We start from the raw sequence: 57,671 nt of genomic DNA, 5'->3' as shown, positions 1-57,671 counted from the left end.
AAACTTCTTTTGTCATCACGAACCTGAACCGCAAGCAGCGAAACAAGCCGCATGGCTTAATCAACTCGCGCCTTATTTTTCTGAGTTGGGTGTCAATTCTGATAGCCAAACCGTGGGGGCACAACGCGCGCCATATACCAGCACCCAGGCTGAAGTGTTAGCTAAATTTAAACCTGAGGTGGTGAGTTTTCATTTTGGCTTACCGAATGAAGATTTGTTGCTGGAGATAAAGTCTTGGGGTTCAAAAATCATTTCGACAGCGACAACTGTAGAAGAAGCCCTATGGCTTGAAGCGCGTGGTGCGGATGCCATTATTGCGCAGGGTTTAGAGGCCGGAGGTCACAGGGGGCATTTTTTATCCGATGATTTAACCGAGCAATTAGGCACTTTTAGTCTATTGCCGCAAATCATTACCGCCGTTGATATTCCTGTTATTGCAGCGGGTGGCATAGTCGACGCCAAGACCGTGCGCGCCGCTATGGCGATGGGCGCTTCGGCGGTGCAAGTGGGGACGGCATACTTACTCTGTCCCGAATGCACCACCAGTGATATTCACCGTGCCGCCCTGCAAAGTGAGGCGGCGCAGCATACGGCTCTGACTAACTTATTTACTGGTCGACCTGCCCGTGGAATTATGAATCGTTTTATGGCAGAACTTGGCCCCATCAATAATGCCGCCCCGGATTTTCCGCTCGCCTCAAGCGCCGTCGCAGTATTGCGAAGCGCCGCTGAACAACAAGGATTTGGTGATTTTAGCTCACTTTGGTGCGGCCAAAATGCAACAGGTTGTCAGGCTATTCCCGCCGCAGAGCTGACAAGGCAATTGGCGTTAGGTTTGATGGTCTAAGATATTGTTGGATAGGTTATTAATACTCATTGTTATGCTCACCAAGGCTTACATTTAATATGGCTAAATTAGCGGCTTGTTAGTTTATACTCGTCGTTTAAAGGTTGGTTTGTCGTTAGACTGCCGCTTCTTTTAAATTATGTTTTTCTGTACAAATGGCTGCAAATCACTGGCCCTATAGCCGTGGGTGCGAGTGATCTATAAATTTAAGGAAAACAATATGTTGTTACGTAAAATCATTGTTATGTGCCTTGCCGTTATGAGTTTTGCTACGTTTGCTGGCAATAAAGCCTATCAAGATATCGCACTTAAAACCTATCCAGATCAGCAGCAAGTGACTTTAGCCAGTGTTGCGGGTGACAAGCCGATATACCTAAAGTTTTGGGCGACCTGGTGCCAACCTTGTATGGAGCAAATGCCGCATTTTGAAGCCCTGCAGAAGAAATATCAGGACAAGATTAATATCATCGCGGTGAATATCAATATTAATGAAGAGCAGCCTAAGATTGCTGATGTTATCGCACGTTTCGGGCTCACTATGCCCGTGTGGTTGGATAATGAAGGCGAGCTGGGTGTGGCTTTAGGTTTGGTCGGCACACCCTATAGTGTATTAATCAATCGTGCTGGTGATGTGGTTTACACTAGCCATGAGTCTGATGCCAATTTAGATAAATTTATCGATATGTTGGCGAATGGCCAAGAGTTGACTGCGCAGACAACGGAGGCACCCAGTGCCAAACAAACAGCTAAGTTACTGAAACCTTGGGAACAAGGTGAGCATTTACTTTTTTTCACCGCAACATGGTGTGATTGGTACTTGGCTGAGAGCCGTCCAGAAATGTCGAAAGAGTGTATTGCCGTTCAAAAAGGTTTAAATAATCTCGCGCAAAAAGTGCCTAATAAAGCGTGGCACGGTGTGGTCAATCACTTGTGGACAGACTATAAAGCGCTCGAAGATTTTAAGCAGCTTTATCAAACTCAAGTCGATTTTAGTATTGATGAATTAGGTGTGTTATTTAATCATTTTAAAATCCGCAATATTCCTACTTTACTGTGGGTTAAGGATGGTAAAGTTATTCAGCGTATTACCGATTTTAGCCAGCCAGAGAAAGTAGTTGAGCAACTTTCGGCTCAATAAGCTCATTCCAAATGTTAGGCCTTTGATAGATATCCAAAGGCCTTTTGTCTTCAAAGATTGAATAGATACACAGCTCAATATTCGGTGTTAAAGTCATTGCCCATGGGAAGCACTGCGCAATAAACTGATTCGTAGAACGAGTTGGTTAAGCGTTAACCTTGTTTGGTGTAATACAGAGTGTTTTCCATTTTATCGTTGAATTTTATTGTGGGGGGTTTTAGCACTATGACGCCGATTTTCAGTAATGCCGCTATTGGTCGTAGTTTGTTGGTTTTGCTCTTGTGTGCTGGCGTATTCTTTTTTATCGATTTTTTAGTGCCCGCCTTAGCTGCATTGATTGTGTGTTTTTCAAGTTGGCCTCTCTATCAAAAACTATTGGCAAAATGCGGTGGTCGCTCGGCGTTGGCGGCAACCATTGCCCTATGTTGTATTGTGCTCGGGCTGATTATTCCGCTTGTGTTTGTATTTTCCTATGCGTTACAAGAGATTAGAACTTGGGTTGATTGGTTGGTGTTTACTAACCAACACGGTTCGCCCGTGCCCTTGTGGATCAAAGACTTGCCTTGGATGGGCGAATGGTTAACCCTGCAATGGCAGCAGTTTATTGGTGAACCCCATGAATTAGGCCAAATTATCAGTGCCATTAGTGGCCAGAATTTGAGTGGCATTTCCCGTTGGGTGCTGCAATTGGGTTGGAATACTTTAGGGTTGTTGTTGACCTTACTTTTTATGCTGATCACTTTGTTTTTCCTCTATAAAGATGGTCCGCAAGTGGCTAAACAGTTGGATATCGTGGGTGAGCGAGTGCTGCCTGCTCGCTGGCATAGTTTTTCCCGTGTGGTGCCTGCAACAGTCAGTTCTACCGTGATTGGTATGACGCTTATCGCAATTGGTGAGGGCATAGTGCTGGGGATTGCCTATTGGATTGCGGGAGTACCTTCGGCGGTGGCTTTTGGGGTGTTAACCGCCTTTATGGCCTTGGTTCCCGGCGGCGCGCCAACCATGTTTACCTTGATTTCACTCTACCTTGTCGGCACTGGCGATATGACGGCGGGGGTCGGCTTGTTTCTTTGGGGCAGCATAGAGTTGTTTATTGTCGATAAAACCTTAAGGCCTAATCTTGTCGGTGGGCCGATTAAATTGCCTTTCTTACCGACTTTTTTCGGTTTGATCGGCGGCGTAAAAACCATGGGTTTTGTCGGTTTGTTTGTTGGTCCAGTATTGATGGCCCTACTGGTGGCCATTTGGCGTGAGTGGTTAAGGGAAGAGCCCGAAACGATAATGGGTAAACAGGAGGATAAATAGTCGCTAAAGCTTCATTTCTCTAAGGTATTTTTGCGCTCATCGGTGTAAAACCACCAAGGTTTAGGATCTTCACCTGCCATAAAACGGGTGATGGAGATAAACACATCGAGCATGCAGGGGTCGTGTCTCTGGCCCGTTTTGTCGCACAGCGTTTGATACAGCTCGTAGGGGTTTCTATCTAACAGCTGCTCAGGCTTATCTATGCCAAGCAAACGTAAATCCGCCGCACAGGCTTTGCTAATATTGGGTAAATCAGTTAATTGCTTAACCTCGGCACGCACGACTTTTGCTGGATTCATTTTTATCTCTTGGGGTGTAGTCATACTTGATAGATTAGTCTATTGGCCCACAGTTAACCGCGTTAGCCTGTTAAGATATTTCGCCTTCCTTGGCAAAATCTGTGTTGCACTTCTAACGCTTTATTAAGGTTACAGTTTTTCTATATCAACATTTAAGCTATTAAGATGTTCAAGCAAAGCTGGATTGACATTATTATCCACTTTTCCGCCTAAGTACTTACCAAAGAAACGTTCAGTCGCAATTATCGAGGCGAGCTTGTTGGCACGTTTGATAAATCCATGACCTTCATCTTTGGCGAGTAAGTATTCAACGGGTAACGATTTTTGGTACATTTTTTTCGCAATATTATCTGATTCAACTTGAGTCACTCGCGGATCATTGGCTCCTTGGATAAGCATCAGCGGTGCTTTTATGTTATCAACAAAATTAATTGGGGAGCGGTTCTCCATATCTTGTTTTTGTTCAGGAATTAACGGGTCTCCTACTGATTCAAACCATTGACCTAAATAGGGGCGCCAGTAATCGGGGAAAGACGCCATTAGCGTAACTAAGCTTGACGGCCCCACATAGGCGATCACGGCTTGGTAAAGATCTGGGGTAAAAGTCGCGCCGGATAAAGCCGCATAACCACCGTAAGATGCGCCAAAGATCCCCAAGCGATTTTTATCCGCAATCCCTTGTTCGACTAAGTAATTAGCCCCATCAGTCAGGTCATCTTGCATACTGCCAGTGCCCCAATTGTTATTGCCTAAGTTGAGGAAGTGTTTGCCAAATCCTGTCGATGCGCGAAAGTTTGGCTGTAACACGGCATAACCACGGTTGGCATAGAACTGAGCAATCGCATGGAAGTAACCCGAGTCTAGCGCCCAGTAGTCTCGAGCCCAAGGGCCGCCATGGGGCAGAATGATGGTGGGTAAATTGCGCTGGTTTCCCTTTGGTAATGTCAAATAAGCCTGAATTTTTACACCATCCCTTGCGGTATAGACTAGGGATTGTCTTGGTGATAGCAGTTCTGCTTGTATGCTTGGAGGAATATCCGCGAGTAAGTGGATATCAGCATTAATGGCATTGTATTGGTAATCTAAGCTCGATGCCCTATCGCTCGCGACGTTGATCTGCCAGAGATTATTTTTCTCGTTACGTTCGGTAATGGTTATTTCAACATCTTGATTAAAATGCTTATTGATCACATCCCAGTGCTTAGCAAACTCAGTATCAAGTGCATAGGTTCTTAAGCGACCGCCGTAATAGGAAATGGCTAAAGGTTCACCAGCATCGTTAAACAATACCTGATAAACATCCGCTTCATCCTTAGGATCTTTATGTAAGGTTTCATATTTTCCCGTCATAAGATCAACTTTGAGCAATTGTTGTTTATCCCGCTCACCAATGTTGGCACTGATATAGGCGAGTTTTTTCGCATCGTTTACTTTTAAGATATCAATGCTTTCACCCTTAGCTGTGTGGATTATTTTACGCCAAGTGCCATCAATGAGTGCGTAGAGGCTATAGCTGTTATCTAGATTAGTGCTACTGCCAATAACGGGATGCCCTTGTTTATTAAACTTCATTTGCACCAAGTTTAAGTTGTTTTCAAAAATAGGCGTTAGCTTGCCATCATGGGTGTTGAGCCAATAGATATCCATCCGACTCGATTCATCGTGGTTCGCCATCACAACCAGCTGCTCAGGGTTATCCTTGGGCTGTTCCATGACGCTGTATTTCACCTTGTCATTGTGCGTCAGTTGCTGCTCTTTTGGCTCTATTTTGCCTTGGGAAGTTTCAAAGCTGAGTTTAAAAATTTGGGTGTTTTCATTTCCCCCTTTATCTTTCATAAAAAAGAGTTCGTTACTGTTGGATGACCATTCAAATTCTTTAATAGGTTCAATGGACTGCGTTAAGAGTGTCGCACTTGCAAGATCGCTTTTATCCGCCATTACATAAATATTGCTCGCACCTTGGTATTCCTTTGTGAAGGCTAACCATTTACCGTCGGCGGACATTTTTAAATGGTGAATATTTTGCTCATTGAAAAAATCTTCGATGGGAATGAGTGGCACTTGGGCTTGCTGGCTGTTAAGCCTATTCGTGTTGGCTTTTTGCTCAGTGGTTGAGGTTGAACAGCTTGCGAGTAGCATAGCGGCAATAGCAGCACTGCATAACTGGCTTGTGAAGGAGGATAATCGCATTGTTGTAACCTTGAGTTGTTAGAAGTGACATCATGTTAATACGAAAATTAATTATCGTAAAACAATAAAATTATATTTCTTTGCAATATATTTTACCGAACGAGTATACTAGCCAAGGTTAAAGAGCACTGGGATTGGATTAAATTTAGGATTGAGTGATGAATAAAAACATAGAAAAGTTAATAAAAATCAGTGCATTTTTCCGGTGGGTGATTTTGTTGGCCGCTACGATTGTGGTGGTGTATCTGGGTTATAGCTACTTAGTCCATGATGAGATACGTTTTGGATCGAATAATGGATTGTTCCAAGCGCTATGGGTATCGCCTGATGCGAGTCAAACCCTGTTGCTGTTAATGTTAAGTCCATTGTTTATCACGTTTTTACTGGGTGTTTATTGGCTGCAAAAATTATTAGCCTACTATCAAGACGGCTTGTTTTTTAGCGACGAAAGTATGCATTGTTATCTGTGGTTGGTTTGGCTTAAGGTTGCCGCCTTAGTGATAGAGATACTGCAAACCTTAGGCGTAGGTTACTATCACAAGTCGCTTTTTGAGGATACCCGTATCGACTTGGCGCTCGATTTTGGCAATATCACTACGATTTTATTGATGTTGCTGATTGTTTATTTGCTTAAAGCTGCCCGAGATTTTGAGGCAGAAAACAAAGAGTTTGTGTAATTTTGGACATTATCGTTAATTTAGACGTCATGATGGCGATACGGAAGGTGAGTTCTAAGGAGCTTGCCAAAGCGGTTGGCATTACCGAAGCGAATTTATCCCTGCTAAAACGCGGCAAGGTGAAAGGCGTGCGTTTTGAAACACTGGCGAGTATTTGTGAGTACCTGTCGTGCCAGCCTGGGGATATTTTAGAATATCGTAAGAGTGATACATCGGACTGAGTTCTGCCGTTTTAGCCTTGTTCAACACATCCTAGGACGCACTTAGTTAAGTGCTATCCTAGGCTTGCCGTGGTTAGGCTTTAACCAGTGTAGTCAGATCCGCTGGGCGATAGTAAACCGATTTTAGTACCTTACCTTGGCGAACCACTTTACCTGCCATTTCCACATCTTTAGCGCATTTCGCTATGATGAAATCACCTTGCTGACTACCGACAATTTCAACACCTTGCTTGGCATAGAAGGCAATGGTCTCGGCTAGTTCTTGCTCGTTACGGCACACTTTACTCATATTGCTCGAATGCACTTCATCCCAGCAGGCGATAAAGTCGATTTCACGGTTTTTAGCCATGCATAGCAACAAGTCAATCAGGTAACTGATTTCGAGTCTGTCGGTCATGGCTTGTGCGCCTAAATGCACTAAACGGCCCATTAACACGTATACAGAATCGACTATGGCATCGGCTTGCTCGATACGGCTATCGGCTTCGGCTAGTTCAGTTAACTCTTCAATAATCAATGAAGTATGTAAGGTATCGGCCTTGTCATCTAAAGAATCAATATCATTAACGGGCAAGTCGAAGGTGCTACGAAACTCACTGATATCACGATATAAGTGGTCATAAATAGGTTGAGTTAAGCGGGTGAGTTTCATCTGATTTGCCTTGAAATAAAGAGTTTGGCGGCAATTTTAAAGAAATGCGTCGCAGAATACAAAGATGGGGTAGAGATAAAAATACCCGCAGCCAAATAGGCGGCAGCGGGTTTCGGTAAATTTTGGCGGATGACCGAACGGAGAAATATATTGTGAGCCTGTGTTACTTGGTGATTATTGGCCGTATTTTGCAATCAGTTGATCAAGATAAGGGCCAACGTCTTTATCAGCCCAATCGAGATATCCCCGCACAAAACCGACAAGATTACCTTTAGCATCAAAAATATAACTGGCGGGTACGACATTCGCGGGAATGATTTGTTCTATGTTTTGCTCCGGGTCAAGCCAAGTGGCATAGCCGCTAAAGCCATGTTGGTTAAGAAAAGGGCGTACATCTTTAGATTCTTCATCGATAGAGATTGGAATGATGGCGATATTCTTCCCTTGATACTGCTGCTTAAGTTTTTGGAGTTCTGGAATTTCCCTTAAACAGGGGGCGCACCAGGTTGCCCAAAGATTGACTAAAACCAATTTTCCTTGGTGCTGTTTTAGGGTTTGGGTTTGTCCTGATTCATCAATAAAGGGAACTTCTGGTACGCCGCGTGCGTGCTGCATTTCTATAAAACCAGTCATCACAAGGGGCTTAGGGAGGGGCTCTCCCGTACTGTAGAGTTTATTGTCTAGTGAGTGGGCTGAGCTGCTATTAGAAAACAGACCCAAACACACGAGTAGAACAAAGGGAAAATAGTGTAATTTCATCTGGTTATCCTTTACTTTTAAATAGTCGTTTGTGTTTTTCTACGGGTTACCAATGCGAGACACAACCCAACACCAAGCACTAATAACAGCAGTGGCCCAAACCAAAGTGCGAAGGTGGAGGCCTTAAATTCAGGTTGATAACGGATTTTTTGACCATAGCGTTGCACCATAAAATCGATAATCTCATCTTGGCTTTGCCCCTGTTCCAGCATCGAGAATATTTGTGCTTTGAGTTCGTGGGCGATTGGCGCCTGTGACTCAAATAGGCTCTGATTCGTCGCCATAGGGCAACGCAGCACTTTACTGATATCTATTGCCTGTTGCTGGTAGGAAAGGCTTGATATGGGCTGAGCTTGCGCAACGGATAAGCATGGGATCCCTATCCCACATAAGGTGATAGGGAGCAGTAAGACTAAAAAGCGCAATATTGGATTCATTAGGCAAGTGTCTCCTGTGGTTTGTGATGGGATAGGTTACCTAAAGTTGTTAAATCAGCTTGGTAGCTAAAATGGCGAGTAGGCCAAGCGGTAATCGCCCCACCTAGCATCATTAATAGCGCACCAAGCCAGATCCAACTCGCAAGGGGTTTATAGCTGATACGGATAAGGTATTCGCTGTCACTTAATTGCAGCCCCATAGACACATAAATATCCCGCCAGAATCCATGATCGATACCCGCGTGGGACATTTCCATCCCATTGCTTTTAAAGGTTTGCCGTTGTGGTGTGATATAGCTTAAAACCCGTTCATCATTCGCGGTATCGCGGATACTGATATTGGCCTGAATGGCGGTAAAGCTGCTCGTTTCAACATTCTCAGTGCTTTCATACACTAAGACATAACTCGCTAAAGGCTTACCTTGACCAGGCCCCATTCGCAGTAGGGCTTCCTGTTCAAAAAAGGAGACGGATGTTGCACCAATAATAGTGATAGCCACCCCAAAGTGGGCGAATAGCATGGCTATAAACCCTTGTTTTGATGATTTAACGGGAGGATTTAAGCCGTGCTCATTGCGGTTTTGAGTTAATTGACGGGCATATATTCGTCTACCTAATCCCGAGGCTGCCAATATCGTGAGCAATAAACACACCAGCAACCAAAGTGCTGCGGCAGTGCCAAGGAGTAAAAATAAGCTATTGCCCGAGGCGGCCTGTAAGCTTACCCAGCCAGCGACGGCTAATATCACTAGGCTAGGAATGAGCAAGGAAGCGATACGAGTCTTTGAGGCATTTTGCCATTGCGCTATTTGCCATTGCACTAAGGGCGCAATGCCCATTAACAGGACAAGCAAGAAAGTGAGGGGGACAAATATAGCGTTGAAATAAGGGGCCCCCACTGAAAGTGTACCTAAATCGAGTAGCTCATAGATCAAAGGGTAAAATGTACCGAGTAATACGGAAAACCCTGCTACGACTAAGATAACGATCCCGAGCAGTAACAGCGTTTCCTTACTGAAAAGCGCGAAAGTCACATCCTGTTTTAAATGGTGGGCTTTGAGTGCAAAAATGAGTAACGCAGCCCCAACAAAAATCACTAATAAGCAGAGGATTGACATGCCACGGGTCGGATCGGCGGCAAAGGCATGTACCGATTGCACTATGCCGGAACGCACCAAAAAGCTGCCGAGTAAACTGAGTGAAAATGCCAATAAGCACAGCAGCAAAGTCGTCAGTTTAAAGCCATGAGTATGTTGAGTGAGAATGAGGGAATGCACTAATGCTGTTGCCACAAGCCAAGGAATAAAGGAGGCGTTTTCTACCGGATCCCAAAACCACCAGCCACCCCAACCCAGTTCGTTATAGGCCCACCAAGATCCAAAGGCATTGCCGCCCGTTAGAAACACCCAGGCTAATAATACCCAAGGTCGTAAATAGTTAATTTGACGGGTATTAAAGCCACCACCGAGCAGTGATGCTAACGCTGCGGCAAAGCAAACAGTGAGGCCAACATAACCAAGAAAGAGCATGGGTGGATGCAGTATGAGTCCTATGTCTTGCAAAATAGGGTTAAGATCTCGCCCTTCAATCGGAATGTTAGGTAATAAACGGGCAAAGGGATTAGAGGTAAAGAGTAAAAATAGGTTAAAACCTAGGATCACTAACGCCAAAATGGCCAACAGCCTCGCAAAATACAGGGCGTCTTGGTATTTATCGCTGGCCTTATCCTGAGTGCAATCCGCCATCTTTATGCGATAACTGATGCTCGCCCCCCAAAGGGCAATCGCAAATATCCAAAACAGCATTGACCCTTCGTGGCTGCCCCAAACGGCGGCCACTTTATAACCCAATGCTAATTGGCTATTCGAGTGGTTTGCGACATAAGCAACAGAAAAATCATCAGTAATAAAGCAATAAATTAAGCAAAGAAGTGAAACAAATACTGAGGTAAATATGGCTCTAAAGAGTATCGGGCTTAATCCCACCAGATAGGCATTATTCTGCTTAACACCGATTAAGGTCAGTGCTGCAGAAAATAATGCCAATACGCTACTGATGATCAGTAATATATGTCCAATTTCTGGAAGCATAGTTGTCATTTATTATGCCTTAGAATAATGTGGTCGCGGTAATATAGTGTTTACAGTTGGCTATTTTACCCGTGTGATTTTTACATGCTGATTTTTATTAAGTTCGCTCAGAAACTTGAGTTATTTTCTTGTGATTTAAATTTACATATAATCTTTTCGTAGTAAAAGTCAGTTTAATCACAAGATTTAATCACTGTTGATTTTAAGATTAGTCGAGTTTCGCATTTAATAATGTGATCTTATCCGTTATTAAATCATTCCTTTTTACGCTTGATGTTTTTTGAAAAATAAAACGCATTTTTAGTTTTTTTTATAACTGAAATGTGCTTTTTAACTTCTAAAAAACAAATGGCATTAATTTTATAAGTTATTGTATTTTATTTGTTTTAATTGATTTTATTCATCTTGATTTATAAGCGCAAATTTAGTGTGCTCTAGCTCTGATTTTTAATGGTTTTTTGCCTCCACCATGCTGTAACTGGTCAATTGTTTATGTCGTTAAGTGAGCAATTAGGTTCAGTGGAAAATATAAAACTAATGATAATTAGGAGTGAATGATGAAACGATGGAAATCCAAAATAGCACTCAGCGTGCTGTTTTGTTTAGGTACTATCGTCAGTGTGGCCGGAATAGCATCCGATGCTAAACCGGGCGAGGTAAAGCCTGGCTATGGTAATAAACAAATGAGTGCGGAAGCTCAGGGAATTATGGCTAATCCCGATCTAACACTAGAATCCCGTGGTGTAAGAACACTGCAGGATTATATTGTTCAGGAAAAAGAGTTGTTTGATTTTCTTTTTGAAAATCATCCGGTATTTAAATATGCCGAGCAAGGTCGTTTAAAAGGAACCTATAAGGTCAGTGACCGTGGTGAAGAATACTTACACGGTGGTGATAGCCAAAAATATAGCCAACATCAAGAGGGCAATCGCCCTATGGCATTGCAATATCGCCTCGGTGCCAAGTCGATTTTGGATTTCCCAAATAAGTTTGTTGGTCCTGAAAAATGTGGTGAGTGCCACGGTCCACAATATGAAAAGTGGAAACGTTCACGCCATTCAAAAACCTTACGTTTTCCGGGGAGTCATCCCGAAGTCGATAACGATTTAAACAAAACCATGTATGGCACTAAGGATACTTCTATCCTGCCAGACGGCATTACCCCTGATGCAATTTATGCGACGGTGGGAACACCAAGAACCAAATACGGCTTTATCGACAGTTACTTAGTACGCGGTACTTTCCATGTGAAAGACGGTTTACTCAAAGATGGTACTGGCACTATGGTCGCCGGTGGTAACCAATTCTCCCGTGGTTGGGCTGAATGGTTAACCCCTGAAATGGCGAAGAAAATTCAGAAAGTTATTCCTGAATTTCCAACTAAAATGGAAGATTTTGGCGCGAGTGGTTCACACCAATGGGGTATGAGCTCCTATGGTGCTAAATACGAGAAGGAATTCTTATTCCAACCTGCGAGTTCCTATTGCGAAATGTGCCACACCTTTAAGTTTGATTTTAAAACTAAAGATGAGTTTTTTGCAGCCCTTGGTAATCCTAAAGAGCTCCAAAAACATACAGTGTCACTCGGTATTACCTGTGAAGAGTGCCATGGCGCAGGTGGTCATTTAGACGGCGGTATCGGTGGTGGTATGCCTTCTAACTGTGAGCGTTGCCACCAGCGTTTTAACTTCGTTGAAGAACTTGCGCAAACCCCACAGGGTAAAGAAAAACTGGAATATGCCTTTAACGTGAAGATGAAATCTTCGTGCCCATCTTGTGGTACAGAAGGTTCGCAAATGTTTGCCTCGTCTCACTACGATAAGGGTATGCGTTGTTCTACCTGTCATGATCCACACGAAGTGACTGATGGTGATTGGAAATCCGGTATTACTAAACCAAAACTCATCAAAGAATGTACCGATTGCCATACGGCACAGGCTGAAATTGCGAGTAATACCAAAACCCACAGTAAACAAACTTGTCAAAGCTGTCATATGCCAAACATGGGTAGTTGTGAAAACTTCACCGCGATCCAGTTCCCTGATATGGCCGGTTTCGACAACGTTCGTAAGTCGCACATGTGGAAAATCGATGTCGATCCATTGCGTAAGACGCTTAACCCACCTGAAGGTAAGTCTCGCGACTCATCCACTAAGGGCTGGACTGTGGCGAAGGACGAAAATGGCCATAACTACCTCGATCTGATGTGGACCTGTGCTCGTACTTCCGCTTCTGATCACGATGTAGTGGATAACAAAGGTTGCCATAGCCAATTCCAATCTAAGTTGGGTGAGGGTCTGCACTTTAAAGATCAACAGCAAATCTACGGCAAAGTTCAGAAGTGGCAAAAACCAGTGAAAGAAACCTATGCCAAAGTAGAAAAAGCCCTTATTAGCATCGATAAGTCCCCCAATATGGCGAAGTTATCGGTAGAAGATAAGACGCAAGTGCTGTTGTTGACCGATAAAGCTCAAGATGTCCTCAAGCTGATTAAAGCCGATGGTTCATGGGGTGTTCATGGTGCGCGTTACTCACAAAAACGCTTAGATGCCGCCTTGACCTATGTGACCCAAGCCCAAGCCATTATTGATGGTAATGCGCTGAGTGCGAAGAAAATATAATTTAACTTGAGTCCTAGTTATCCCCGACACCTTTGGGTGTCGGGGAATATGAGAGCCTAATTATGCATAACATGCTTCGTCAAAGTGTAAGCCGAATATTGATGGTGTTGGCCTTAGGCGTGACTGCTATGCCAGTCATCGCCGGTGGTGGCTCAGAAATGTCTGAAGTGCCCTATAACGAAATCCAATTAAATCCCATTTCGATGATGGAAGCGGAAACCTTAGTCGGCAAACAAGGCGTTTATTTTTTCGACGTAAATACACTGGAGATATGGGCAGAAGGTTTTATCCCCGGAGCAGTTTTTTTCAATGTTCAGAATTGGAGAGAGTTACTTCCAAAGAATAAAGATGCAGTCATGGTGTTTTACTGCGCTAACCGCCTTTGCACCAGCAGCAATATGGCGGCGAGAGAAACCATGAAGCTAGGTTACACAGGTGTGCGTCATATGGCCGATGGTATTTATGGCTGGCGTATGTCGGGTCGAGTAACAGAAAAACCTTAGTAACACACAGGACCGATGTTTTATCGGTTTGGTTTGCAGGGCCAAAAGGCGAAACCCACAGGGTTAACATTGTAGAGAACATAAAATGAAAACACGTATGCCAACTTCTTTTATCCCCAAAAGCATCACAGTGGCGACCTGCGCCGCATTATTTGTTTCGGTAGCCAGTTTTGCCGCCACAAGTCTGAAAACCGATGCAGATAAAACCTCCTACAGCATTGGCGCTTCTATTGGTAATTACATTTCTGGTCAAGTTTACAACCAAGTTGAATTGGGTTCAGAGGTGAATGTCGACTTAGTCGTGCAAGGTTTTGTGGATGCGCTTAAAGATAAACAGCAATTAACCGACGAAGAAGTGCTGACCTACCTGAACCAAAGAGCAGAACAACTCAATGCCGCAAGAACTGTCGTTGCTGAAAAACAAATGGCAGAAACTAAAAAGGCAAGTGCGGCATATCTTGCTGAAAATCAAAAAAAGTCTGGCGTTAAAGTCACCGCATCTGGTCTTCAATACGAAGTCTTAACCCAAGGTAAAGGCCATAAACCCAATCCAGAAGATGTGGTCACAGTGGAATATGTTGGCACTCTTATCGATGGGACTGAGTTTGAAAATACGGTTGGACGTAAAGAGCCCACTCGCTTTGCATTAATGTCGGTGATCCCCGCTTGGGAAGAGGGATTAAAGTTGATGCCTGTGGGGTCTAAATACCGTTTTGTGGTACCAGCAAGCCTTGCCTATGGCACTGAAGCCGTAGGTATTATCCCTCCTGAGTCAGCACTTATCTTTGAAATTGAACTGAAAAATATTGAGAAACCCAGCGAAATGAAAGAGATGAAAAATAAAAAGATGATGCCTGCACACGGTTAATCAGGCTCCTAAAACGAGTTGTTTGGAGAGTGAAATGGAGACTGGAATGGTGAGCTTAGGACTAGGCATTGGCATCAGTTTACTGTTGTTTGTTGCTTACATTTACTGGCAGCACATGCGTCTAAACCTAGTAATGGGAATCGCACAGCTGCCAAACATGTCGAGCAAAGTACCCTTTGCGATGGGAATCATCCTAGTGCTACTTACACTTGCTATCTACAGTCAAACTGGCCGTTTTAGGGATTGGGATCAAGGTCGGATTGATGAAAATATTGATTATTTAGTCGCGGCCGAGATCACCAAAGCCAGTCGTTGGGCTCAGAGTGAGCCGCAAAACACCTTGGCACTTATGTCATTAGCTCAGGCTTACAATGCGGGAGGTTTGTACTCAGATGCGGTGCTGACCTTAGATAAATTACTCGAAATAGGGGGAGATGATGCCGAAGTGTTAGGGGCAAAAGCTAACGCGCTTTATTACCGCGAGCTTCGGCAAATGACACCTGAAACCCAAGGGGTGATTGCCAAAGCATTAGCACTTTCTCCCTTTGAGCCTCAAACCCATATGTTACTCGCGGCAGATGCTTACTTGCATGCTCGTAACCAAGAGGCCATTGACCATTGGCAGCTCCTGCTCAAATACAATGGGGACAGTATCAACCGTGAAGCAATCGATAATGCGATTGCAAAAGCACAAAGCAAAATGAATGAAAGATGAAACCCGTTTCTATCAACCCTCGCCGTAAAGATCTGTCCCTGCAAGGAATCTGGCGAGGCGTTGATATTTTAATAAAAGGATAAATAGGATGAAGAAATACTATGCATTGTTGCTGTTCGTGCCCTTGCTATTTGGCTGTAATAAAAGCGAGGCCACAGACCATGTTCATAAAGCCGAGATGATCCACGAGCATGACCGTTGCCATTTATGCGGCATGGTGATCACTAAATATCCCGGACCTAAAGGGCAAGTACACCTCAAGGCTGAGAAAACGGTACCTAAGTTTTGTTCTAGCCGCGATATGTTTAACTTTGCATTACAGCCTGAAAATAAAAGACAAATTGATTACATGATGGTGCATGACGCGGGCACGACTGATTGGGATCAGCCAGACGATGGCGCCTTTATTGATGCTCAAAATGCCTTCTATGTTTACGGTACGACTAAGAAAGCTGTGATGGGACCTGCCGTTGCCCCTTTTAGCACTAAAGCCGCCGCCGAAGCCTTTGCTAAGGAATACGGTGGCCGAGTGCTGAGATTTGATGACATCACCCTAGTACTGCTCGCGGGTGATAAATAAGGTTGTGATGATGAAGCTGCGTCTCGTCCTTATCTGGCTGCTGTGCTTTGCCTCTTTCGGTACTTGGGCTGCACTCATTCGGGTAACAGATACAGATTCACTCACCCTTGCCCTTAACAAAGCTCAAGCAGGTGACACCTTAGTGCTAGCCACTGGGGTGTATGAAGGCTCCTTTAAGGTGACGCAATCCATTTCGCTAAAGGGGGAAATAGGCGCGACATTAGATGCACTGCGCCAAGGCAGTGCGTTGGTCATTGAGGCGCCTCAGGTGAGTATTGAGGGGCTCAATATCCGCCACTGGGGACGGGATCTGTATTACCGTGATGCCGCCATTTTACTCAAAAAAGGGGCGGATAATGTGCTGATTAAGGGAAACCGCTTGGTGGGTGATGGTTTTGGTATTTATGGCGAACAGCTAAACTCGCCCACCATCACGAACAATAGTATTAGTGGTAACGGCGCCATTCATGTGCTTGATCGGGGTGATGGCATTTATCTTAAGCATGTTAATTCGCCACAAATTGACCGAAATCAGCTCATTTTTGTCCGTGATGGTGTGTATTTAGAGTCCGTTACCCACAGCCGCATTTATGAAAATCAATTCACTAAGCTGCAATATGGTATTCACTACATGTATACCCAAGCCGACGAAGCGTGGCAAAACCAAGCGATTGCCGTCGATGGCGGTTATGCCCTAATGAATTCAACCCATATTTACCTGCACCACAACCGTGTGACTCAGGCGCGGGACTTTGGCATTTTACTCAACATTACTGAGGCATCCCATGTGCAAGCCAATGTTGCGAGTCAAATCCATAACCCTAAGGGCACTGTGGAGCTTGGCAATGAGGGGAAAGGTATTTTTATTTACGCTGCTCAACATAACCGTATTCAAGATAACGAGTTTAGCTACAGTGATACTGGGATCAGTATGGCCATGGGCGGAGAGGAAAATCGCCTTTGGCATAATCGTATTATGTCCAATCAAACCCAAGTCAAATATGTCGGTGAAAGCCAACTTGAATGGAGTTATCAGGGGCAGGGGAATTACTGGTCGGAATATCAAGGCTGGGATCTGAATGGCGATGGATTAGGGGATATTGTCCATAGGCCGAATGACAGTTTAGATAAACTGTTTTGGCTTTATCCTGAAGCCAAACTGTTGATGGAAAGCCCCGTTGTGTTGTTACTGCGCTGGGTGGAACGCCAATTTAAGCCCCAAGTGACGAGCGGTATAAGTGATAGTTTTCCCCTAATGCAAAGTGGCGCGCACGTACTGATTGATGGAGGTTCGCGATGAATCATCAAACTATGACCTGCTCAGCGAATAAGCCTGTAACGAGTGCAGATGTGGTTGTTAAAGCGACAAATATCAGTAAATGCTATGGCAAGTTTAAGGCACTGGATGATGTGAGTTTTGAGGTGCTAGCGGGTCAAGTGATCGCACTCCTTGGGCATAATGGTGCGGGTAAATCTACGTTACTCAAGCTTATTTTGGGATTACTTACCCCCACAAGTGGCTTGCTCCAAGTTCAAGGTCATAGTGTCGGAAGTATGAATGCCAGACAGAGTTTGTCCTTAGGCTATTTGCCTGAAAATGTGAGTTTTTATGACAATATGACCGCCAATGAGCTGCTGCGATATTTCGCTAAGCTTAAGGGCGTTGCCTTGCCTAAAGTGCATGAATTACTTGCTGAATTTGGTTTAGAGGCCGCTAAAGATAAGCGTTTGAGTACTTTTTCTAAGGGGATGCGGCAACGTCTTGGGCTCGCGCAGGCGATATTGGCTGAGCCTAAGGTACTGTTACTCGATGAACCGACAGTTGGCTTAGATCCCTTGGCATCGGCTTTCCTGTATCAAAAAATCGCTCAGCTCAGGGCGCAGGGCTGCGCCATTATTATCAGTACCCATGAGTTGGGATTAGTGCAAGATCAGATGGATCGCGCTTTGATCTTAGGTCGAGGGCGAATGTTGGCTTCGGGAAGCTTAACCTCCCTGAGGGCGGCGACTCAGTTGCCAAATCATATCTTGTTGCATTTTCTATCTAATACTCAAAGGCAAGCATTGCTAGCGGATCCCATTTTAGCGGCATGTGTTAAGGCAAATGCGGGGCAGGGACTCACGCTCGCCGTGCCACAGGAGCAAAAGTCAGCCGTGTTAAATCACTTATTACAAAAAGTGCCAGCGGGGGATTTTTCTATTGAACCTCCTAGTTTGCAGAGTGTATTTCATCATTACATGGAAAGTCTTTGCCCCCTTCAGTCGTCAAAAATGCCTACAAAGACTATTAACATAACAGATATAAATCAGGCGATTAATTTGGAATCAGTCCTATGAACCGTTCCGAGGTTTTGCACTATCGTTTAAGTGCTCTGAGCATAGTGATCACCATAGCCGCCAAAGAGTTTAAGGATAATTTACGCAATCGTTGGTTATGGATGATGGCGGGAATCTTGTTGCTGCTATCTCTGTGTGTGAGTTTTATGGGCAGCGCTGTGTCCGGCAACTTAGTGGTATTTGAGCCTGCCCAAATCCTTTCTGGGTTAGTCGCTTTATCGGTATTTATGCTCCCTTTAGGTGCGATTTTGTTGAGTTATGACAGCTTTGTTGGTGAAAAAGAATCCGGCACTCTGTTGTTACTGCTGACCTATCCATTAGCACGTTGGCATCTCGTGTGCGGCAAGTTTTTAGGCCATGCCTGCGTGATGACCATTGCCTGCATTTTGGGCTTTGGTTTAACAGGATTAATACTGATATCACTGGGCGATACTCAGGCCCAGTTATCCATAGCTATCGGGTTTATCCATTTGATTATGAGCAGTATTTTACTGTCATTAGTGTTCGTGCTCTTGGGTTATTGGGTTAGCTTGTGTGTGCGAGAAAAAGCCAAGGCACTGGGGATATTACTCATTTTATGGTTTGTGCTTGTGCTGGTTTATGATCTTATTTTACTCAGTGCTGTGGTTGGAATGAGTGAGATGTTTAATCGTACAGTATTCAATCTACTGATTTTGTTGAACCCTACTGATCTGTTCCGTGCTTTAAATTTACTCGCGACTCCCTCGGATACACTCGTGGCTAAAAGTAGTCTCACTCTGCTTGCTCAAACTGGGCTGGGCTTACCCTTAATGTATGGTTTGCTGGGTGGCTGGATTGGTGCATTACTTTTGTGTTGTTCTTGGATCTTTAAATACCAAGAAATCTAGTTTAGCGACCTCTGTATTAGTCTAACTTTGTACTTATTAAACAATGACTAAACTGAGTATAGAGTCACACTCTTATATGTTGTTAAAAGGTAAAATAAACCATCTTGACTTGGTGATTGCATATCATCGTTTTCTTGGAAAGAAACAATGTCACATGATGATTGCATGTTGTTAGTGTAATCAAACTTTATCAGTATTGGCTGATCTTTCAGGCGTTTAACATGCATAAAATCACATCTTATTTAATGTTAGATGAACAGGCTAAGGAATTAGTCGATCATGTGAATGGGACAACCATCAGCCTGACTTTTTCCGAAACGGCCTTATTAGTTCTGCTGTTATCATCCACGAATGCCATTTTTACTAAGGAAGAATTGCTGCAGGTCGGCTGGCCTGAAAGGGTGGTTGCTCCTACCTCTTTAACGCAATGTATCAGTACCTTACGTAAAAAGCTCGAACCCTATACCGAAGTGCAGCTTAAAACCGTGGCACGCCGCGGTTATCAATTGCATATCTCTGAACAATCCCATGTAAAGATGCTGGCGATCAATGATGCGAATGCAATTCGTGATGCCTTAGTGGGGGTGTCGGTTTGGACTAAAGTTGCTGGTATTGCCCTCTTGTGCGCTATCTTGGCAATCGTTTGGTATGTGAGCGACCATCATGCGGTGGTTAAACAGGTGGCTAAATGGCATGCCGATAAATATATCAGCCTCAATATTGGTGGCACGCTGGGGACGGCGCGAACCTTCTATATTGGTGATGAGGATCGTTTACATCCTTCATGGTGGCAAAAACATTTAGCGCCAGAGGGAAATCACATCAATAACCTTAATTACTTCAGTGCATTTACCTCAACAGATGGCAAAAATTATTCGATGGCGATTTGCCCTGAGCTGGACGCCGATGCCTGCAGTGGTCACGGCATCATCAATATCACGGCGATAGATGCAAAACCCGCAGGATTAAATATGGCGGAGTTTATTCCGCTGAGCCAAATAATGGAGCAGCGCATTCGCTATAACCGTATTGTCCTCCCTGCGGATGATAAAGGAATGGGTGAGTTACTTGAGCATAATTACCATGCGGATATTTATTTTCCCGTCGCGGGCGAACTCTTAGTTCGTAACGATCTCAGTATGTCTCTGGTCTATGAAGGGCAAAATAAGGGTAAGTTTTATTCAACCTCCTGTATTACAGATCAAGATTGTTTAACGACGCCGATTAAATACACTATCCGCGGTGAGTTTGAGCAGTACCAGACCACAATTGATGACCTTAAAGTCGATGTTTTTCACGTTAAAGTGTTACAAAAAGAACTGACAAAACCGGATGAAGTCAGCCATTCTGCTATGCAGTTCTACCGTGAAATTCGTAAGCATGATATCCGTGATGAAGATTTATTTTATTATCGTGTTTATCAAAATGAGCACACGGCAGTATGGATCATTCCTCAGATGGGACAAGTACTTGCGTGGACTCAGTACACTCAGATCAAATTATAGAGTAGTCATTAGCCAAACTTGATTAAGCCGACATAGTGTCGGCTTTTTTGTGCCTGCAGTTGAGCGCGGTCGTGATGATACTAAGCTGCGTGTTTAAGCGTCTGGCTCAAATTGTTTGCATTAACTTTCTATCATAAAAATTGGCTTTGTTTTACTTCTTCATTCAGTGCCAGTTACACTGCCAAACTTAGCAATCACACTATAAATACAATAATAAAAAAGAGAGGAGTCATTCATGTCGGACCGTCTTATTCCCGTGCTGTTACTGTCAACTTCAGTACTGGCTGGGCTCACTGCTTGCAGTGATAACACCACAGAAAACACCGTAAAAACCAGCGAAAACGCACCAAAAAGTCAAGACATTGCGGCTCAAATGCCGATTGGCATTAATGTCGCGGCTATGACGCCAACGGTAAAACCAGGGGATGATTTTTATACCTACGCCAATGGCGAATGGATGAAAACAACGATGATCCCAGCAGATCGCTCCAGCACTGGCGCTTTCCTCGTTGCCTTTGAAGCAACCGAAAAGCATAAAACCAGTTTGATTGCCGATCTGGTGAAAGCGCAACATGCGGTGGGGAGCGACGAAGCGCGTATCGCCGATTTCTACAAGGCTTACACAGATACCGCCGCTATTGATGCCGCAGGAATGAAGCCTGCCGAGGCGGATATTGCCCGTTATGAGGCCATTGCGAGCAAGCAGGATTTATCTGCGGCGTTAGGCGGAAATCTGCGCGCCGATGTCGACCCTCTCAACGCGACTGACTTTTATACCGAAAACCTATTTGGGATCTTCGTCACCCAAGGTTTAGCAACGCCGGGCGAAGTCTTACCTTACTTTTTACAGGGCGGTTTAGGCTTACCTGAGCGTGAATATTACCTGTCTGCCGATCCTAAAATGGTCGACATTCGCACCGCTTACCGCGCTTACATTGAAACCTTGCTTAAAGATGCGGGTGTGAGCGATGCTGCTGTCCGTGCCGATCGTATTTTCGCCCTTGAAAACAAGATTGCTGCAGCCCACGCCAGCCGTGAAGCAAGCGAAGATTTTACTCAGTCTTCGGGTGTATGGAGCCGTGCTGACTTTGATGCCAAAGCACCGGGCATCGATTGGACTGCCTTTCTAGCGGCGGCGCAACTGGGCAATCAGCCTAAATTTGCGGCCTACCATGCAACGGCGATTACGGGACTTTCTGCGCTTGTGGCCTCTGAGCCTTTAGAAGCATGGAAAGATTGGCTCGTGTTCCACCATATCAATAGCCATGCCGATGTGTTGCCATCGGCTATCGACAACGCTTCGTTTGCCTTTAATGGCACTAAGCTTTCTGGCACGCCAGAGCAGCGCAGCCGCGATAAACGTGCCTTAGCGGCACTCGACCAATATTTAGGTGATGCCGTAGGCCATGCCTATGCCGAGCAATATTTCCCTGCTTCGGCCAAAGCAGAAGTCAGCACTATGGTGGATAACATAGTGGCCGCCTTCGGTCAGCGAGTGGAAAAACTCGATTGGATGGACCCTTCAACCAAGAAAGAAGCCCTAGCAAAAGTGGCCACTATGGCAGTGGGCGTGGGTTATCCCGATAAATGGCGCAATTACGACAGCTATGCAGTGACTGCGACCAATGCCTACGCCAATGCCATCAATGGCGAAAAAGTGGAGTACAGCCACCAGTTAGCCAAGATTGGCAAACCAATGGATAAAGGCGAGTGGTGGATGACGCCGCAAGTGGTGAATGCGGTGAATTTGCCGGTGCAGAATGCGCTTAACTTCCCTGCGGGTATTTTGCAACCGCCATTCTTCGATGCTAAAGCCGATGCCGCTTACAACTATGGCGCGATTGGCGCTGTAATTGGTCATGAAATCAGCCATAGTTTTGATAACAATGGCGCGGCCTTTGACTCGACTGGTGCTATGCGTAACTGGTGGACGCCCGCTGACTTTGCTCAATTTGATAAGCAAGGCGATGCGTTAGCGCAGCAGTTTGATGCTTATGCGCCTTTCCCTGATTTACACGTGAATGGCAAGTTGACCTTAGGTGAAAACATTGCCGACGTAGCAGGTTTAGCCGCCGCTTATGATGCTTATCACGCCTCGCTTAAAGGCAAAGATGCCCCAGTGATTGGAGGCTTTACGGGTGATCAACGCTTCTTTATCGGCTTTGCGCAAACCTGGGCCACTAAGATGCGTGACGAAGCCCTGCGTGCTCGGGTGGCAACCGATGGACATGCCCCCGGCATGTACCGCGCGCTGACCGTGCGTAACTTAGATGCTTGGTATACTACATTCGATGTTAAGCCTGGCGATAAGCTGTATTTAGCCCCTGAAGATCGCGTTAAGATCTGGTAAGTTTACTGCGTTGATTTGAAAGGAAGGGGAACACTAACGTTCCCCTTTTTATTAACGATTTTGCAGTCGGTTGTAATCCAGCCACCCACTTTCTATCGGGTGATTGTCGAAAAAGATCTGATTGAGTTTGTCACTAAAGGCCCAAAACTTCGGATCGGTACGGCGTACACCCACCATATCTAACAGTGCTTCATAGTCTTTTTCAGTTTGCATTTTCTCTACTGTCGCCACGACGTTAGGCAAGTCCTGTTCTTTCACTTGCCAAAATGCCTCAGGATAACTGCCCAATAAGCCATGCACTAAAGTGACGTCATCTTTAGCGGGTTCGCGGTTACTCGCCTCATTAAACAGGCTCGAAATATTCCGATGAGCGCTATTGCGAACTAAGGTAAATATCTCAGCTTTACCCGCTTTTTCAGGTTCCACCATGATCATGGTTAGTTCAGGTAACAGGGTCGCTTGTGTGCCTTTTAATCGATCTAATGTGTGTAAAAGTGCTTTGCTATGTATTTGCAAGCTGCTGTTTTCTATGTGATATCGATTGGGTTGAACCTTAGCAACCTTCTGTCCGAGTTTTTGATACAGCTCGCCCTTTAGATCGTCACTAAAGTAAAGTACGCCCGTAGGCTGATGAAAGGTGTTGATATCCCCTGCGATAAAGGCCGTGAGCTGAGTACCTGCCCCTTGATACCAATCACTCAACTGCTTGCGTCTTTCCTCCTGCGGCAACAGGGTCAGGAAATTCGATTCCCCCTCCATACGTAAAAAATCCATGTATAAGCGAGTTAATAGCTGGTGGCCGTAGTTACCATAAACATCGAAACCCGCGACCAATAAATAGTGGATACGCTCCAGCAAGGCATAATCGATAATCCAAGCCGTTTTGGGGGGCTCGCCGACTAAGCCTTTGACCACTGTGGCATTGTCGAAGTGGCGAAATACTGTCAGGCTGGCATTATCATTGGTGTCGTCGCCATCCCAGAGTCCGTCTATGGTAAGGTGCTGGCCGTTTTTGAATTTCTCGTTCAAGAACTGATTACGCGCCCGCATATATTTGCCTTGCTTGGCGGCATATTTTACCCAAGTTACTGCTAATGCAGTGCTTTCTTCCTCTGCAGGCATACGTAGGTTTTCAAGTTGGGAATGGTAAAAAGCGCTAAAGTCAGTGTCGTCCATATAATCTGGAGTCACAAAGTACACCCAGAATCTATCGTTAATGACATTGAGCGCCACCTGACCACGGCACACTGGGCCTTTGATAAAGCCCATAATGGTATCTTGGGCGCGGGTCAGCATAAATCGATAGCGCGCACTGGCAGGAATTTGAATAAAAGCTTCAAAGGGATTGGCCGCAACGCTCGGCTTGTAGCTCGGCAGTTGAGTGACAGAGTAATCCGCATCGATAAACCATTGTTGCCAGTTATCCAGCAAGCCGGTATTCAAAGCGTAGGGGATGTGGGTTTTATCGACTATGGTTGCCCGATAAGGCCGAAAGCGGTAATAGACTCGCTCCACCTTAGGATCGTCGAAGGGACGACGGGAGGCGATAATATCCAGCGCTTGCCCCGGCGGCGTCCGAGAACGCACTAACTCGAAGAATAAAGGCTGGGCGTTCGGCTGATTCAAAGACTCAAAATATAAGTGGAAGGCAAACAAATGCTCATAGATGTAACGTGCACTTAATTGGCTTTTTAAACTGTCGCCGTTTAAAAACTCCTCCCAGTGGGTTATTTCTGCAATAAATTCAGGTGTAAGCGCCTGTGCAAACGGCAGTGGCGCGCCTTGCTCGAGCCAGTGCATCAACACTTGATGTTCATTCGCATTCAGTGCTGGCAAGCCATAAGGCATACCTGCAAGGGGCTGGCTTTGCTCGTATTTGTCCATTTCCTCTAGGCTGGCGCATTGCTGAACTCTGTCTAGGCTGAAATCAAAACGCTTATCTAAAATCTTGTCTTCGGGCAGGGGGTGCATTTGCTTAAGCGTGAGCATTCTGGCTAATACTGAGGCTTGGGTATTGGCTTCTGGGGTTTGATCGCGCTCGTTTAGCATGGGGTAAAACCCGCGTTGACGCCAAGCTTCTGGGGTAAAGGCATCGACAAATAAGCGATTAGGTGTGGCAGCGACTAAGCGTGTGCCTTGGTAGACCTTTTCCTTACTCGCCCCGCGTTCTATACCTTCGCTCGAGGTCATTTTTAACTGACAGGGGGCATCGTAACAGGCATGACATACCACGCAGCGGCTATTGAGAATAGGCTCGACTTCTTTGTGCACAAACTCGGCCTGTTGAATAAATTGGTCGTTCAGCTGTGCATTTTCGACGCGTTTTTGCGGTGAGCTAGTGCCAAACAGGCTATTGAAATCGATTTGCGCTACGCTGGCACAACCTGTCGCTAACAGCACTGCGACCAACAACAACCTCTTCCATCCCCCTTTTATCGCGCCCATTCACCGCTCCTTCATTTGCCACATGCTATTTAGCAGAGTTAGGCTTTTTAGCCCACTGATAAGTATCACTTTAGCAGAAGAGTGTGTTGGATTTAAAATTTGCAGCCAGATGTTGTTGAAGGAGCTGACTTAAGTTGCCCTACAGACTTTTGGTCGCTGCTCGAAACTTGGGTAAGATAGCGGCTATAAAAGCGTACCTGTGATGGCTGTATTAATTGCTCCAGTATTGTTGTGGCAATAACAAAAGGATGAAGTATGACTGCTGATAACCGCTATTTTTACGAACCGAGCAAAGGCCATGGCCTTGCACACGATCCTTTAAATGCGATTGTGGGGCCTCGACCAATTGGCTGGATTTCATCACGGAATGCCGAGGGGCAACGCAATCTCGCCCCTTACAGCTTTTTCAATTGTTTCAACTACAAACCGCCCATCATCGGCTTTGCCAGCACAGGCTGGAAAGACAGTGTTGCTAATATCGTCGAAACAGGGGAGTTTGTGTGGAACCTCACCACCCGTGGCTTAGCTGAGCAGATGAATCAAACCTCCGCCATGCTGCCACGCGGTCAAGATGAGTTTAGCTTTGCCGGACTCACGGCTAAAGCAGGCACCATTGTTAAGGCCGATTTAGTGGCTGAAAGTCCAGTAAACTTCGAATGCAAATTGTCCCAATGTATCCAGTTAACTGCCGCTAATGGCGACAAGATTGATACTTGGTTAGTGTTAGGAGAAGTGGTGGCCGTGCATATCGCCAAGCATTTACTCAATGCCGAGGGGATTTATCAAACCGCCCTTGCCGAGCCCGTATTACGTGCCGGCGGCCCATCGGCTTATTATGGGATCTGTGAAGATCTGCGTTTTGATCTACATAGACCACAAGTGTAAGGGGCTGCTCATTCGCCGCAGGGCTTTGGGTGTTTAACCCTGAGTTGGTTTATGGTTGTGGTGTTAAAGGTTTATACATTAGTAATTAAAAGCTAAATCAAAGTCGTGGGGCTTCACCCCACACCCGACCAAGAGGGGATCAACAGCAATTCCCTCTTGGATCTCCCTTGCCGCCCCTAGCGAAGTTACATGCATTGGTTAGTGGTCTCATACTCCAATAAAAATTGCCTAACGGCTCAGATGGGACATCCTTGTCCCCCCGAGCCTGCGCCATCATCCATGATGTCGCCACGGCATTTTTATCTGCGTATTTCGACAACTTCGCAGGGGGAGGTGAACTCCTGCTATTTCGGGGTTAGCTGCTTATCTCAAAAGAGTTTTGCCTGTTCCATCTTTTAATATATGCCCCCTAGTTTTTAGCTAGAGGTGTAGGTAATTTAGGATAATGAAAAACCATCATTTATAAAATTAAATAATTTATCAGACCACACCTTATATATTATCTTATTAGGGCTCCCTGATAATTCCTTTTTGAATTCTGTAGAATACTTAATCGTGGAAAAGTACGTGATGGAACGCTCAGACGGAGGAAGGGCTGCACCAATAGTATAAGTTGTCCCATTAGGGTGATATTTTAAGTCCCATGCATGATTTATATCGACATTAAACTCAACTTTTATTAAGACATGAGGGTTTTCAAATATCACTCCATTTTCCGATTTTTTTACCTTTGTTCCTTTGGGTAACTTAATCCACTTAGCTATATTACAATCGCCTAACATCTCCTCGCTGACATTTACCCCCGAACACCGGATTATATCTCGATGAGATACATATTCATGTTTATTATCCACATCGTTGGATATGAAAAAAAAAGCTGTTCCTCGGACGTTATTTTTAGGATTCGCCTCCCAATCATGGAAGTCATTTGCAAGAGAACCTATGAAACATGACCTCATATATTCGACTAATTTTTTATTGAGTTCTATTCTCTCATTAATATCACTATACAGTACAACTTCTTCCGAAAGAGGAATTTTAGATGAACTATAAATTAACCTATTGTTTTTTGAAACAAAGAATGGAATATGCTTAGCATCGTCGTGCTTATAAAAACAGATAAGATCACCTTTGTGGTATATGTGTGAGTGTATATATTTCACTTCACTTTCACTACGCATTGAAAAATAAACATTCAATAAAAATAGACACATTGCTGCAAATAATGCAGTGTAAGAAAATACCATATCTTTGTGATTTATATTTTTGACTACGATGTAATATCCACACCAGACAACGATAACTATTAATGTGGCTAGCGTCAGCCAGAAACCTATATTTATATCCTTCATCTCATATGTCCATGCTTATATAGGGAAAAATTATTTAATTAAGTTGAAATTTTAATTTTAGTAATCATATCATGTAAATTTAAATGAGCCATCCATTGTTAAATATTCAGGAAGATAGTAGTAAAAAGAAGACTTTCAGGTTACTGGGAGCAAAGAGAGGAAGCACGGATAGGCATACATTTGATGCTAAAGATTACACCGATCCCCCGCGAAGTTGCCGCAGGGCGTTGGAATAAATTGCGTGAGTCCGGTCATGGATGACCGGCTAGCTTTCGGGGTACAGGATGTACCATCGGAAGCGATAGCAATTTATCCATTAGACCAAGGCTAGTATCTAATGCATGTAACTTCGCTAGGGGCGGCAAGGGAGTTCCAAGAGGGGATTGCTGTTGATCCCCTCTTGGTCGGGTGTGGGTTGAAGACCCACGACGTTGATTTTGGCTTTGATTAAAGTTAAAACCTTTAAGTTGCTAAGGAGAGATAAGTGCCTTTTGATTTATCGGAAGAACAATTAGTCCTAACTGAACAAGAGTTGGGTGCAACATTGCCACGCGAATATCGTGAGGCGATGAAATTAGATAATGGTGGCGAGGCTGCTACGGCAGAAGATGATTGGGAGTTGTACCCGATTAAAGATACTTCCGATAGAAAACGAATTTCCCGCACTTGTCATCACATCCTTTATGAAACTAATTCCTGCAAAGGGGTTGGTCATTTCCCTGAGAATGCCATCACCATTGCGGGCAATGGGTTAGGCGACCAAATGGTTTTTATCAAAGAGTCAGGCAGGTTTTTGGATACTGTTTATTTGTGGCTTCATGAAACTGGCGAGCTTCAACAATTAGCCGCTTCTTTTAATGGAATTGAAAAGTTATAAATACTGATAATAGAAATTTTTAACTCGTTAGCCACAGATAACCTCATCTCCTCTGAGTTGCCGCAGGGCGAATAGACAAATTGCGTGAGTCTCGGCATGGATGCCGAGCTAGCTTTCGCAGGTGCAGGGACGCATCCTTCGGAAGCGATAGCAAATTTGCAGATGAGCACAAGGGGCTTTCAACTCCGTTGGGGGCGTCTTGGAGAATCCAAGGAGGATAGGACGAGCAGTCCTCCTTGGTCGGGTGTGGGGTGAAGCCCCACGACTTTGACTTTGATTTAAAATAACAAACGAAGTTTGGATATGTAGATTTTCTTGGCCGTAAGGCCGTATTCAAAGTGAAATACGGCGTAATGTAAAAACAAAACCCCAGTAAAAACTGGGGTTTATTATTTAAGCCTATGCGGGCAAACGTTAGCCAGCCAAGCATACAAATTATCGCGTTATTTGATAAACGCGAACGCATCACCGTAGAGATGTGCTTCTTCTACACCAATCTCGCGGAAGATTTCCCGCGCTGCACCCACCATGTCGAAACGGCCGGCGATATAGATGTCGTAGCCATTTAAGCTGACAAAATCTTGTTTGATTTGCGCTAACAGATTGGCGGTTTTGCCTTGCCAATTAGCGGGAGCTTCTTCGATGACTGGGACGAAGTGTAACCAAGGGTGAGCGTTGTGCCACTCGCGGGCGATGGTTTCAAAATACATGGCATCTTGGGTGCGACAACCCCAATACAGCATAGTTTCCACCTGTTGGCCGAGGGCGATTTGGTGCTCGATGATACTTTTAATGTAAGAGAAACCTGTGCCGCCGGCGATTAACAGGCGAGGGCGAATGCTTTCATGACGCAGGTGGGCTTCGCCGCCTGGGGCTTCGATGTCGATAGTGCTGCCGTCAATGGCGCAGGCTTTCAGGCGCTCGACCACTTGCATTGGGTAGCTTTCGCTGACGGCTGCGCCAATGTGTAATTCGATCAGCTCGGCGTTTGGCGCTGATGCGATAGAGAAGGGGCGTTTATCTTTTTCACCCATGACAACACATAAGTATTGCCCCGCTTGGAAATCGAAGGCGGTTTCAGGCCTTAACAATACTTGATATACGGCATCGTTAAATGGGTTAACTTTCTCTATCTTACAACGTATGGTTTTCATCAAACTTCCTTTGCACCTTTCTTCAACAGTATGTGTCTAGGTGTCGCTTTAGAGGCCTGTTATTGGCCTATTCTCTTGGCTAAAGCCGATACTTGAGTAATGGCTTAAGCTGAATTATAGGGTTGGGCTGTCGTCTATGCCTAACTCATCCCAGATTGAGTCGATCTTTTGTTTTACTTTTGGATCCATCACGATTGGCGTGCCCCATTCGCGGTTAGTTTCACCTTCCCACTTATTGGTGGCATCGAGTCCCATTTTTGAGCCTAAGCCCGCAACGGGTGAAGCAAAATCGAGGTAGTCGATCGGGGTGTTTTCGATCATCACAGTATCGCGTTTAGGGTCCATGCGGGTGGTGATCGCCCAGATCACATCCTGCCAGTCACGGCAGTTCACATCTTCATCCACTATGACAATAAACTTAGTGTACATAAATTGGCGCAGGAAAGACCAAGCGCCCATCATCACTCGTTTGGCATGTCCCGGATATTGTTTGCGAATGGAGATCACTGCCATGCGGTACGAACAGCCCTCAGGTGGCAGATAAAAATCAACGATCTCAGGATATTGCTTACGCAAAATCGGCACAAACACTTCGTTTAATGCAACCCCCAGCATGGCGGGCTCATCCGGTGGACGGCCAGTGTAAGTGCTGTGGTAGATGGCATCTTTACGCTGAGTGATGTGGGTAACGGTAAATACTGGAAACTTATCGGTTTCGTTGTAGTAACCCGTGTGATCGCCGTAGGGCCCTTCTTCCGCCAGTTCCTCAGGATCGATATAACCTTCGAGGATGATTTCACTGGTGGCGGGCACTTCTAAGTCGCAGCTTAATGCCTTACAGACTTCGGTACGTTCACCGCGCAGTAAACCGGCAAAAGCGTATTCGCTCATGGAATCGGGGACTGGGGTGACAGCACCTAAAATGGTCACAGGATCGGCGCCGAGTGCGACCACAACCGGATAACGCTCACCGGGGAATTGTTGTTTAAAATCAGCAAAATCTAACGCGCCGCCACGGTGGGACAACCAGCGCATAATCAGCTTGTTTTTACCCAGTAATTGTTGGCGATAAATGCCTAAATTCTGACGACTCTTACGCGGGCCTTTGGTGATGGTTAAGCCCCAGGTCACCAGTGGCGCGACATCGCCCGGCCAGCAATGCTGAATAGGCAATTGGGTTAAATCGACCTCATCGCCGGTTTTGATGATTTGTTGGCAAGGCGGATTACGCACTGTCTTTGGCGGCATATTCAAGGCTTGCTTGAACATAGGGATCTTAGCGATCGCGTCTTTAAAACCCCGAGGTGGTTCGGGTTCTTTTAAAAAGGCTAACAGTTCACCCACTTCGCGCAGGGCTAATGGGTCGTCTTTGCCGAGTGCCATGGCCACACGTTTTGGTGTACCGAACAGGTTTACCAACACGGGCATGTGATGATTTTTGGGATTTTCAAATAATAGCGCAGGGCCTTGAGCGCGTAATACGCGATCGGCGATCTCTGTCATTTCTAAATGAGGATCAACTGGGTAGCTAATGCGTTTGAGTTCGCCATTGGCTTCTAAGTGATCAATAAAGCTGCGTAAATCCTTAAAACTCATGTGGAAATAGCCTCTGCGGTGAAAATCCGTGTGGCGCGCACTATAGCATTTTTCTGTTTTAGGGTTAACCAATTCAGTGATCTTCAAGCTTAGGAAGCGTAAAATGGTTACCAGTAAGTCGCGATAGATCTCGCTTACGCCCTTTATTTCGAGGTTTATATGAATATTCCTGTATGGTTTGCTCAAGAAAAGTGTGTTCAAAGTCAATCACATGGCGCGCATAAGCGGTCGCTAAAGTGCTTGGTTTTATCGCTTGCCGTGGGGATCTCACTTTTGGGGGCGCTCAGTGTGCCGACTGTGGCTGTGGCCGGAAATAGAGGCTATTCGGATCAAGACGAACGTCACGGTCATCGTGATAGCCACAGTCGTGGCGACAGTCATTACAACAATCGTTATGACAATTATTACGACAACCGCCATGTGCGCAAAGATAATCGCCATTATCGTCCCTATTATCGACCTTATTACCCTTGGGGTTTAGGACTGGGTTTAGGGCTCGCTACGGGGTGGGGATCGGGTTGGAATGTCGGTTATGGTGTGAACACCCATTGGAACAATGATTGGGGTTGGAATACGTCGCGTGACGCCTACGCTCGAAATTACTGGAACTCGCCCTATTCGGGCATAGGTTTGTCGATTCCTATGGCCTATGACGATGAACCTGTGGCGATTTCTGCACCTGTACGGGTAACAACCAGTATGCAGTATTCTGCGAGTGAAGGCCGTATGGTGTCGAGTATGCCTTTAAATATAGCCGGACAATCGACTGGGCAACTGGTGTCGCAAACTAGTAATGCCGCAGGCAAAACAGCTGCAACTCCGCGCCCACGCGCACCGCACAGTGTGTCTAGCTTGCCGAGCAATGCTAGGGTTGTGCAGCAGGATGGTCGTACACTTTACGAGTGGCAAGGCACGCTTTACGCCTACGACTGGAACAGTCAAACCTATCAAGAACAGTTAGTCAGATAGATTTACATTACGTAAATGACTGAGAAATTGGAGCCCCTTAGTGGGCTCCAATTTATTTATCATCTTTTATTATCTTTTTATTAGTGAGTTATACCAATCACATTAAATATCTAATCAGTTCAGAGCCTCACAGGCATCTCAATCCAAGGCGCATTGACGCAGAAATGGTATTCCCTTTTAAGTCAATGCAACACGGGAGTGGGATGCCTGTGTGGCTCCCGAAGGGCGGGTTTCAACGCGCTTTATACTGCGTTTAAGGCTTTCGACAGAGCATCACTATGCCTTCAAGCCTTCGCCTTGTCTAAAGCGCGTTGAACTCCCGCTGAATGAACAGATATTTGATTCGATTGGTATTAGCTAGTTGTCGTTTTATAGCATAGCGGAGAAGAGGTTTGAATACTGTTAGAAATCAGGCTGCCCAAAATCAGCATAAGGGCGCCAGTACATTATGGGTGTTACTTGCTTTAGCACTCGGAACATTCGCTTTAGGCACCACAGAATTTGCTTCCATGACCTTAGTGCCTTATATCGCGAGCGATTTAGGGGTAGAGGTTGCCCATGTGAGTTATGCCATTAGTGCCTATGCGTTGGGGGTTGTGGTCGGTTCGCCGATTATCATGGTGCTGGCCGTTAGGGTCAGACGGCGAACACTCTTGATTGCCTTAGCCGGGTTAATGGCGGTGGCCAATGGCTTAAGTGCGTTAGCGCCATCATTGAATTGGTTAATCTTTTTTCGTTTTCTCAGCGGCTTGCCCCACGGCGCTTATTTCGGCGTGGCTATGTTGCTCGCCGCCTCTTTAGTGCCGCCAGAAATGAAGGCCCGCGCCGTATCGCGGGTGATTATTGGTCTTACGCTGGCGACGATTATCGGTGTGCCGTTTGCGACTTGGATGGGGCAAACTGTGGGCTGGCGCTCGGGCATTGGCATAGTGGCGATTTTAGCGACCATTACCGCGATAATGGTGTATTTTTTAGCACCTAATCAAGCCGTGCCCGCTGATGCGAGTCCCAAAAAAGAGCTACAAACCCTTAAAAATCGTGAAGTCTGGCTGACGCTAGGCATCGCGGCCATTGGCTTTGGCGGTATCTTCTGCGTGTATACCTATCTGGCTGAAACCTTAATCCAAGTGACGCAAGTCGAGCCGTTTAAGATCCCAATCATGATGGCGGTATTTGGTATTGGCGCAACACTTGGGACCTTAGTGTGTGGTTGGGCGGCGGATAAGTCGGCCTTAGCGGCGGCGTTTTGGTCGTTAGTGTTAAGCACTGTGGTGTTGGCGATTTACCCGAGTTTGACCGGACATTACTGGGCGCTGATGCCCGTGGTATTTTTTGTCGGTTGTGGGTTAGGGCTTGCCACTATTGTGCAAGCCAGATTGATGGATGTGGCACCTGATGGACAGGCCATGACAGGCGCTTTAGTGCAATGCGCCTTTAATCTTGCCAATGCAATTGGGCCTTGGGTAGGCAGTTTAGTGATCCTGTCTGGACAAGGCATTGCCGCGACAGGTTATGCGGCGTCTTTGTTGTCATTGGGAGGACTGCTGATGTGGTGGTTGACCCACAGAGAAAGCCGTCGCGTCGTTACTCTAAACACAGCGAACTGCGCCGACTAGCGAGTGCTAAGGAAGAGACGCAGTGGTCATATTCTGCGTCTCGAATCCGCACATTTAGCCCCTTTGTATGGTGATATCGGCGATATAACCATGCTCTGTGGCAACTAAGGCTTGTTTGAGCATGCCTGCCGCTTCATCGGCGGACATAAAGCTTGAGGTATCTAAAGCCTTACCGCTACTGGGCCAAAAGCCTGTGTCCATGCCGCCGGGATACACGGCAATCAACTTCATTGGGCTTTGTTTAAGCTCTAATCGCACCGACTCGATAAATCCCCGTACCGCCCATTTTGCCGCGCAGTAAGTGGATTCTCCCGCCTTGGCGGCCAGTGCTGCGGTGGACATGACCACAACCACAGTGACCGCTTGATCTTTATAGCGTTTAACTAATTCCCGCACTAACAAAATCGTCGAGGTGACATTGTTATTGAGCAGGCTTTGGATATCGCTGGCGGTTTGGGTTTCAATCGCTCCAAAGTAGCCGCTGCCCGCGCAGTGGATCACGGTTTTAGGGGCTTGCGTTAGGCCATCGAACAGGGCTTCGAGACTCGATTCACTGGCGAGATCGGCGGTGATAGCAGCGATCGTTTTGTTGGAGAAGGGCGTTAATGCATTGGCGACGGTTTGCAGGCGCTCGGCATGGCGGCCTGTGAGTGTCAGTGCTTCATTCTCTTTGGCGTAGAGCGATGCGAGCGCCGCGCCTAAACCACTGCTGGCGCCGGTAATTAATATCATAGTGACCTCGGTTAATGCTGTCTTGGCTTGAAAACCGCATCTTAAACTCAAGTGTGCTTCAATTCATGGGAAGACGAGCGGTTAGATTAAGGTAAATAGCGGCTGATCGAATGCCACTTCATCGCCGTCTTTGGCCCAAATAGTGCTGACCACGCCATCGCGCTCGGCTTGGATGGGATTCATCATTCTCATCGCTTCGATAATGCAGATCACTTCACCTTGGCTCACTCGTTGACCCACTTTAACCAGCGGCACATCATCGAGTTCTGCCGCCGCGTAAAAAATGCCGACCATAGGTGAGACTTGTACAAAACCTTCTGTACTTGGCGAAATGCCTGTTTGTTTTGCCTGTTCACTCAAAGGCGCGACTCTTGCTCTGGGTAGTGTTTGCTGTGATTGCATATTGGCTGGCATAGGGCTGTAGCGGGTGATGCGAATTGATTCTTCACCTTCGGTGATCGCCAGTTCTGCTATGTCAGATTCTTGTACTAACTCAATGAGTTTTTTAATTTTACGAAGATCCATTGCCATTTATCTGCCCTTGCAAAGCACGCTATTGAATAGAATTTACTGTGGCTGGTTGAGCCGCTTAATGGCCGCCGCCAGCGCAAACTCATAACCCTGTGAACCGAAACCGCAAATCACGCCTATCGCCTTATCGGAAAAATAGGAATGGTGGCGAAAGGCTTCACGGGCGTGCACATTGGATAAATGCACTTCAAAAAAAGGAATTGCCACGCCAAGCAAGGCATCACGCAGGGCGACGCTGGTGTGAGTAAAGGCGGCGGGATTGATAATAATCATCTGGGCATCGGTCGCGTGAATCGCATTGATTAGCTCAAATTCGGCGTTGGACTGAATATGTTCGAGCTCAACTCCCGCCTGTTGTGCTTGCAGGTTTAACTCCGCCACTATGTCGGCTAAGGTCTGATGACCGTAAACGCTGGGCTCGCGGCGGCCTAAGAGGTTGAGATTGGGGCCATTGACGAGCAAAATTTTGTGACTCATTGCGCTTTCCTTTACGACATGCCTTGGGATTAATGCTGGGATTAAAGTTGGAAAAATTTATTTCAGTTTTCTACATAGGCCACTAACTTAACCTGTTCAAATCGATTTTGCATTATCCGTTAGTCGATTGTGTGCGAGCTGATCATGTGCGAGCCGATTATACCTTTGACATCTTGTGCCATTGTTGGCTGGGTTCAACTGCGGTTATTTCTCTGGTACTGAGTTAGCAATTGCCTAAGTTGGCTGTCAGTTGAGTTCATTGTCACCTAAGTTAACTATCATCTAAGTTAATAGTCACTCTTCTGTTGACGCATGGCCTTAGTGGCACCTTTTTGTTTCTTGGTCTCTAATCGTCGCGTTTGGCTGCCTTTAGTGGCGCGGGTGGGGATGCGTTTTTTCTGCACTTCACCGACACTGGCAACCAAGGCGATAAATTGCTCCAAGGCGGTTTGGCGGTTGGCATCTTGGCTGCGGCTCGCTTGGCATTTGATAATGATTTTGCCGCTTTTAGTGATGCGGTGATCCGCCTTGTTGAGTAAGCGTTCTTGGTAAAACTCGGGTAATGATGAGCTTTTAATATCGAAAATCAGCTGCGCAGCGGTGGACACTTTATTTAAGTGCTGGCCGCCTGCACCACTCGAACGGATAAATTGCCACTCGATTTCATTTTCCTGAAGTTCCACACGGTTTGAGATTTTTATCATGGCAAACTTAGGCATTTTTCAGCATGGATTGAGAAGCCATCAATAATGACTTATGGCTTTCCAATAGATTTGTTATCATCGGGCGCATTCTTTGCCGCTGCATTGGCTAAAGCCATTGCCTGCAAAAGTGTTCTCGATTCGGAGTGCCTCTATGTTATGCCAAATCCCCGATATTGCTAAGGGTGTTATCAGTCTTTTTGCCAGTGGCCGACTATCCTCCACCGATTATCGGACCCGTTTACAGCCTGCGATTAAGAGTTATCGTAAGGATTGGGGCCAAGTTTGCCTGTATATTGAGGCGGATGTGTTACTCGAAGGCTGGGAATTTGAGTCGCTGACCGGTAGTGGTGAAGTCCAGTTACCGAATTTTGAAGCCTTAGTATTTGTGGGTGGCCCTGATTGGGTAGGAAATGCGGTGCGCTTACTCGGGCCATTTATGCAGGGCGAAGTGGCTTGGTTTCCACTCGAACAGAAAGCCAAAGCGATTGCTTGGATCACTAAGCGTTCGAATATTTAATGGTCTAATTTAGGCCATATTTACAAGGAATTAAGTATGTCATTATTGAAATCGGGCTCTTTTTCTTCACTGGCAGTTTCTAAGGTCAGTGCGATTGCGTTAGTCTTGGCATTTACCGCTGGACTGAGTGCCTGCGCGCCAGAAGTGGGCAGTGATGCTTGGTGTAAACAGATGAAAAATAAGCCGTCTGGCGATTGGACTGCTAACGAAGCCGCTGATTACGCTAAGCACTGTGTATTTAAATAAGTGTTGCGTGTTTAAATAAGCACAGGGTGTTTAAGTCAGCGTTAGCCTTTAGAGATCACAGCTTGAAAGACTTTGCTTGCGAGCTGTGAACTTATGTTTATCATACGGGTCAGATGTTCCGTTATCCGTTATCCGTTATCCGTTATCCGTTATTTGCTATAGGTGATATTTGAATTCTACCGCTAAGCCATTTTTTACTCGAATGGTGACCCTACTGATAGCCATTATCGTGCTGCAATTTGCCGGCGCGAATTTGGGTGCGCATCAGTTACATGCGGGCAATGGTGCGGAAGAAGCTGAGAATCATCCCCATCTGCAATTTAGTGCTCAAGTGACCACTTTGGCCCAATGTGTCGATTGCGTTTGCCCAAGTGAGCAAGCCCTAGGCTTTGCGGACTCCACGGGTGTCACCAGTAATCACGCGGGTGAAAACCAAAGCAACGGATTTCATTCCCACTTAGTCAAAACCACTGAAATACAAGATTTTGACCTATGCCTCGACTGCCAATGCCATGGCGGTCATGTGGCGCTGTTATCTCAGGCAGTGAGTCAGCCTGTACAGGCGTTAGAAAGCGTCTATCTGCCTACCGATGTATCCTATTTCCCGCCTGAAAATTTACCTAAATACCGACCTCCTATCGCTTAATTCTCCAATATTCGGCTTATTTCTCGGCCTAGGACGATTGATTCATCTGATTGGATCTCATTCTATTTTGCCGCGTGATAAGCCCGTTATGTTCATCTCCCAAAAGATACGCTTGAACTGATGCTCGCAGCGTTAACTGTTGGAGCCGTCATTGGCTTTTGAGCCGTTACTGTATTGCTTGGCGGGATGATTCGATCGGCGCTTATTTGCCATGCCCAGAACGATATGATTGCTTTGCATTGAGCTATTTAAATGAAGCTCACATCTAGCCGTTTCGCTTGGGCGCAAAAGTCAGCCGATCCACATTCGATATTGTTAGGATTTGCGATGAAAAAAACGATTCTCGCCCGTACTTTAGTTTGTCTGTTTAGATCGGGCTTGTTTAGCTGCGGGTTAGTATTGGCTGCCGGATTGCTAGCCTTTGCCCTCGCGGCAGAAAATGACTCTCTTGAAGTCAATGTCCTTGAAGTCAAGGTCCTTGAAGCCAAAGCCTCTGAAGCTAATGCCCCTGACATCAATGCCTCTGAAGTTGAGGCATTTAAGGCGCAATCACTGGGCTTACCCGCCAAAGAAACCGACACGGCACATGTCAACTTTGGCCAATGGTTGCCTGAGTTACTCACACAGTTCAATCAGTTACCTGAAGTTCAGGCGCAACTTGTAAGGCAGCAACAGGCCAAACTGGCCATTCAGGCGGCAGATCGCGCTGTGTATAACCCAGAACTTGGGCTTAATTATCAAAATGCTGATACAGATGCCTACAGCTTAGGGCTGAGCCAAACCCTCGATTGGGGCGACAAGCGCGGTGTGGCGACACAGCGTGCCGAGCTTGAAGCGCAAATCCTTTTAGCAGACATAGGGTTAGAGCGTAGCCAAATGTTGGCCGAACGCTTACTGGCCTTGGCAGAACAGGCGCAAAGCCGTAAGGCGCTGACCTTTGCCGAGCAGCAATTAAGGTTCACCAAGGCGCAGCTCAATATTGCTGAGCAGCGATTGGCGGCGGGGGATTTATCCAACGTTGAGCTGCAATTGATGCAACTCGAGTTAGCAACTAACACCGCCGATTACGCCTTAGCTGAGCAGGCGGCCTTAGTGGCCGACGGCAAAGTGATTGAGTTACTTGGAAATAATAATTTTGCTTTTAGCGAGTTTATTAAGGAGATCCATGTCTTTGTGGCTCAGGCTAAGCAAGCGCCAGCAGCCGAGTTGAGCACCTTAACATCCACTTTGCCGGCTCTGGCTAGTGCCTATCAGCAAGTGCTGCTGGCGCGAGTCAATGCCATGCAAGTCAAGGCCGATACGTCAGCAGACCCGACCATTAGTCTAGCCGCCGAAAAGGAAGGTACGGACAATAAACTTGGGGTTGGTGTGTCGATTTCTCTACAAGTTCGCAATAACTACAGTGAGTTACAGGCCGTAGCCGATAAGGGAATCGCGATCGCCGAGCAAGGCTATCTTGCCCGTGAGCGAGTACTTACCGCCAAGCAGAAACAATTCCTCTATGCGTTACCGCGTTTGCTTGAGCGTTACCAAGACTGGCGCGAGTTAGTGCAAGTGTCAGGTGCTAAAGCGGCTAAATCCTTAAGCCAACAATGGCAGGCGGGGGATGTGAGTACCAGCGAGTACTTACAGAGTCGTCGGCAGTTAGCCGCCAGTTATTTGGTGGGCTTAAACCTAGAAACGGCTATCTATCAGAGCTGGTTAACGTGGATGGGCGAAAGCGGCCAGCTTATGCCTTTTATCGAAAAGCTAAATGCAGCCCCTTCGATAACATCTAATGCCGCCGCACGTACAGTAAACCCATGAGGTCACAATAATGAATTCACATACTCACCCCGAAAATGTCCTTCAACTGGATGCTGTAACGACGTCTGAAAAACGTCGGTTTAACCTATCAAACATCGCGCTCGCATTATTCGTGCTGAGCACGCTGGCATTTCTCGCTCAGCCTGTATTGGCTGGCGGTGATCACGCACCCGTCGTTAAGGAAAGCGGCGATTCGGTAACGCAAACGGCGCCGACGGATGAACACGGCGAACAGGCGTTGAAATTGACCGAAGCGCAGCAAGCTTTGGCGGGGATTAGCTTGTTACCTTTGTCGAGCGATAGCTTGAACCTAGCCAATTTGAATCTCGATATTAGGGCGACGGCGACCTTAGTGGTGGATCGCGATCGAACCGCGACCCTTGCGCCGCAGCTCGATGTGCGTGTGTTGGCGCGCCATGTGGTGCCGGGACAAGAAGTGAAAAAAGGTGAGCCTTTACTTACCTTGGGTGGCGCAGCCGTTGCGCAGGCACAGGCGGACTACATTAATGCCGCTGCCGAATGGAGCCGAGTCAAACGCATGAGTGAAGGTGCGGTTAGCGTCAGTCGGCGGATGCAGGCGCAGGTGGATGCCGAACTTAAACGGGCGATTTTAGAGGCAATTAAGATGACGCCTGCGCAAATTCGTGCACTGGAATCGGCACCCGAAGCCATAGGCAGTTATCAACTCTTAGCGCCAATTGACGGCCGAGTGCAGCAGGATATCGCCATGCTAGGTCAAGTGTTTAGCGCGGGCACGCCCTTAATGCAACTGACCGATGAATCCTATTTATGGGTTGAGGCGCAGTTAACCCCAACTCAAACTACGCATATCCAGGTTGGCAGTTCAGCTTTAGTGCAAGTAGGGGATAAGACGTTGGCGGGCAAGATCATAGGTCGCTCCCATGAACTCGACAGCGTAACGCGCACCGAGCAAGTGCTGGTGAGTATGCCCAATCCTGATCATGTGTTGCATGCGGGGCAATTTGCTGAATTGTACTTTGCTGGCTCTACTACCGATCCAAACAGCAGTGGCATAGTGCTGCCCGATGCAGCGTTGACCCGTGGCGGCGATGGCGATTGGCAGATTTTTATTCAAGATGAGGATGGCTTCGAGTCCATTGAGGTAGAAGTGGTGCAGCGTCAACGTGGCCTGAGTCTAGTGCGTGGACCTGAGCTTGAAAAAGCCCAACAGGCACAGCTCAAGGTTGTGGTGGCTGGCGCGTTCTTCTTGGCATCCGAGCAGGCGAAAGCGGGCTTTGATATTCACGCCCACTAATATGAGCGCCCTCATTTTGGAGATTTTCTATGTTGCAAAAGTTAATCGAAGCCGCGATTAAAAATCGGCTGTTAGTGGTATTGGCTCTGCTCGCCGTGATTGTGGGCTGTGTGGCCATGCTACCAAAGTTGAATCTCGATGCCTTTCCTGATGTGACTAACGTGCAAGTGACCATCAATACTGCGGCCGAAGGCTTAGCTGCAGAAGAGGTGGAAAAACTTATCAGTTATCCGGTGGAATCGGCCATGTACGCCTTGCCAGCCGTGACTGAGGTGCGCTCGTTATCGCGTACTGGCTTGTCGATTGTGACTGTGGTATTTGCTGAGGGGACGGATATTTACTTCGCCCGTCAGCAAGTGTTTGAACAGTTACAGGCGGCGCGGGAGATGATCCCAAGCGGCGTTGGAGTGCCGGAAATCGGCCCGAATACTTCGGGATTAGGGCAGATTTATCAGTATATTCTGCGTGCAGAACCTAACTCTGGCATTAATGCCGCCGAGCTGCGTAGCTTAAATGATTATCTGGTGAAGTTGATATTGATGCCCGTGGGCGGCGTGACAGAAGTCTTGTCTTTTGGTGGCGATGTGCGCCAATACCAAGTGCAGGTCGACCCGAATAAACTGCGTGCCTATGGCTTGTCTATGGCGCAGGTGACCGAAGCGCTAGAGAGCAATAACCGCAACGCTGGCGGTTGGTTTATGGACCAAGGCCAAGAGCAACTTGTGGTGCGCGGCTATGGCATGTTGCCCGCAGGAGACGCGGGATTGGCGGCGATCGCGCAGATCCCTCTGACCGAAGCCAGCGGTACGCCAGTGCGTATTGGCGATATCGCTCAGGTGGATTTCGGCAGCGAGATCCGTGTCGGGGCAGTGACTATGACGCGCCGCGATGAATCTGGCCAAGTGCAAAATCTCGGTGAAGTGGTGGCTGGTGTCGTGCTCAAACGCATGGGGGCAAACACTAAGGCGACGATTGACGATATTGGTGCGCGGGTGAGCCTTATTGAGCAGGCATTGCCCGATGGCGTGTCCTTTGAGGTGTTTTACGACCAAGCGGATCTGGTCGATAAGGCTGTGACCACAGTGCGCGATGCGCTGCTAATGGCCTTTGTGTTTATCGTGGTGATCTTGGCGTTGTTCCTCGTCAATATCCGTGCGACCTTGTTGGTGTTGCTGTCGATTCCAGTGTCTATCGGGCTCGCGCTTATGGTGATGTCCTATTATGGTCTGTCGGCAAACCTGATGTCGCTCGGCGGCTTAGCAGTGGCGATTGGTATGTTAGTCGATGGCTCTGTGGTGATGGTAGAGAATATTTTCAAACACTTAACCCAACCGGATCGCCGCCATTTACCTGAGGCGAGGGCGCGTGCCGATGGTGAGGACGATCCCTATCACAGTGAGGAGGATGGCGCTAAAGCCAGTGGTGATGTCAGCGAATCGAATATGGTTATTCGGATAATGCTCGCGGCAAAAGAGGTGTGTAGTCCAATCTTCTTCGCCACCGCCATTATTATCGTCGTATTTGCGCCGCTGTTTGCACTCGAAGGCGTTGAAGGCAAGCTGTTCCAGCCGATGGCGGTCAGTATTATTTTGGCTATGATGTCGGCGCTGCTGGTGGCGCTGATCGCCGTGCCAGCCCTTGCCGTGTATCTGTTTAAGCGCGGTGTGATGCTTAAACAAAGTGTTATTTTAGCGCCACTGGATGCCGCTTATCGCAAGTTACTGACGGCAACGCTTGCTAGGCCAAAGGTGGTGATGCTCAGCGCCTTGGTGATGTTCGGCTTGAGTCTATTATTGCTACCAAGGCTGGGTACCGAATTTGTGCCTGAACTGGAGGAAGGCACGATTAACTTGAGGGTGACGCTGGCACCGACGGCGAGTTTAGGTACTTCGCTTCAAGTAGCACCTAAGCTTGAGGCTATTTTGCTAGCATTTCCCGAGGTGGAATATGCCCTGAGCCGCATTGGTGCACCTGAATTGGGCGGCGATCCCGAGCCTGTGAGTAATATTGAAGTCTATATTGGCTTGAAACCGATAGCAGAGTGGCAGTCGGCAAGCTCGCGTTTGGAACTGCAACGCTTGATGGAGGAAAAGCTCAGCGTGTTCCCTGGACTCTTGTTGACCTTTTCGCAGCCGATTGCGACTCGGGTAGATGAATTACTTTCGGGGGTAAAAGCCCAGTTAGCGATCAAAATCTTCGGCCCAGATTTAGCAGTATTGTCACAGAAAGGCCAAGCGCTTACCGATCTTGTCGCGAAAATCCCCGGTGCCGTGGATGTGTCGCTTGAGCAAGTGAGCGGTGAGGCGCAATTAGTCGTGCGCCCCAAACGCGAGCTATTGGCGCGTTACGGCATCAGTGTCGATCAAGTGATGAGCCTCGTCAGCCAAGGTATTGGCGGCGCGAGTGCAGGGCAAGTGATCGATGGCAATGCCAGATACGACATCAATGTGCGACTCGCGGCCGAGTTTCGCCAAAGCCCTGATGCGATTAAAGACTTATTACTCAGTGGTACAAATGGCGCCACAGTGCGCTTAGGGGAAGTCGCCAGCGTCGAAGTGGAAATGGCGCCGCCGAATATTCGCCGTGACGATGTGCAGCGCCGTGTTGTGGTGCAGGCCAACGTGGCGGGGCGCGATATGGGCTCGGTTGTAAAAGATATTTATGCCCTAGTGCCAAAGGCGGATTTGCCAGCGGGATATACAGTGATCATTGGCGGCCAGTATGAGAATCAGCAGCGAGCGCAGCAAAAGTTGATGCTAGTGGTGCCGATTTCTATCGCCTTGATTGCCTTGTTGTTGTACTTCTCCTTTGGTTCATTCAAGCAAGTGTTGCTCATCATGGCGAACGTGCCCTTAGCTTTGATTGGCGGCATAGTGGCCCTGTATGTCAGTGGCACTTATTTATCTGTGCCTAGCTCTATTGGCTTTATCACTCTATTTGGGGTAGCGGTGCTCAACGGTGTGGTGCTGGTGGATTCGATTAATCAGCGCAGGCAAAGCGGCGAAGCACTCTATGATTGTGTTTATGAGGGCACGGTTGGGCGTTTACGGCCGGTATTGATGACGGCACTGACCTCGGCCTTAGGTTTGATCCCGATTTTATTGTCATCGGGTGTCGGCAGTGAGATCCAAAAGCCCTTGGCAGTGGTGATTATCGGTGGCTTGTTTAGCTCGACGGCGCTGACCTTACTCGTCTTGCCGACCTTGTATCGCTGGTTATATCGCGGCGATAAGCGCATTGATGAGCTCGGTTAATCACAAGTAAGCCGTCATCGTGGGCAATAACTTGTTATGTTTCGGGTTATTGCCTTCGTTGTAGACAGGGTTATCACATTGACTAAAACTCTAAAAATCAGTGAGCTAAAGAGTGATAGATGGGCTAGTCTTAGAGTCGACATTAAGGACATTCATTTCTGGAGAACATTATGATTGCGGTAATTTTTGAAGTCATCCCGACAAAGGAAGGGAAGGAAGAGTATCTGCACGTGGCGGCTGAAATGCGCCAATATTTAGAAGGCCGCAAGGGATTGATTTCGATCGAACGTTTTCAGAGCCTAACCGACGATGGCAAAGTACTGAGCCTGTCGTTCTGGGAGGACCAAGCTTCCATCACCCAATGGCGTAATCAGATGGCCCACAGCATTGCTGAGCAAACGGGTATAGTGCCCTGTTTGTTTAACTCTTATCGCATTCGGGTGGCAGAAGTAGTGCAAGATTACAGTGAAACTGTGCATGTTGAAGCTGAGTAATCACTTATCTCGCTGATGTAAAAAACAAAACCCATCTCTAGAGATGGGTTTTTTATGCGTGACACTCAAGTTTGAGATTATTTTTCTTGTTGAGCTTTCAATAGATCGCGGATTTCAGACAGCAACTCTTCTTCTTTGGTCGGTGCTGGTGGCGCTTTAGGCGCATCTTCTTCCTTGCGTTTTAGGGTGTTAATGGCTTTTAAACCCATAAAAATGGCGAAGGCGATAATCGTAAAGTCGATAATAGTCTGAATGAATTTGCCATAGGCAATGACCACAGAAGGCGCATCGCCTTGAGCTGCCTGTAGCACTATGCTCAAATCACTAAAATTCACGCCGCCTAGGATGATGCCAATTGGTGGCATGATGACATCGGCCACGAAGGACGAGACGATTTTGCCGAATGCGGCACCTATGATAATACCAACGGCCATGTCGATCACATTGCCACGGGACGCAAAAGCCTTGAACTCTTTAATTAAGCTCATTAGGTTTCCTCCAAAATTGAGATTAAATGTTAAATTTTATTGTGCAAACTGTATCAGGAAAACCTAAGGTCTTTTGCAGCCTGTTACCTTGCCAAGCTTATAGGGGCTTATGGATTAAGGCAATTCTGACATAGAGGATTTATCCTCAAGGCAATGATTTACACTTTACAAAGTAACAATTGTTACTGTTTGGGGTATTCGATTTATTCATCTAGATCGGCATGGCCGATAAAATCAGGGACTTCTAAGACTTGCGATCCCCAACGTTTAAATAGGGAGCTATAGATGAATTCGATAAAGACGCGGTATTTTCGCGGTAGATACGCCCGCTGTGGATAGCTAAGCACTACCTTAGTTTGCACCATTGGATAGTCATCTAGTAGCGGGATTAAATCGCCCTTTTCTAATGCGACTTGGGCTATGATGGACGGCACCGCTGTGATCCCAAGCCCCGCAATGGCGGCCTCGCGAGCGAGGGTGACATTGTTTACCGTCAGTTGAGTCTTGGGCTCGGCGACAATCCAAGTTTTACCATCGAATAATTTCCACGCACCTTCGATATGCGCCGACTGCAAGCGAATCGCTTTATGTTTGGCTAAGTCCTGTGGCACCTTGGGCGTTCCATGGGCAGCTAAATAAGCTGGGCTTGCCATGAGCGATTTATGGGCGTTGACTAAGGCATAGCTTTGCAGGCGAGTGTCACCCGAATCGGCAATTTGAAATAACAGATCGATGCCTTCTTCTATTACATCGACCTTACGGTTGGTGAGTTCAGCCTCTATGGTGATTTCGGGATAAAGCGTTAAAAACTGCGCGAAAATAGGCCCTAAAAACAATTGGCCTAATTCAATTGGGCAGACAATTTTTAGATTGCCTTTAATCAATTGCTGTTGGGCGCTGAGCTGATTTTCAGCGCTCTGCAGATCGGTGAGGATCTTATTGATCCTGTTGTAATAACTCGATCCTGCTTCGGTGAGTTTTAGGGCTCTGGTGGTGCGAAACAGCAGTTGTGTGCCGGTATCGGCTTCGAGCTCGGCTATCTTGCGACTGACGGTTGCCTTAGTGAGCCCAAGGGCTTTGGCGGCACCCGTAAAGCTGCCTTGCTCGACCACTTGAGCGAAAATTTGCACGCGATTGAGATCCATCATTGTTACACCTGTGAAACAGTGGGTTAATTTTTTACTGACTAATAAACTTAGTGAGACAGTAGTACACTAGATATCACTAATCAAGGAGTCATTCATGTCCAAAAGTAAACTCATTATCGCCGTTCCACTGTTACTCGCTGCAGTTGCGGGAGGCGGTTATTACTGGTGGACACAGGTACGTTTTATCGAAACCACTGATAACGCTTATGTTGAGGCCGATATTTCCCATATCAGCGTGAAAGTGCCTGGCTACGTTGTGTTAAGCGATGTAACCGATAACCAGCATGTGCAAAAGGGTGAGTTATTAGCTCAGCTAGAAGATAACCAGTTTAGTGCCAAAGTGAGTCAAGCCGAAGCCTCACAGGCGAGTGCGAAGGCGGACTTGCAAACCTTAGCCGCAAAGGTGGAGTTGCAACGGGCGTTAATCACTCAAGCCAACGCAGGCGTGGTGGCGGCAAAGGCCGATAAAATACGGGCACAACAACAATTGAGCCGTTCGAAAAAGCTTAAAGTCAGTAATTACAGCTCCCAAGATGATGTCGACCAACTACAGGCCGGATTTGATTCTGCCGCCGCCCGTCTCGATGAAGCTCAAGCCGTGTTAGTGGCAAAGCAACGTGAGTTAGCGGTTTTTAATGCCCAATTAGATCAGGCGGGTTCAGTAGTAGAGCAGGCCGATGCGACTTTAGAACTGGCGAAAATTCAATTAAATGATACCCGCGTGACCGCACCTTTTTCTGGGGTGATTGGTAAACGTGGCGCTATGGTGGGGCAGTACGTGCAGCCCGGCCAAGCACTCTACAGTTTGGTTCCGGATGGGGCAGTGTGGATCACGGCGAACTTTAAAGAGACCCAGATCCAACATATGCAACCAGGACAGTCGGTGCAGGTCAGTCTCGATGCGTTTCCCGACAAAACCTTTATAGGTGTTATCGATAGTCTGTCACCGGCGTCCGGAGCCAAATTCAGTCTACTGCCGGCGGAAAACGCCACAGGTAACTTCACTAAAATCGTGCAGCGTATTCCCGTGCGTATTCGCTTAGATTTAACTGAGGAAGAAGCACACATGCTACCGGGCTTAAGTGCAGTCGTAAAAGTGGATACGGCATCTGAGTCATCAACATCGGCAATCGCTGCAAATACAGGTCGTTAGTATGAGCGCAACTGGCTCTATCACTGCGTCTGCCGATATGGAGGCGCAGGGCATCAGTGTACCTAGAAAGCCTACCGATTATGAGCGTGGCAGTCGCCGTTCATGGATTGCGGTATTTGGTGGTTTGATCGGCGCCTTTATGGCGATCCTCGATATTCAAATCACCAACGCATCGATGAAGGAGATTCAAGGCAGCCTTGGGGCAACGCTCGAAGAAGGCAGCTGGATTTCAACCGCGTATCTGGTTGCTGAGATGATCGCGATCCCGCTCTCTGGCTGGCTCAGCACAGGATTGTCGGTCAGGCGTTATCTGTTATGGACCACGGCTGCTTTTATCTTTGCTTCTGTGCTTTGCTCAATCGCGTGGAACTTAGAGGCCATGATCGCCTTTCGGGCGCTACAGGGCTTTTTTGGTGGTGCGCTTATTCCGTTAGCCTTTAGGCTTATTCTTGAGTTTTTACCCGATAACAAACGTGCCGTCGGCATGGCGTTATTTGGCGTGACGGCGACTTTTGCGCCTTCAATCGGCCCGACCTTAGGCGGTTGGTTGACCGAGCAATTTAGCTGGCATTATCTGTTTTATATCAATGTGCCACCGGGTTTGTTGGTGATGGCCATGTTGGCCTACGGTTTAGAGAAGCAGTCGGTCGTTTGGGATAAGCTGAAGAATGTCGATCTGGCGGGCATAGTCACTATGGCGCTGGGGATGGGTTGCCTTGAAGTGGTGCTCGAAGAAGGTAACCGCAAGGACTGGTTTGGTTCAGAACTCATTCGTAATCTGGCCATTATTGCCGTCGTGAATCTGGTGTTGTTTGTTTGGATCCAGTTAAGGCGTAAAGAGCCGTTAGTGAATTTGCGCCTGCTCGGTAAGCGTGATTTTGTGCTCTCCACCGTGGCGTATTTTTTACTGGGGATGGCACTATTCGGCGCTATTTACTTGATCCCGCTTTATCTATCACAAGTCCATGATTACACACCGTTAGAGATTGGTGGCGTGATTATGTGGATGGGATTTCCGCAGCTATTGGTCTTGCCCTTAGTGCCGAAATTGATGGAGCGCTTCGATAGTCGTTATCTCGCTGCCTTTGGCTTTTTAATGTTCGCCATTAGCTATTACATGAATAGCCAGATGACCGCAGATTATGCCGGACCGCAGATGATCGCCTCGCAAGTAGTGCGGGCATTAGGTCAGCCTTTTATTCTGGTGCCAATTGGAATGCTTGCGACCATGCATTTAAAACCCCATGAAAATGCCTCGGCATCGACGGTATTAAACGTGATGCGTAACTTAGGTGGTGCTTTTGGTATCGCGCTGGTGGCGACCCTGACTGACACTTTGTCGCGCGGGCATTTGGCTCATATTAAGGAATCTTTACCCGCAGTGAGCACACAAGCACAGGATTATTTAACCCAAAGCGCAAGCATGTTGCAGGCGGGAGGTTCTGATCCCTATACCGCCGCCGCGCAGGCGAAAGCTTTACTGGGCAAAACCATGAGTCAGCAAGCTTATATTCAGGCCTATAACGATGTGTTTTACATCATGGGCGCTCTGCTACTCATCGCCGTATTCGCTGTGCTGCTGATCCGTAAACCGACAGGGCCTGTGGCCCACGATGCCATGGTTGAGTAATAACGTTTTTCGTTATCCTGTTGTTGCCATAGATTTCCCCAGATCTATTGGTTTGCGCAACAGTTTTGCGCCTTAGTCCTCACGGATTAAGGCGCTTTTTTATGGTCTTTATGCTGTGGTAGACTCAAAGCTCTTTTTCGATGATTTGCAGAGGGATATCGTTTGCAGTGGCAAAATCTTACATTTAATCAATTAAATGCCAATAGGCTATACGACATATTGAAGCTAAGAGTCGATGTGTTTGTGGTAGAGCAGTCCTGTGCGTATCCAGAGCTTGACGATAAGGATAGGCACCCAGAAACCCAGCATTTATTCGGCTTATCGTCAGACGGGGAACTGCTTGCCTACGCGCGTATTTTACCGCCGGGGTTGAGTTATCCAGAGGCGAGTATCGGCCGTGTGGTGGTATCGCCAGCGGGTCGAGGCAAAGGGCTAGCCATGCCTTTAATGCAGCACGCCATCGAATCTGCACTGACGACATGGCCCGACGCGGGGATCCAAATCGGGGCTCAAGATTACCTCAAAGCTTTCTATCAAAAACTCGGCTTTGTCGCCTGCTCTGAGATGTACTTAGAAGATGGTATTCCCCATTTAGATATGCGCTACCAATCAGCATAAGCGGCTATCAATATGAGTTATCTACATCAATTATCAACATAAACGATCAACAAAATCTTGGCACATAAACATTCAATATTAAGCCAATAAGGAACTGAGATGTCGACTTCAACGGACTATAGAATCAATCAACAACAAATTGCCTGCGTGGCGAGTTTTCTGGCTAAAGAGGGCAAAACCGAAGCGCTAATCTCTGCGCTCGCGAGCCTTATTCCTGATACGCGCCGTGAAGCGGGTTGTATTCGTTACGAACTCAATGTGAGCCGTGATGAACCACGTCGCGTGACGTTTGTAGAGAAGTTTGTCGATATTGCCGCCTTTGATGAGCACTGCGCTAAAGATGCAATTCAACACTATTTCCACCAAGTGATGCCCGAATTAGTCGAGTCATACCATGTGGAAACCTATCATCAAGTGATTGTTTAGCCATGAGATAAACGATTAGGAGCTTGCAGTGTTGATTAATGCTATCGAGCCAGTATTTAGATCTCTATCCGAATGGATCTCATTGATACTGCAAGTGACTAATGGCCGCAGCTGGAACCATTGCACTTTAACTCTTTAGTGCTAAAAGGCGTATTAGGTAAGGATAAGGCGAAATTGCTGGCTTAAGTTGCATTTGTCATCAATGTACCTGGTATTTATCTACGACAAGAATGACAAGCTGGACTTTGATTGTTTGACTTCACTGGGATTAATAAAGCTGCCTTGCTACTTTGCTTAATTGAACCCATTTTAACTTCATCGCAGAGTGAGTTTTATATCCATTCCAATCTAAAAAGCCGAGTGGTTTATCACTCGGCTTTTAATATATCTTAGATATCGTTTTATTTAGTGAAAAACACTAATGTCCAAGGGACTACGTATGCTTGGAGTACTGTGATCACACCAATGAAAGTACAGAAAAATAGACTGTGCTTTAGCGTAAAGCGGAAAAGATCTGATTCTTTACCCGCCAATCCCGTTGCAGCGCAAGCAACGGCAATAGATTGTGGCGAAATCATTTTGCCCGTTACTCCTCCCGTAGTGTTTGCGGCGACTAATAACTCCGGTGTTACACCTATTTGGTTTGCTGTATTGGCTTGCAGCGCACCAAATAGGGCATTTGATGAGGTGTCTGAACCTGTTAAAAACACACCTAACCAACCTAAGAATGGCGAAAAGAAGGGGAATGCTACGCCAGTGCCTGCGAGCACGAGTGCTAAGGTTGAAGATAGACCTGAATAGTTTGCGACAAAGGCAAATGCTAATACTAATCCAATCGACAATATCGGGAATTTTAATTCAATTAAAGTGTCTTTAAAGGATTTCAGTGCATTACTTACTGACATTTTAAGGACCACAATTGAGATCATTGCTGCGATTAAAATGGCTGTTCCAACAGCGCCTAATAAATTAAGTTTATATATTGCTGCATAAGGGGTTTCCTTAGCGACAATAGGTGCACTTTTGATAACGAGATTATGTAAGTAAGGTACTTCAATACTGATAGTGGCAAAACTTAATGCCAGTTGTACATCTTTAAGACTCCACAGGGTTACAATCGCTGTGAGAATAATAAAGGGAGACCATGCTTTAAATATCTGGCTATTAGAAAAAGTAGATTTAGGGGTAGTAACTCTTTGTTTCATGCCTGAGAAAGTGAATATTTCTTTTGGTTGCCAGACTTTTAAAAATAACGTTAAACAAATTAGACTGACTAACGCTGAAGTAATATCGGGTAATTCGGGGCCGATAAAGTTTGAGGTTAAAAATTGGGTAATCGCAAATGAAACGCCTGCTACTAATGTTGCGGGCCAAGTTTGACGTATTCCCCTGATGCCATCCATCATTGCGATGAGCCAGAAGGGGACAATAATCGATAAAATTGGCAACTGACGGCCAGCGAGTTGTCCAATATGGAATGGGTCTAGTGATGAAACCTGACCTGCTACGATAATTGGGATACCCATAGCTCCAAAGGCGACGGGGGCCGTGTTTGCGATTAAACAAAGTCCTGCTGCATACAATGGATTGAATCCAAGCCCGACAAGTAACGCAGCTGTAATAGCAACAGGTGCACCAAAACCCGCAGCACCTTCGAGGAAGGCTCCAAATGAAAAGCCAACCAATAGCATTTGTAATCGTTGATCTTCCGTGACTGAGATGACTGACGAGCGAATAACCTCAAATTGACCTGTTTTAACGGTGATTTTATATAAAAATACTGCGGTAATAATAATCCAAGCAATTGGCCATAGCCCATAACTAAAACCATATATAGCAGAAGCAAGCGCGATACTAATAGGCATTTTGTAGGCGAGTATCGCGACTGCTAAGGCAATTAATAAGGTTAATGCCCCAGCGATATAGCCTTTAAGTTTTAACACAGTTAAGGCTAGGAAGAAAAACACAATAGGCAGTAAAGCAACCATTGCGGTTAGCCACAAGCTACCGAGTGGCGTGTATGTTTGGGTCCAGGTCATAGGGAGGTTTCCGTATTGTTATAATATGTTGATAAATCGTGTCGCAGCCGCAACATAGCAGATACTAGTGTTTAGTGATGTAGGATCAATCTTAAATGTTGCAATAAGTGATATGGGTCACGAGATGTGTGGATAAATGATGACGGGGAAATATCTAAATAATAATCAAGTAAAATATTGCCTGTTTTAGCTGTATTCACCAAGCATCTAATTTAGGTTTTATTAATATTGGTTGTGTTATCAAGATTATTTTTTGTGAGTCGTGAACTTAACTAGAGTATTGTGATTTTATGAAAAACTAGGCTGTACTGGTTTAGTTTTTTTTAGTGTTTATAACAGATGGTTTATAAATATTTTTTATCTTTAGATATAGAAATTAATAGCAATCAATGCAATGCAACTAATAATGCAGTTATCTTATTGTGGCCTGAATTGAGCTATAGATGTTGCCATACTCTTGTCTATGAGTTTGCATGGCTGGAAATTTACCTTGCTATATGTGGCTGCGAGTATGACAGTAGGTTGAATTTTTTAATTTTGCAGCACAGTTCGTTGAGGAAGTAACATGAAACAAGTCAAAGTATTAGGCAGTGGTTGCGCTAAATGTAGCAAAACCGCTGAGATGATTGCGGACATATCAGAAGAAATGGGCGTGGATGTGATTGTAAAAAAGGACACAGATCCTCAAAGCCTATTGAAATTTAAAGTGATGAAAACCCCAGCGGTAGTGATCGATGGTGAGCTCATACATAGCGGCTCAGTACCGACGCGCGATGAAGTTGAGGGGTGGTTAAGGGACTAGCTGTTGTAAATATAGGCTCATATTAGTGAGTTCGCTGAATAGTTGCACGGATTATGCTCGTTAGAAAGCGCTTAAGCTAAAAATGCACACCATTGTCATCCTGAATCCTTGGCAATGGTGGTGTAATATCATCAGTATACGATTAATGATATTAAATATAATGTGTTTAAAAACAATGCATTGATGCTTTGCGTAGTCATTTTATTATGGGGTTTTATTGGCAACGGTTTAGTCGGCATTGCATTATCTGGGCGAGTTTATTAAGTCTATGTCGTAGGAGATTGTTTGCAGATTTCGACTTCTTTTATCAGTATCACTGCTATGATTTTGATTCAGTAACCTCGTCAAGTTGCGGGATGAGTGCCAATGCAAAAGTGGCTTAGGGTATTAACACGTTTCTACAGTTGGTTATTTTTTACTGCACGTCTGTTTCGTTTAGGGCTTTTTCTAACGCTAAGTTTATTAGCTTTACCTTTATTTGCTGCTCAAACATCTCCCGGATTAACCCAAGTATTAACGCCCACTACGGATTGGAAAAACTCCGCTTATATCACCCAAGCATTTAGTGAAGTCGCCCTAAAAAATGAGTATGACCTTGCTAAACATAGCGTGCGTAAGTGGCGCATACCGGTACGAGTGTTTATTGAGCATCAAGTGGGTGATAAGGCGCTGCACACTCAATTAGTGTTGATGCACTTAACACACTTAGGCCAGATCACCGGCCTCGATATTCAACGGGTGGATACGCTCTCTGAGGCGAATCTGCACTTAGTGTTTACCCGTCAATCCCTATGGGCAGGTGAGGTGATGCGCTTAATGGGACCGAGCTCGGCGAAAAATGTCCATGGCTCTGTGTGTATGGCAAAGTTTGCTCTCAATTCACGGCAAGAGATTGAACGTGCTTGGATTATTATTCCTGTTGATCAAGCCAAAATGCACGGTAAGTTAGTGGCTTGCGTAGTGGAAGAGATTACTCAAGTGCTTGGTTTACCTAATGATTCAGAGAAAGTATTTCCCTCCATCTTTAACGACAAAACCCCGCAGGACTTACTCACCGGGCTTGATTTCATTTTGCTTAAATTACTCTATAGCCCAAGTATTAGCGCTGGAATGACGGCCGCAGAGGTCAAGCAGCCTTTGCAGATCTTGCTCGAACAATGGCTGCGCGATGGCACTATTGCTAACGCTGGCAAAACGGTACGTCAAGGTCAGTTGTACCCATTGTTAGGTTATTGATGACTAAGCATTACAGCTAAAGTTGACATTGCTCGCACGTGACTAATTAATCCTTTTTGTTTTAGGAATAAGGGCATAGTCTATCTTTATATGAGATAAACACCTTGGAGGGACACCATGCGAATGACATTGCAGTTTTTAGGGGCGACAGAGGAAGTGACGGGCTCGTGTCATTTACTCTCGGTTGATCATGAACACTTATTGCTCGACTGTGGTTTGATCCAAGGCGGTAAGTCTGATGAGTTGCGTAATTATGATCCCTTCGCATTTGATCCTGAGTCTATTTCTGCTGTCGTGCTTAGCCATGCCCATATCGATCATTCTGGGCGTTTACCACTCTTAGTCAAAGCGGGTTTTGATGGGCCTATCTACACCCATAAAGCCACGGCAGAGCTGTGCGCTATCATGCTCAAAGATGCGGCTATGCTGCAGACCCGCGATACCGAAAGAGTCAATAAAAAGCGTGCTAAACATGATCTTGAACCCCTAGAACCGCTATTCACCGTTGAAGATGCTGAACTCGCGATAACTCAATTTGTACCATTGGAATATGGTCAAGTGACTCGGGTTATTCCCCATGTGGATATTTGCCTCTCAGATGCAGGGCATATTTTAGGTTCCGCCTTAGTCGAGTTGTGGTTAGGTGAGGGCAAATCCCAGAAGAAAATCGTCTTCAGTGGCGATCTTGGCCGTGCAGGTATGCCGATTTTACGTAATCCTACCTTAGTGGATACGGCAGATTTAGTCTTAATGGAAAGCACCTATGGCAATCGTTTTCACCGTAGCTGGACGGATACCTTAGCCGAATTGAAAGCCATTTTTGCTAAGACAGTCAACGAGAGCCAAGGAAATATATTGCTGCCCGCTTTTTCGGTTGGACGAGCACAGGAGTTATTATATCTATTTCATTTATATGCTAAAGAATGGGATCTCGGCCGTTGGAAAATCTGCCTAGACAGCCCGATGGCAATTGAGGCGACACGCGTCTACGTTAATAATTATCCGCTGATGGATGAGGACTTTAAACGCTTTACCCGCCAACATCCTGGGCAGCATCCGCTGTTGTCAAATGTCGAATTTATCCAAACGACCGAAGAGTCGATAGCGCTGAACGACGTGCATAAGGGATTGATCATTATCGCAGGGAGCGGCATGTGTAACGGTGGACGTATTCGTAGCCACTTAGAGCATAATCTATGGCGCCCAGAATGTGATGTGATTATTTGTGGTTATCAAGCGCTTGGAACACCGGGGCGCGCCCTCGTCGATGGCGCTGAGGAACTGTCTATTCATGGTAACAGCATTAAAGTCGCGGCTAAGTTACACACAGTGGGTGGACTTTCAGCCCATGCGGATCAAGCAGAGTTATTACGTTGGTATCACCATTTTGAAGGCCAGCCGCCGTTAATTTTAGTCCATGGAGAACCCGAGGCGCAGCATGGATTAGTCGATGTGATTAACCAAGATCCTCAGACTAAACCAAAGGCTATAGCAATTGCGACCCAGGGTGATCGATTGGATTTAAATGCACTGCCGCAGTTAGTGTGGAAGCCTTAAAAGAGTTGAAAGTACAAGTTCAAAAGTTGGGTGGAAATGCCATTATCTTCTACACGTGTGGCAAAGTGAGTTATCCTGCCTGTGAGTTGTATTTTGAATGTAATGGTGAAGGTTTTTCTATCGAAGATTAGCGTTTAGTTTTATAAAAAGCTCACATAGTTGTGAGCTTTTTTATTTTAAATCAATCTAGTTACTGTATTAGTCCGAGTTGTTGTCAAATTCAGTATCATCGAGTAACTCAAAGGCGGGGACGACATTCGGTACGTCTTTAAATAAGCGAGTGAAATGGCGCTGTACACCTTTCAAATCGATTCCTGCTAAACCTGATGCAAAACCAAACCAAGCATAAAGGCCACTAAAGTTATCAAACATGGGCGGTAGATATTTAGGCGTAGTCAGAATGCCCTCTTGGCAAGCTTGGTATAACACGGGGATATCTTCAATCGCCAATTTACCGAGGAATAGCATAGGGATGAGTTCAGGAAGGCCTGAGGTGATGGCGCTGCGGATAAAGTTAATGTTTTCCACATAGCCACGCACATAGGAAATATCCTTAGTGAAGAAACTGCCGCCTTCCACCATACCACCACGGAAAACCCTTTGGGTGACACGGTAACTGTCTGTCGCACTTAGATTCAATCCTCTGAAATAATTGAATACCTCTATAAAGTCAGCACCATTTTCAGCCATATCGACCGCTGCAACACGGTCACTAATTCGCCGAGCTCGCCCCGGATTTGAACTTAGCGTCAGCATTTCCAGTAAAACGGCTAGACCTTCTTGGGTTGCTGCTACGCGCGGAGAACCGACACTGAGCCAAGTGGCGTGGGGTTGAGCTCGGCCGTTTAGCGTCGTGCCGACATGCACCCAACCTTCGTGAACTTCATATACATTAAGATCCGATTCGCTGAACATTGCTTTGCTATTAAGCTTAACGGTATCGCCACCGACTGCAGCGTCAGAGACGATACCGTCACTAAGGCGTACACGCATATCATCGCTATGGAAGTACTTTTCTAAACGTTGGCTGAGCACGTTAACCGCTTCTGGCGCGCTAATAATTTTAGGGTGATGTTTATTCATGTGCCTCGCCGCGGGCAGCGAGAAAATGTAGCTGAGTTTATCGCCTAACTGGCGCAAGGTATGGCGATCGCCATGCAGTTTATGGCTAGCACTGCCGTACAATTCTTGGCTGAGCTTACCAAAGGTTGGCGTGCCTCTGTTCCCCAACATATCAATGACAAGGCGATACTGATCGACGTTTGCCACTAATATTTTTCCGAGTTTGTCTCGTTTACCCAAACGTCTATGGATGTCCTGCTTTAGGGAGGCTAGCTCAGCTTGGGTTTTAACAGGATCAAAAGGTAAAGCAATGTTTTGATAGAACTCTTGCTTGATAGCTGGAAGTACCGTGCCCTTATTGGAGAGAAAACGTTCCTCCATTTCCCGCGGCCATTTAATGGCATCTAAGATTTTTATTGGCGTTTGAATGCGAATTAATTCATCGGAAAAACGGCGTAGATCTTGTTGATATTGGGCTAACGACTCAGACATTCCCGTATATCCTGCAGGTAATTTCAGCGAGAGAGATGCGGCTAATCATAGCCTTAAACCTCATTTATTCATATTGATTCGCAGGCTAGCTGAGAAAATATACCGATTAAATAAATTAGCTGTTATCGATTTTGTGAATCATTTTGGTGCACTTGTTACAATTCTAGTGCTATGTCTATGGGACATAAATAAGTAACCATCTGTTTAATAATATTTTATTGATATGACATGAAAGCTGCTTTGTTCTTGATATAGAAATAGATTGATTGGAGCAAAACATGACAGCGATGAGTTATTTGACTGTGCTAAGGCTGAATGCTTGTTAATCAAAACTCAAGCTGATAGAAGTGGTAAAAATGACCGTGATGACGCGATATTAAATCTGGAGGTTAGTGAGCTAAAGCAGAGTCACACCCAGCACTGTTGGCTGGGTGAGATATTCGATTTTAGTGGGCCAAAACTCAGTGAGTTCGAAACAAA

General features: G+C 46.2%; 51 protein-coding genes and 1 pseudogene (1 of these 52 only partly in view). 34 read left to right on the top strand and 18 right to left on the bottom strand.

Annotated elements, in window-relative coordinates:
- From GWI56_RS02210 to GWI56_RS02200, 3 genes are all read left to right on the top strand, one after another.
- On the top strand, positions 1 to 847 hold the 3' portion of the coding sequence (locus GWI56_RS02210) for a nitronate monooxygenase (RefSeq protein ID WP_198571999.1). It extends 203 nt beyond the left edge of the window; only the last 847 of its 1,050 coding nucleotides appear in the window; its start codon lies beyond the left edge, outside the window; the stop codon is at positions 845 to 847.
- A 220-nt stretch (positions 848 to 1,067) separates the two neighbouring features.
- The gene (locus tag GWI56_RS02205) at positions 1,068 to 1,985 is read left to right on the top strand and encodes a redoxin family protein (protein WP_198571998.1); all 918 of its coding nucleotides are present in this window, start codon (positions 1,068 to 1,070) and stop codon (positions 1,983 to 1,985) included.
- Between the two features lie 225 nt (positions 1,986 to 2,210).
- Complete coding sequence (locus tag GWI56_RS02200; RefSeq protein WP_168827747.1) at positions 2,211 to 3,290, top strand: AI-2E family transporter; 1,080 nt, start codon at positions 2,211 to 2,213, stop codon at positions 3,288 to 3,290.
- 11 nt (positions 3,291 to 3,301) lie between these two features.
- On the opposite strand, the gene GWI56_RS02195 is transcribed toward GWI56_RS02200, so the two are convergent.
- Both GWI56_RS02195 and GWI56_RS02190 read right to left on the bottom strand, forming a co-directional pair.
- Positions 3,302 to 3,589: a helix-hairpin-helix domain-containing protein gene (locus tag GWI56_RS02195; protein WP_198571997.1), complete on the bottom strand. Its 288-nt coding sequence runs from the start codon at positions 3,587 to 3,589 to the stop codon at positions 3,302 to 3,304.
- A 129-nt stretch (positions 3,590 to 3,718) separates the two neighbouring features.
- On the bottom strand, positions 3,719 to 5,779 hold the full coding sequence (locus GWI56_RS02190) for a prolyl oligopeptidase family serine peptidase (RefSeq protein ID WP_198571996.1): 2,061 nt from the start codon (positions 5,777 to 5,779) through the stop codon (positions 3,719 to 3,721).
- Positions 5,780 to 5,937: 158 nt separating this feature from the next.
- On the opposite strand from GWI56_RS02190, the gene GWI56_RS02185 reads away from it, so the two are divergent.
- Together GWI56_RS02185 and GWI56_RS02180 are read left to right on the top strand one after the other, a co-directional pair.
- Entirely contained in the window at positions 5,938 to 6,456 is a 519-nt protein-coding gene (locus tag GWI56_RS02185; RefSeq protein ID WP_063883683.1) for a DUF2975 domain-containing protein, read from the top strand.
- A gap of 2 nt (positions 6,457 to 6,458) precedes the next feature.
- Positions 6,459 to 6,677: a helix-turn-helix transcriptional regulator gene (locus GWI56_RS02180; protein ID WP_063883682.1), complete on the top strand. Its 219-nt coding sequence runs from the start codon at positions 6,459 to 6,461 to the stop codon at positions 6,675 to 6,677.
- 73 nt (positions 6,678 to 6,750) lie between these two features.
- Here the strand turns inward: GWI56_RS02180 and GWI56_RS02175 are convergent, their stop codons facing one another.
- From GWI56_RS02175 to GWI56_RS02160, 4 genes are all read right to left on the bottom strand, one after another.
- On the bottom strand, positions 6,751 to 7,329 hold the full coding sequence (locus GWI56_RS02175) for a nucleoside triphosphate pyrophosphohydrolase family protein (RefSeq protein ID WP_198571995.1): 579 nt from the start codon (positions 7,327 to 7,329) through the stop codon (positions 6,751 to 6,753).
- A 174-nt stretch (positions 7,330 to 7,503) separates the two neighbouring features.
- Entirely contained in the window at positions 7,504 to 8,088 is a 585-nt protein-coding gene (locus GWI56_RS02170; RefSeq protein ID WP_105250354.1) for a TlpA disulfide reductase family protein, read from the bottom strand.
- Positions 8,089 to 8,105: 17 nt separating this feature from the next.
- A complete protein-coding gene (locus GWI56_RS02165; RefSeq protein ID WP_105250353.1) occupies positions 8,106 to 8,525 on the bottom strand; it encodes a cytochrome c-type biogenesis protein in 420 nt (139 codons plus the stop codon).
- Positions 8,525 to 10,624, bottom strand: coding sequence for a heme lyase CcmF/NrfE family subunit (locus tag GWI56_RS02160; RefSeq protein WP_198571994.1), 2,100 nt, complete (start codon positions 10,622 to 10,624; stop codon positions 8,525 to 8,527). Before GWI56_RS02160 ends, GWI56_RS02165 begins: the two co-directional genes overlap by 1 nt.
- 548 nt (positions 10,625 to 11,172) lie before the next feature.
- On the opposite strand from GWI56_RS02160, the gene sirA reads away from it, so the two are divergent.
- The 10 genes from sirA to GWI56_RS02110 all read left to right on the top strand — a co-directional run bounded on the left by sirA (position 11,173) and on the right by GWI56_RS02110 (position 22,963).
- On the top strand, positions 11,173 to 13,236 hold the full coding sequence (gene sirA / locus GWI56_RS02155) for a dissimilatory sulfite reductase SirA (RefSeq protein WP_113939219.1): 2,064 nt from the start codon (positions 11,173 to 11,175) through the stop codon (positions 13,234 to 13,236).
- Positions 13,237 to 13,298: 62 nt separating this feature from the next.
- Positions 13,299 to 13,739: a rhodanese-like domain-containing protein gene (locus GWI56_RS02150; RefSeq protein ID WP_028761786.1), complete on the top strand. Its 441-nt coding sequence runs from the start codon at positions 13,299 to 13,301 to the stop codon at positions 13,737 to 13,739.
- Between the two features lie 85 nt (positions 13,740 to 13,824).
- Positions 13,825 to 14,607: an FKBP-type peptidyl-prolyl cis-trans isomerase gene (locus tag GWI56_RS02145; protein WP_198571993.1), complete on the top strand. Its 783-nt coding sequence runs from the start codon at positions 13,825 to 13,827 to the stop codon at positions 14,605 to 14,607.
- A gap of 34 nt (positions 14,608 to 14,641) precedes the next feature.
- Positions 14,642 to 15,322: a tetratricopeptide repeat protein gene (locus tag GWI56_RS02140; protein ID WP_242068329.1), complete on the top strand. Its 681-nt coding sequence runs from the start codon at positions 14,642 to 14,644 to the stop codon at positions 15,320 to 15,322.
- A gap of 88 nt (positions 15,323 to 15,410) precedes the next feature.
- Positions 15,411 to 15,902 carry a nitrous oxide reductase accessory protein NosL gene (locus tag GWI56_RS02135; protein WP_198571992.1) on the top strand — a complete coding sequence of 164 codons (492 nt, stop codon included), beginning with the start codon at positions 15,411 to 15,413 and terminating at the stop codon, positions 15,900 to 15,902.
- Positions 15,903 to 15,912: 10 nt separating this feature from the next.
- Positions 15,913 to 17,202, top strand: a complete 1,290-nt coding sequence (gene nosD, locus GWI56_RS02130; protein ID WP_198572035.1) for a nitrous oxide reductase family maturation protein NosD — start codon at positions 15,913 to 15,915, stop codon at positions 17,200 to 17,202.
- Entirely contained in the window at positions 17,199 to 18,239 is a 1,041-nt protein-coding gene (locus GWI56_RS02125; RefSeq protein WP_198571991.1) for an ABC transporter ATP-binding protein, read from the top strand. The genes nosD and GWI56_RS02125 overlap by 4 nt, the downstream gene beginning before the upstream one ends.
- The gene (locus GWI56_RS02120) at positions 18,236 to 19,108 is read left to right on the top strand and encodes an ABC transporter permease subunit (protein ID WP_198571990.1); all 873 of its coding nucleotides are present in this window, start codon (positions 18,236 to 18,238) and stop codon (positions 19,106 to 19,108) included. The genes GWI56_RS02125 and GWI56_RS02120 overlap by 4 nt, the downstream gene beginning before the upstream one ends.
- A 221-nt stretch (positions 19,109 to 19,329) precedes the next feature.
- The gene (locus GWI56_RS02115) at positions 19,330 to 20,613 is read left to right on the top strand and encodes a winged helix-turn-helix domain-containing protein (RefSeq protein ID WP_173496241.1); all 1,284 of its coding nucleotides are present in this window, start codon (positions 19,330 to 19,332) and stop codon (positions 20,611 to 20,613) included.
- Between the two features lie 235 nt (positions 20,614 to 20,848).
- Complete coding sequence (locus GWI56_RS02110; RefSeq protein WP_198571989.1) at positions 20,849 to 22,963, top strand: M13 family metallopeptidase; 2,115 nt, start codon at positions 20,849 to 20,851, stop codon at positions 22,961 to 22,963.
- A 51-nt stretch (positions 22,964 to 23,014) separates the two neighbouring features.
- On the opposite strand, the gene GWI56_RS02105 is transcribed toward GWI56_RS02110, so the two are convergent.
- Positions 23,015 to 25,408 (bottom strand): fatty acid cis/trans isomerase, encoded by a 2,394-nt coding sequence (locus tag GWI56_RS02105; RefSeq protein ID WP_198571988.1) that lies wholly within the window; start codon positions 25,406 to 25,408, stop codon positions 23,015 to 23,017.
- 255 nt (positions 25,409 to 25,663) lie between these two features.
- On the opposite strand from GWI56_RS02105, the gene GWI56_RS02100 reads away from it, so the two are divergent.
- Entirely contained in the window at positions 25,664 to 26,293 is a 630-nt protein-coding gene (locus GWI56_RS02100; RefSeq protein ID WP_012588671.1) for a flavin reductase family protein, read from the top strand.
- Between the two features lie 437 nt (positions 26,294 to 26,730).
- Here the strand turns inward: GWI56_RS02100 and GWI56_RS02095 are convergent, their stop codons facing one another.
- On the bottom strand, positions 26,731 to 27,645 hold the full coding sequence (locus tag GWI56_RS02095) for a hypothetical protein (protein WP_131524242.1): 915 nt from the start codon (positions 27,643 to 27,645) through the stop codon (positions 26,731 to 26,733).
- A gap of 484 nt (positions 27,646 to 28,129) precedes the next feature.
- On the opposite strand from GWI56_RS02095, the gene GWI56_RS02090 reads away from it, so the two are divergent.
- Positions 28,130 to 28,522, top strand: a complete 393-nt coding sequence (locus tag GWI56_RS02090; protein WP_131524243.1) for an SMI1/KNR4 family protein — start codon at positions 28,130 to 28,132, stop codon at positions 28,520 to 28,522.
- Between the two features lie 443 nt (positions 28,523 to 28,965).
- Here GWI56_RS02090 and fre read toward each other — a convergent pair whose 3' ends face one another.
- Entirely contained in the window at positions 28,966 to 29,676 is a 711-nt protein-coding gene (gene fre / locus GWI56_RS02085; RefSeq protein WP_131524244.1) for an NAD(P)H-flavin reductase, read from the bottom strand.
- A 114-nt stretch (positions 29,677 to 29,790) separates the two neighbouring features.
- Positions 29,791 to 31,272 (bottom strand): 4-hydroxy-3-polyprenylbenzoate decarboxylase, encoded by a 1,482-nt coding sequence (ubiD, locus tag GWI56_RS02080; RefSeq protein ID WP_173247757.1) that lies wholly within the window; start codon positions 31,270 to 31,272, stop codon positions 29,791 to 29,793.
- Between the two features lie 159 nt (positions 31,273 to 31,431).
- Here ubiD and GWI56_RS02075 point away from each other — a divergent pair, with 159 nt between their 5' ends.
- Both GWI56_RS02075 and GWI56_RS02070 read left to right on the top strand, forming a co-directional pair.
- Positions 31,432 to 32,241, top strand: coding sequence for a hypothetical protein (locus GWI56_RS02075; RefSeq protein WP_198571987.1), 810 nt, complete (start codon positions 31,432 to 31,434; stop codon positions 32,239 to 32,241).
- Between the two features lie 392 nt (positions 32,242 to 32,633).
- The gene (locus GWI56_RS02070; protein WP_105250336.1) at positions 32,634 to 33,857 is read left to right on the top strand and encodes an MFS transporter; all 1,224 of its coding nucleotides are present in this window, start codon (positions 32,634 to 32,636) and stop codon (positions 33,855 to 33,857) included.
- Positions 33,858 to 33,911: 54 nt separating this feature from the next.
- Here GWI56_RS02070 and GWI56_RS02065 read toward each other — a convergent pair whose 3' ends face one another.
- The 4 genes from GWI56_RS02065 to arfB all read right to left on the bottom strand — a co-directional run bounded on the left by GWI56_RS02065 (position 33,912) and on the right by arfB (position 36,316).
- Positions 33,912 to 34,589, bottom strand: coding sequence for an SDR family NAD(P)-dependent oxidoreductase (locus GWI56_RS02065; RefSeq protein ID WP_113939203.1), 678 nt, complete (start codon positions 34,587 to 34,589; stop codon positions 33,912 to 33,914).
- A gap of 81 nt (positions 34,590 to 34,670) precedes the next feature.
- On the bottom strand, positions 34,671 to 35,120 hold the full coding sequence (accB, locus tag GWI56_RS02060; RefSeq protein ID WP_198571986.1) for an acetyl-CoA carboxylase biotin carboxyl carrier protein: 450 nt from the start codon (positions 35,118 to 35,120) through the stop codon (positions 34,671 to 34,673).
- Between the two features lie 36 nt (positions 35,121 to 35,156).
- Positions 35,157 to 35,597 carry a type II 3-dehydroquinate dehydratase gene (aroQ, locus tag GWI56_RS02055; protein ID WP_198571985.1) on the bottom strand — a complete coding sequence of 147 codons (441 nt, stop codon included), beginning with the start codon at positions 35,595 to 35,597 and terminating at the stop codon, positions 35,157 to 35,159.
- 287 nt (positions 35,598 to 35,884) lie between these two features.
- The gene (arfB, locus tag GWI56_RS02050) at positions 35,885 to 36,316 is read right to left on the bottom strand and encodes an alternative ribosome rescue aminoacyl-tRNA hydrolase ArfB (RefSeq protein ID WP_011787977.1); all 432 of its coding nucleotides are present in this window, start codon (positions 36,314 to 36,316) and stop codon (positions 35,885 to 35,887) included.
- A 136-nt stretch (positions 36,317 to 36,452) separates the two neighbouring features.
- Here arfB and GWI56_RS02045 point away from each other — a divergent pair, with 136 nt between their 5' ends.
- The 7 genes from GWI56_RS02045 (at position 36,453) to GWI56_RS02015 (ending at position 44,540) form a co-directional block, all read left to right on the top strand.
- Positions 36,453 to 36,818 (top strand): STAS/SEC14 domain-containing protein, encoded by a 366-nt coding sequence (locus GWI56_RS02045; RefSeq protein ID WP_105250333.1) that lies wholly within the window; start codon positions 36,453 to 36,455, stop codon positions 36,816 to 36,818.
- Positions 36,819 to 36,854: 36 nt separating this feature from the next.
- Positions 36,855 to 37,064, top strand: a complete 210-nt coding sequence (locus GWI56_RS02040) for a DUF3012 domain-containing protein (RefSeq protein WP_198571984.1) — start codon at positions 36,855 to 36,857, stop codon at positions 37,062 to 37,064.
- Positions 37,065 to 37,266: 202 nt separating this feature from the next.
- Positions 37,267 to 37,710: a hypothetical protein gene (locus tag GWI56_RS02035; RefSeq protein WP_198572034.1), complete on the top strand. Its 444-nt coding sequence runs from the start codon at positions 37,267 to 37,269 to the stop codon at positions 37,708 to 37,710.
- Positions 37,711 to 38,037: 327 nt separating this feature from the next.
- Positions 38,038 to 39,516: a TolC family protein gene (locus GWI56_RS02030; protein WP_198572033.1), complete on the top strand. Its 1,479-nt coding sequence runs from the start codon at positions 38,038 to 38,040 to the stop codon at positions 39,514 to 39,516.
- 10 nt (positions 39,517 to 39,526) lie between these two features.
- A complete protein-coding gene (locus GWI56_RS02025) occupies positions 39,527 to 40,792 on the top strand; it encodes an efflux RND transporter periplasmic adaptor subunit (protein ID WP_198571983.1) in 1,266 nt (421 codons plus the stop codon).
- 29 nt (positions 40,793 to 40,821) lie between these two features.
- The gene (locus tag GWI56_RS02020) at positions 40,822 to 44,046 is read left to right on the top strand and encodes an efflux RND transporter permease subunit (RefSeq protein ID WP_198571982.1); all 3,225 of its coding nucleotides are present in this window, start codon (positions 40,822 to 40,824) and stop codon (positions 44,044 to 44,046) included.
- A gap of 170 nt (positions 44,047 to 44,216) precedes the next feature.
- On the top strand, positions 44,217 to 44,540 hold the full coding sequence (locus GWI56_RS02015) for an antibiotic biosynthesis monooxygenase (RefSeq protein ID WP_025008611.1): 324 nt from the start codon (positions 44,217 to 44,219) through the stop codon (positions 44,538 to 44,540).
- 77 nt (positions 44,541 to 44,617) lie between these two features.
- On the opposite strand, the gene mscL is transcribed toward GWI56_RS02015, so the two are convergent.
- Positions 44,618 to 45,028, bottom strand: a complete 411-nt coding sequence (gene mscL, locus GWI56_RS02010) for a large-conductance mechanosensitive channel protein MscL (protein WP_105250328.1) — start codon at positions 45,026 to 45,028, stop codon at positions 44,618 to 44,620.
- 203 nt (positions 45,029 to 45,231) lie between these two features.
- Positions 45,232 to 46,176, bottom strand: coding sequence for a LysR family transcriptional regulator (locus GWI56_RS02005; protein ID WP_173496249.1), 945 nt, complete (start codon positions 46,174 to 46,176; stop codon positions 45,232 to 45,234).
- Between the two features lie 94 nt (positions 46,177 to 46,270).
- Here GWI56_RS02005 and GWI56_RS02000 point away from each other — a divergent pair, with 94 nt between their 5' ends.
- The 5 genes and pseudogenes from GWI56_RS02000 to GWI56_RS21670 all read left to right on the top strand — a co-directional run.
- Positions 46,271 to 47,329, top strand: a complete 1,059-nt coding sequence (locus GWI56_RS02000) for an HlyD family secretion protein (protein ID WP_173496250.1) — start codon at positions 46,271 to 46,273, stop codon at positions 47,327 to 47,329.
- Between the two features lies 1 nt (position 47,330).
- Complete coding sequence (locus tag GWI56_RS01995) at positions 47,331 to 48,959, top strand: DHA2 family efflux MFS transporter permease subunit (RefSeq protein ID WP_131524254.1); 1,629 nt, start codon at positions 47,331 to 47,333, stop codon at positions 48,957 to 48,959.
- A gap of 162 nt (positions 48,960 to 49,121) precedes the next feature.
- Positions 49,122 to 49,577, top strand: coding sequence for a GNAT family N-acetyltransferase (locus tag GWI56_RS01990; protein WP_198571981.1), 456 nt, complete (start codon positions 49,122 to 49,124; stop codon positions 49,575 to 49,577).
- A 99-nt stretch (positions 49,578 to 49,676) separates the two neighbouring features.
- Positions 49,677 to 50,003, top strand: a complete 327-nt coding sequence (locus GWI56_RS01985) for a putative quinol monooxygenase (RefSeq protein WP_105250324.1) — start codon at positions 49,677 to 49,679, stop codon at positions 50,001 to 50,003.
- Between the two features lie 28 nt (positions 50,004 to 50,031).
- Positions 50,032 to 50,130: pseudogene (locus GWI56_RS21670) on the top strand (radical SAM protein); the annotation flags it as partial.
- Between the two features lie 274 nt (positions 50,131 to 50,404).
- Here the strand turns inward: GWI56_RS21670 and GWI56_RS01980 are convergent.
- The gene (locus tag GWI56_RS01980) at positions 50,405 to 52,042 is read right to left on the bottom strand and encodes a lactate permease LctP family transporter (RefSeq protein ID WP_198571980.1); all 1,638 of its coding nucleotides are present in this window, start codon (positions 52,040 to 52,042) and stop codon (positions 50,405 to 50,407) included.
- 565 nt (positions 52,043 to 52,607) lie between these two features.
- On the opposite strand from GWI56_RS01980, the gene GWI56_RS01975 reads away from it, so the two are divergent.
- From GWI56_RS01975 to GWI56_RS01965, 3 genes are all read left to right on the top strand, one after another.
- Positions 52,608 to 52,844 carry a thioredoxin family protein gene (locus GWI56_RS01975; RefSeq protein WP_028761824.1) on the top strand — a complete coding sequence of 79 codons (237 nt, stop codon included), beginning with the start codon at positions 52,608 to 52,610 and terminating at the stop codon, positions 52,842 to 52,844.
- A 366-nt stretch (positions 52,845 to 53,210) separates the two neighbouring features.
- Positions 53,211 to 54,080 (top strand): DUF2927 domain-containing protein, encoded by an 870-nt coding sequence (locus GWI56_RS01970; protein ID WP_198571979.1) that lies wholly within the window; start codon positions 53,211 to 53,213, stop codon positions 54,078 to 54,080.
- 117 nt (positions 54,081 to 54,197) lie between these two features.
- On the top strand, positions 54,198 to 55,637 hold the full coding sequence (locus GWI56_RS01965; RefSeq protein WP_198571978.1) for an MBL fold metallo-hydrolase: 1,440 nt from the start codon (positions 54,198 to 54,200) through the stop codon (positions 55,635 to 55,637).
- 198 nt (positions 55,638 to 55,835) lie between these two features.
- Here the strand turns inward: GWI56_RS01965 and GWI56_RS01960 are convergent, their stop codons facing one another.
- Positions 55,836 to 57,191 carry a flavohemoglobin expression-modulating QEGLA motif protein gene (locus tag GWI56_RS01960; protein ID WP_131523937.1) on the bottom strand — a complete coding sequence of 452 codons (1,356 nt, stop codon included), beginning with the start codon at positions 57,189 to 57,191 and terminating at the stop codon, positions 55,836 to 55,838.
- Positions 57,192 to 57,671 lie beyond the last annotated feature (480 nt).

Origin of the sequence: Shewanella sp. DW31 (genome assembly GCF_015767295.1) — a bacterium.
In the GTDB taxonomy this organism is placed as follows: Bacteria; Pseudomonadota; Gammaproteobacteria; order Enterobacterales; family Shewanellaceae; genus Shewanella; species Shewanella oncorhynchi.
Note: the sequence above shows the minus strand (reverse complement) of the source record. Positions and strands in the feature narration are given on the sequence as shown.

Bases quoted from the DNA above. Each gene is read 5' to 3' on its own strand.
- GWI56_RS02095 (WP_131524242.1), bottom strand. From the start codon at position 27,645: ATGAAGGATATAAATATAGGTTTCTGGCTGACGCTAGCCACATTAATA.
- GWI56_RS02170 (WP_105250354.1), bottom strand. From the start codon at position 8,088: ATGAAATTACACTATTTTCCCTTTGTTCTACTCGTGTGTTTGGGTCTG.
- GWI56_RS01995 (WP_131524254.1), top strand. From the start codon at position 47,331: ATGAGCGCAACTGGCTCTATCACTGCGTCTGCCGATATGGAGGCGCAG.
- GWI56_RS02145 (WP_198571993.1), top strand. From the start codon at position 13,825: ATGAAAACACGTATGCCAACTTCTTTTATCCCCAAAAGCATCACAGTG.
- GWI56_RS02030 (WP_198572033.1), top strand. From the start codon at position 38,038: ATGAAAAAAACGATTCTCGCCCGTACTTTAGTTTGTCTGTTTAGATCG.
- sirA (WP_113939219.1), top strand. From the start codon at position 11,173: ATGAAACGATGGAAATCCAAAATAGCACTCAGCGTGCTGTTTTGTTTA.
- GWI56_RS01980 (WP_198571980.1), bottom strand. From the start codon at position 52,042: ATGACCTGGACCCAAACATACACGCCACTCGGTAGCTTGTGGCTAACC.
- GWI56_RS02045 (WP_105250333.1), top strand. From the start codon at position 36,453: ATGTTATGCCAAATCCCCGATATTGCTAAGGGTGTTATCAGTCTTTTT.
- GWI56_RS02195 (WP_198571997.1), bottom strand. From the start codon at position 3,589: ATGAATCCAGCAAAAGTCGTGCGTGCCGAGGTTAAGCAATTAACTGAT.
- GWI56_RS02140 (WP_242068329.1), top strand. From the start codon at position 14,642: ATGGAGACTGGAATGGTGAGCTTAGGACTAGGCATTGGCATCAGTTTA.
- nosD (WP_198572035.1), top strand. From the start codon at position 15,913: ATGAAGCTGCGTCTCGTCCTTATCTGGCTGCTGTGCTTTGCCTCTTTC.
- GWI56_RS02035 (WP_198572034.1), top strand. From the start codon at position 37,267: ATGGTGACCCTACTGATAGCCATTATCGTGCTGCAATTTGCCGGCGCG.
- GWI56_RS02200 (WP_168827747.1), top strand. From the start codon at position 2,211: ATGACGCCGATTTTCAGTAATGCCGCTATTGGTCGTAGTTTGTTGGTT.
- GWI56_RS02205 (WP_198571998.1), top strand. From the start codon at position 1,068: ATGTTGTTACGTAAAATCATTGTTATGTGCCTTGCCGTTATGAGTTTT.
- GWI56_RS02175 (WP_198571995.1), bottom strand. From the start codon at position 7,329: ATGAAACTCACCCGCTTAACTCAACCTATTTATGACCACTTATATCGT.
- GWI56_RS02040 (WP_198571984.1), top strand. From the start codon at position 36,855: ATGTCATTATTGAAATCGGGCTCTTTTTCTTCACTGGCAGTTTCTAAG.
- GWI56_RS01960 (WP_131523937.1), bottom strand. From the start codon at position 57,191: ATGTCTGAGTCGTTAGCCCAATATCAACAAGATCTACGCCGTTTTTCC.
- GWI56_RS02025 (WP_198571983.1), top strand. From the start codon at position 39,527: ATGAATTCACATACTCACCCCGAAAATGTCCTTCAACTGGATGCTGTA.
- GWI56_RS02185 (WP_063883683.1), top strand. From the start codon at position 5,938: ATGAATAAAAACATAGAAAAGTTAATAAAAATCAGTGCATTTTTCCGG.
- GWI56_RS02160 (WP_198571994.1), bottom strand. From the start codon at position 10,624: ATGACAACTATGCTTCCAGAAATTGGACATATATTACTGATCATCAGT.
- GWI56_RS02000 (WP_173496250.1), top strand. From the start codon at position 46,271: ATGTCCAAAAGTAAACTCATTATCGCCGTTCCACTGTTACTCGCTGCA.
- fre (WP_131524244.1), bottom strand. From the start codon at position 29,676: ATGAAAACCATACGTTGTAAGATAGAGAAAGTTAACCCATTTAACGAT.
- GWI56_RS02075 (WP_198571987.1), top strand. From the start codon at position 31,432: ATGAATATTCCTGTATGGTTTGCTCAAGAAAAGTGTGTTCAAAGTCAA.
- GWI56_RS01970 (WP_198571979.1), top strand. From the start codon at position 53,211: ATGCAAAAGTGGCTTAGGGTATTAACACGTTTCTACAGTTGGTTATTT.
- GWI56_RS02110 (WP_198571989.1), top strand. From the start codon at position 20,849: ATGTCGGACCGTCTTATTCCCGTGCTGTTACTGTCAACTTCAGTACTG.
- GWI56_RS02105 (WP_198571988.1), bottom strand. From the start codon at position 25,408: ATGGGCGCGATAAAAGGGGGATGGAAGAGGTTGTTGTTGGTCGCAGTG.
- GWI56_RS02125 (WP_198571991.1), top strand. From the start codon at position 17,199: ATGAATCATCAAACTATGACCTGCTCAGCGAATAAGCCTGTAACGAGT.
- GWI56_RS02190 (WP_198571996.1), bottom strand. From the start codon at position 5,779: ATGCGATTATCCTCCTTCACAAGCCAGTTATGCAGTGCTGCTATTGCC.
- GWI56_RS02020 (WP_198571982.1), top strand. From the start codon at position 40,822: ATGTTGCAAAAGTTAATCGAAGCCGCGATTAAAAATCGGCTGTTAGTG.
- GWI56_RS01965 (WP_198571978.1), top strand. From the start codon at position 54,198: ATGCGAATGACATTGCAGTTTTTAGGGGCGACAGAGGAAGTGACGGGC.
- GWI56_RS02115 (WP_173496241.1), top strand. From the start codon at position 19,330: ATGCATAAAATCACATCTTATTTAATGTTAGATGAACAGGCTAAGGAA.
- GWI56_RS02015 (WP_025008611.1), top strand. From the start codon at position 44,217: ATGATTGCGGTAATTTTTGAAGTCATCCCGACAAAGGAAGGGAAGGAA.
- GWI56_RS02135 (WP_198571992.1), top strand. From the start codon at position 15,411: ATGAAGAAATACTATGCATTGTTGCTGTTCGTGCCCTTGCTATTTGGC.
- GWI56_RS02165 (WP_105250353.1), bottom strand. From the start codon at position 8,525: ATGAATCCAATATTGCGCTTTTTAGTCTTACTGCTCCCTATCACCTTA.
- mscL (WP_105250328.1), bottom strand. From the start codon at position 45,028: ATGAGCTTAATTAAAGAGTTCAAGGCTTTTGCGTCCCGTGGCAATGTG.
- arfB (WP_011787977.1), bottom strand. From the start codon at position 36,316: ATGCCTAAGTTTGCCATGATAAAAATCTCAAACCGTGTGGAACTTCAG.
- GWI56_RS01975 (WP_028761824.1), top strand. From the start codon at position 52,608: ATGAAACAAGTCAAAGTATTAGGCAGTGGTTGCGCTAAATGTAGCAAA.
- GWI56_RS02005 (WP_173496249.1), bottom strand. From the start codon at position 46,176: ATGATGGATCTCAATCGCGTGCAAATTTTCGCTCAAGTGGTCGAGCAA.
- GWI56_RS02120 (WP_198571990.1), top strand. From the start codon at position 18,236: ATGAACCGTTCCGAGGTTTTGCACTATCGTTTAAGTGCTCTGAGCATA.
- aroQ (WP_198571985.1), bottom strand. From the start codon at position 35,597: ATGAGTCACAAAATTTTGCTCGTCAATGGCCCCAATCTCAACCTCTTA.
- GWI56_RS02065 (WP_113939203.1), bottom strand. From the start codon at position 34,589: ATGATATTAATTACCGGCGCCAGCAGTGGTTTAGGCGCGGCGCTCGCA.
- GWI56_RS02100 (WP_012588671.1), top strand. From the start codon at position 25,664: ATGACTGCTGATAACCGCTATTTTTACGAACCGAGCAAAGGCCATGGC.
- GWI56_RS02150 (WP_028761786.1), top strand. From the start codon at position 13,299: ATGCATAACATGCTTCGTCAAAGTGTAAGCCGAATATTGATGGTGTTG.
- GWI56_RS01985 (WP_105250324.1), top strand. From the start codon at position 49,677: ATGTCGACTTCAACGGACTATAGAATCAATCAACAACAAATTGCCTGC.
- ubiD (WP_173247757.1), bottom strand. From the start codon at position 31,272: ATGAGTTTTAAGGATTTACGCAGCTTTATTGATCACTTAGAAGCCAAT.
- accB (WP_198571986.1), bottom strand. From the start codon at position 35,120: ATGGCAATGGATCTTCGTAAAATTAAAAAACTCATTGAGTTAGTACAA.